The organism is Bradyrhizobium sp. (assembly GCF_036735945.1).
In the GTDB taxonomy this organism is placed as follows: domain Bacteria; phylum Pseudomonadota; class Alphaproteobacteria; order Rhizobiales; family Xanthobacteraceae; genus Bradyrhizobium.
This window is the reverse complement of record NZ_DAINNI010000008.1, coordinates 1-57671: the sequence shown is the minus strand read 5'-3', so window position 1 is coordinate 57671 and position 57671 is coordinate 1. Positions and strand designations below refer to the sequence as shown.

45 protein-coding genes and 3 tRNA genes (1 of these 48 running past the window's edge) are annotated in these 57671 nt (G+C 64.8%); 14 read left to right on the top strand and 34 right to left on the bottom strand.

What is annotated here, in order from left to right:
* Nucleotides 1-303, top strand: partial view of a CinA family protein gene (locus V7E26_RS04785; protein WP_324414016.1) — the 3' portion only. The gene continues 300 nt to the left of window position 1, outside the view; 303 of the gene's 603 nt are visible here — the last part of the coding sequence; the start codon falls outside the window, past its left edge; it ends in the stop codon at nt 301-303.
* Between the two features lie 4 nt (nt 304-307).
* Here V7E26_RS04785 and V7E26_RS04780 read toward each other — a convergent pair whose 3' ends face one another.
* Together V7E26_RS04780 and V7E26_RS04775 are read right to left on the bottom strand one after the other, a co-directional pair.
* Complete coding sequence (locus V7E26_RS04780) at nt 308-1981, bottom strand: thiamine pyrophosphate-binding protein (RefSeq protein ID WP_324414014.1); 1674 nt, start codon at nt 1979-1981, stop codon at nt 308-310.
* 102 nt (nt 1982-2083) lie between these two features.
* Nucleotides 2084-3001, bottom strand: coding sequence for an NAD(P)-dependent oxidoreductase (locus V7E26_RS04775; RefSeq protein WP_324414012.1), 918 nt, complete (start codon nt 2999-3001; stop codon nt 2084-2086).
* Nucleotides 3002-3224: 223 nt separating this feature from the next.
* On the opposite strand from V7E26_RS04775, the gene V7E26_RS04770 reads away from it, so the two are divergent.
* Nucleotides 3225-3956 (top strand): FadR/GntR family transcriptional regulator, encoded by a 732-nt coding sequence (locus V7E26_RS04770; RefSeq protein ID WP_324414010.1) that lies wholly within the window; start codon nt 3225-3227, stop codon nt 3954-3956.
* On the opposite strand, the gene V7E26_RS04765 is transcribed toward V7E26_RS04770, so the two are convergent.
* Genes V7E26_RS04765 through lipA form a run of 3 tightly spaced genes read right to left on the bottom strand, consistent with a single transcriptional unit; the run spans nt 3953 to nt 5940 of the window.
* Complete coding sequence (locus tag V7E26_RS04765; RefSeq protein ID WP_324414008.1) at nt 3953-4426, bottom strand: type II toxin-antitoxin system RatA family toxin; 474 nt, start codon at nt 4424-4426, stop codon at nt 3953-3955. The two genes, V7E26_RS04770 and V7E26_RS04765, sit on opposite strands and share 4 nt — an antisense overlap.
* Entirely contained in the window at nt 4426-4965 is a 540-nt protein-coding gene (locus tag V7E26_RS04760) for a DNA topology modulation protein (RefSeq protein WP_324414006.1), read from the bottom strand. Before V7E26_RS04760 ends, V7E26_RS04765 begins: the two co-directional genes overlap by 1 nt.
* Before the next feature lie 15 nt (nt 4966-4980).
* Nucleotides 4981-5940, bottom strand: a complete 960-nt coding sequence (gene lipA, locus V7E26_RS04755) for a lipoyl synthase (protein ID WP_324414004.1) — start codon at nt 5938-5940, stop codon at nt 4981-4983.
* 145 nt (nt 5941-6085) lie between these two features.
* Here lipA and V7E26_RS04750 point away from each other — a divergent pair, with 145 nt between their 5' ends.
* Complete coding sequence (locus V7E26_RS04750) at nt 6086-6691, top strand: DNA-3-methyladenine glycosylase (protein WP_324414002.1); 606 nt, start codon at nt 6086-6088, stop codon at nt 6689-6691.
* 154 nt (nt 6692-6845) lie between these two features.
* Here V7E26_RS04750 and V7E26_RS04745 read toward each other — a convergent pair whose 3' ends face one another.
* From V7E26_RS04745 to V7E26_RS04715, 7 genes are all read right to left on the bottom strand, one after another.
* A complete protein-coding gene (locus tag V7E26_RS04745; protein WP_324414001.1) occupies nt 6846-7289 on the bottom strand; it encodes a nuclear transport factor 2 family protein in 444 nt (147 codons plus the stop codon).
* Nucleotides 7290-7359: 70 nt separating this feature from the next.
* Nucleotides 7360-10227 carry a valine--tRNA ligase gene (locus V7E26_RS04740; RefSeq protein WP_324413999.1) on the bottom strand — a complete coding sequence of 956 codons (2868 nt, stop codon included), beginning with the start codon at nt 10225-10227 and terminating at the stop codon, nt 7360-7362.
* Between the two features lie 303 nt (nt 10228-10530).
* Nucleotides 10531-11229 (bottom strand): PopZ family protein, encoded by a 699-nt coding sequence (locus tag V7E26_RS04735; RefSeq protein ID WP_324413997.1) that lies wholly within the window; start codon nt 11227-11229, stop codon nt 10531-10533.
* A 24-nt stretch (nt 11230-11253) separates the two neighbouring features.
* On the bottom strand, nt 11254-11511 hold the full coding sequence (locus tag V7E26_RS04730) for a hypothetical protein (protein ID WP_324413995.1): 258 nt from the start codon (nt 11509-11511) through the stop codon (nt 11254-11256).
* 30 nt (nt 11512-11541) lie between these two features.
* Entirely contained in the window at nt 11542-12951 is a 1410-nt protein-coding gene (locus V7E26_RS04725) for a TolC family outer membrane protein (RefSeq protein ID WP_324413993.1), read from the bottom strand.
* A gap of 245 nt (nt 12952-13196) precedes the next feature.
* Entirely contained in the window at nt 13197-13862 is a 666-nt protein-coding gene (locus tag V7E26_RS04720) for a protein-L-isoaspartate O-methyltransferase family protein (protein WP_324413991.1), read from the bottom strand.
* A gap of 144 nt (nt 13863-14006) precedes the next feature.
* Complete coding sequence (locus V7E26_RS04715) at nt 14007-14204, bottom strand: hypothetical protein (RefSeq protein ID WP_324413989.1); 198 nt, start codon at nt 14202-14204, stop codon at nt 14007-14009.
* Between the two features lie 268 nt (nt 14205-14472).
* On the opposite strand from V7E26_RS04715, the gene V7E26_RS04710 reads away from it, so the two are divergent.
* Nucleotides 14473-14547 (top strand) — tRNA-Asn (locus V7E26_RS04710).
* 65 nt (nt 14548-14612) lie between these two features.
* On the opposite strand, the gene V7E26_RS04705 is transcribed toward V7E26_RS04710, so the two are convergent.
* Nucleotides 14613-14870, bottom strand: coding sequence for a hypothetical protein (locus tag V7E26_RS04705; RefSeq protein ID WP_324413987.1), 258 nt, complete (start codon nt 14868-14870; stop codon nt 14613-14615).
* Nucleotides 14871-15124: 254 nt separating this feature from the next.
* On the opposite strand from V7E26_RS04705, the gene V7E26_RS04700 reads away from it, so the two are divergent.
* A complete protein-coding gene (locus tag V7E26_RS04700; RefSeq protein ID WP_324413985.1) occupies nt 15125-15304 on the top strand; it encodes a hypothetical protein in 180 nt (59 codons plus the stop codon).
* A 59-nt stretch (nt 15305-15363) separates the two neighbouring features.
* Here the strand turns inward: V7E26_RS04700 and V7E26_RS04695 are convergent.
* The 8 genes from V7E26_RS04695 to V7E26_RS04660 all read right to left on the bottom strand — a co-directional run bounded on the left by V7E26_RS04695 (nt 15364) and on the right by V7E26_RS04660 (nt 28447).
* Nucleotides 15364-15437, bottom strand: a tRNA-Cys gene (locus V7E26_RS04695).
* Nucleotides 15438-15922: 485 nt separating this feature from the next.
* Complete coding sequence (locus V7E26_RS04690; protein ID WP_324414097.1) at nt 15923-17410, bottom strand: SPASM domain-containing protein; 1488 nt, start codon at nt 17408-17410, stop codon at nt 15923-15925.
* Nucleotides 17411-17937: 527 nt separating this feature from the next.
* On the bottom strand, nt 17938-18414 hold the full coding sequence (locus V7E26_RS04685; RefSeq protein WP_324413983.1) for a hypothetical protein: 477 nt from the start codon (nt 18412-18414) through the stop codon (nt 17938-17940).
* A gap of 203 nt (nt 18415-18617) precedes the next feature.
* Complete coding sequence (locus V7E26_RS04680) at nt 18618-19349, bottom strand: tRNA-uridine aminocarboxypropyltransferase (protein ID WP_324413981.1); 732 nt, start codon at nt 19347-19349, stop codon at nt 18618-18620.
* A 35-nt stretch (nt 19350-19384) separates the two neighbouring features.
* On the bottom strand, nt 19385-22489 hold the full coding sequence (locus V7E26_RS04675; protein ID WP_324413979.1) for an efflux RND transporter permease subunit: 3105 nt from the start codon (nt 22487-22489) through the stop codon (nt 19385-19387).
* Nucleotides 22490-25639, bottom strand: coding sequence for an efflux RND transporter permease subunit (locus V7E26_RS04670; protein WP_324413977.1), 3150 nt, complete (start codon nt 25637-25639; stop codon nt 22490-22492).
* 47 nt (nt 25640-25686) lie between these two features.
* Nucleotides 25687-27018, bottom strand: a complete 1332-nt coding sequence (locus V7E26_RS04665) for an efflux RND transporter periplasmic adaptor subunit (RefSeq protein WP_324413975.1) — start codon at nt 27016-27018, stop codon at nt 25687-25689.
* A complete protein-coding gene (locus V7E26_RS04660; RefSeq protein WP_324414095.1) occupies nt 27008-28447 on the bottom strand; it encodes an efflux transporter outer membrane subunit in 1440 nt (479 codons plus the stop codon). The genes V7E26_RS04665 and V7E26_RS04660 overlap by 11 nt, the downstream gene beginning before the upstream one ends.
* 617 nt (nt 28448-29064) lie before the next feature.
* Here V7E26_RS04660 and V7E26_RS04655 point away from each other — a divergent pair.
* Together V7E26_RS04655 and V7E26_RS04650 are read left to right on the top strand one after the other, a co-directional pair.
* Nucleotides 29065-30294, top strand: coding sequence for a cyclopropane-fatty-acyl-phospholipid synthase family protein (locus V7E26_RS04655; protein WP_324413973.1), 1230 nt, complete (start codon nt 29065-29067; stop codon nt 30292-30294).
* A gap of 88 nt (nt 30295-30382) precedes the next feature.
* On the top strand, nt 30383-31423 hold the full coding sequence (locus tag V7E26_RS04650) for a cysteine synthase A (protein ID WP_324413971.1): 1041 nt from the start codon (nt 30383-30385) through the stop codon (nt 31421-31423).
* Nucleotides 31424-31498: 75 nt separating this feature from the next.
* On the opposite strand, the gene V7E26_RS04645 is transcribed toward V7E26_RS04650, so the two are convergent.
* From V7E26_RS04645 to V7E26_RS04630, 4 genes are read right to left on the bottom strand one after another with little or no spacing between them, the layout of a single operon-like run.
* Nucleotides 31499-32242: an amino acid ABC transporter ATP-binding protein gene (locus V7E26_RS04645; RefSeq protein ID WP_324413969.1), complete on the bottom strand. Its 744-nt coding sequence runs from the start codon at nt 32240-32242 to the stop codon at nt 31499-31501.
* A 10-nt stretch (nt 32243-32252) separates the two neighbouring features.
* Entirely contained in the window at nt 32253-33764 is a 1512-nt protein-coding gene (locus V7E26_RS04640) for an amino acid ABC transporter permease (RefSeq protein WP_324413967.1), read from the bottom strand.
* A complete protein-coding gene (locus V7E26_RS04635) occupies nt 33761-34966 on the bottom strand; it encodes an amino acid ABC transporter permease (RefSeq protein ID WP_324413965.1) in 1206 nt (401 codons plus the stop codon). Before V7E26_RS04635 ends, V7E26_RS04640 begins: the two co-directional genes overlap by 4 nt.
* A gap of 24 nt (nt 34967-34990) precedes the next feature.
* Nucleotides 34991-36010 carry an amino acid ABC transporter substrate-binding protein gene (locus V7E26_RS04630; RefSeq protein WP_324413963.1) on the bottom strand — a complete coding sequence of 340 codons (1020 nt, stop codon included), beginning with the start codon at nt 36008-36010 and terminating at the stop codon, nt 34991-34993.
* A 336-nt stretch (nt 36011-36346) separates the two neighbouring features.
* Between V7E26_RS04630 and metC the strand changes: the two genes are divergently transcribed.
* The 5 genes from metC (at nt 36347) to V7E26_RS04605 (ending at nt 42198) form a co-directional block, all read left to right on the top strand.
* On the top strand, nt 36347-37540 hold the full coding sequence (gene metC / locus V7E26_RS04625; protein ID WP_324413961.1) for a cystathionine beta-lyase: 1194 nt from the start codon (nt 36347-36349) through the stop codon (nt 37538-37540).
* Nucleotides 37541-37855: 315 nt separating this feature from the next.
* Nucleotides 37856-38653 carry a Flp pilus assembly protein CpaB gene (gene cpaB, locus V7E26_RS04620; RefSeq protein ID WP_324413959.1) on the top strand — a complete coding sequence of 266 codons (798 nt, stop codon included), beginning with the start codon at nt 37856-37858 and terminating at the stop codon, nt 38651-38653.
* 17 nt (nt 38654-38670) lie between these two features.
* On the top strand, nt 38671-40131 hold the full coding sequence (locus V7E26_RS04615; protein ID WP_324413957.1) for a type II and III secretion system protein family protein: 1461 nt from the start codon (nt 38671-38673) through the stop codon (nt 40129-40131).
* A gap of 40 nt (nt 40132-40171) precedes the next feature.
* Nucleotides 40172-40915, top strand: coding sequence for a CpaD family pilus assembly protein (locus V7E26_RS04610; protein ID WP_324413955.1), 744 nt, complete (start codon nt 40172-40174; stop codon nt 40913-40915).
* Nucleotides 40912-42198 (top strand): AAA family ATPase, encoded by a 1287-nt coding sequence (locus V7E26_RS04605; RefSeq protein ID WP_324413952.1) that lies wholly within the window; start codon nt 40912-40914, stop codon nt 42196-42198. The genes V7E26_RS04610 and V7E26_RS04605 overlap by 4 nt, the downstream gene beginning before the upstream one ends.
* 114 nt (nt 42199-42312) lie before the next feature.
* On the opposite strand, the gene V7E26_RS04600 is transcribed toward V7E26_RS04605, so the two are convergent.
* Nucleotides 42313-43140 (bottom strand): tetratricopeptide repeat protein, encoded by an 828-nt coding sequence (locus V7E26_RS04600; RefSeq protein ID WP_324413949.1) that lies wholly within the window; start codon nt 43138-43140, stop codon nt 42313-42315.
* A 136-nt stretch (nt 43141-43276) separates the two neighbouring features.
* Nucleotides 43277-43522 carry a PilZ domain-containing protein gene (locus V7E26_RS04595; protein WP_324413947.1) on the bottom strand — a complete coding sequence of 82 codons (246 nt, stop codon included), beginning with the start codon at nt 43520-43522 and terminating at the stop codon, nt 43277-43279.
* Between the two features lie 264 nt (nt 43523-43786).
* Here V7E26_RS04595 and V7E26_RS04590 point away from each other — a divergent pair, with 264 nt between their 5' ends.
* Nucleotides 43787-45475, top strand: a complete 1689-nt coding sequence (locus V7E26_RS04590; protein WP_324413945.1) for a Na/Pi cotransporter family protein — start codon at nt 43787-43789, stop codon at nt 45473-45475.
* On the opposite strand, the gene V7E26_RS04585 is transcribed toward V7E26_RS04590, so the two are convergent.
* The 6 genes from V7E26_RS04585 to V7E26_RS04560 form a co-directional block, all read right to left on the bottom strand.
* Entirely contained in the window at nt 45476-45814 is a 339-nt protein-coding gene (locus V7E26_RS04585) for a lipid-A-disaccharide synthase N-terminal domain-containing protein (RefSeq protein WP_324413943.1), read from the bottom strand. It abuts the gene before it with no gap.
* On the bottom strand, nt 45814-46557 hold the full coding sequence (locus V7E26_RS04580; protein ID WP_324413941.1) for a glycosyltransferase family 2 protein: 744 nt from the start codon (nt 46555-46557) through the stop codon (nt 45814-45816). The genes V7E26_RS04585 and V7E26_RS04580 overlap by 1 nt, the downstream gene beginning before the upstream one ends.
* Before the next feature lie 72 nt (nt 46558-46629).
* The gene (locus V7E26_RS04575) at nt 46630-47475 is read right to left on the bottom strand and encodes a phosphatase PAP2 family protein (RefSeq protein ID WP_324413940.1); all 846 of its coding nucleotides are present in this window, start codon (nt 47473-47475) and stop codon (nt 46630-46632) included.
* Between the two features lies 1 nt (nt 47476).
* Nucleotides 47477-49219, bottom strand: a complete 1743-nt coding sequence (locus V7E26_RS04570; RefSeq protein ID WP_324413938.1) for an ArnT family glycosyltransferase — start codon at nt 49217-49219, stop codon at nt 47477-47479.
* A gap of 77 nt (nt 49220-49296) precedes the next feature.
* Nucleotides 49297-51420 (bottom strand): penicillin-binding protein 1C, encoded by a 2124-nt coding sequence (gene pbpC, locus V7E26_RS04565; protein ID WP_442893354.1) that lies wholly within the window; start codon nt 51418-51420, stop codon nt 49297-49299.
* The gene (locus V7E26_RS04560; RefSeq protein ID WP_324413936.1) at nt 51417-56630 is read right to left on the bottom strand and encodes an alpha-2-macroglobulin family protein; all 5214 of its coding nucleotides are present in this window, start codon (nt 56628-56630) and stop codon (nt 51417-51419) included. The genes pbpC and V7E26_RS04560 overlap by 4 nt, the downstream gene beginning before the upstream one ends.
* A 328-nt stretch (nt 56631-56958) precedes the next feature.
* On the opposite strand from V7E26_RS04560, the gene V7E26_RS04555 reads away from it, so the two are divergent.
* Nucleotides 56959-57035 (top strand) — tRNA-Arg (locus V7E26_RS04555).
* Nucleotides 57036-57132: 97 nt separating this feature from the next.
* Here V7E26_RS04555 and V7E26_RS04550 read toward each other — a convergent pair.
* Complete coding sequence (locus V7E26_RS04550) at nt 57133-57567, bottom strand: hypothetical protein (RefSeq protein WP_324413934.1); 435 nt, start codon at nt 57565-57567, stop codon at nt 57133-57135.
* Nucleotides 57568-57671: the final 104 nt, after the last annotated feature.

Sequence of the window (57671 nt, the reverse complement as noted above, 5' to 3'; positions counted from 1 at the left end):
TCCATTACCGGCATCGCGGGCCCGGGCGGCGCGACGCCTGGCAAACCGGTAGGCCTTGTCCATTTCGCGGTCGCATCGCGCGACGGCAAGATCCTGCACCGCGAATTCCGCTTCGGCGCGATCGGCCGCACCAGCGTGCGCCAGCGCTCCGTCGTCGAGGCCCTGCGCATGTTGATGGAACTGGCGCGCGGCCCGCAACCGCCGGCCAAGCCGCGGCGCGAGACGATGAGCCGACTGCGCCCGAGGGTAGCGCGAACGCCCCGGCGCAGCGCCGTCAAGCGGCGCCGGCCGACGCGGACGTGAAGCGTCAGGTTCGCGCCGCCAACGCCTTGGCGCGCGTTTCGCTCAGCGAAGCTGCCGGCGTCAACGCTTCCGGGCTGATCGTCAGCTCGATGATGGCCGGCAATCCGCTGGCCACGGCGTCGTCGAATGCTCGCGCAAAATCTTCGGTCCGTTCGACGCGGGCGCCGAAGCCACCGCAGGCGCGCGCCAGCGCCGCGAAGTCGGGATTGGCGAGATCGGTGCCCGAGACACGGCCGGGATACTCCCGCTCCTGATGCATCCGGATCGTGCCGTACATGCCGTTGTTGCAGACGATCACGATCAGCGGCAGCCGGTTCTCGACCGCCGTCATGAACTCCAGCCCGGTCATCTGGAAGCAGCCGTCCCCGGCAAAGCAGATGACGGTTCGTTCCGGATGCTGCAGCTTGGCGGCGACCGCCGCAGGCAGGCCATAGCCCATCGAACCCGAGGTCGGCGCGAGTTCGGTACGATATTGCCGGTAGCGCCAGAAACGATGCACCCAGACGGCATAATTGCCGGCGCCGTTGCAGATGATGGTGTCGTGGGGCAGCCGGTCGCTCAAACCGCGCACCACCTGCGAGAGCTGCACGTCGCCGGGTGACCTGGTCGGCTCGGTGAAGGCGAGGTAGTCGGCATGCGCCGTCTTGACGTAGTCGGCGCGCGAGGTGTGTTTCGGCTCCAGCCGCTTGATCGCGGCCGCGAAGGCCGCGCTGCTCGCGACCACACCCAGCGTCGGAGAATAGACGCGGCCGATCTCTTCCGGATCGGGATAGACGTGAACCAGCGGCTGCTTCGGCTTCGGAATATCGAACATCGTGTAGCCGGCCGTGGTGGCCTCCCCCAGCCGCGCGCCAAGCGCGATCACGAGGTCGCTGCTGCGGATCCGCTCGGCGATTCTGGCGTCGAGGCCGATGCCGATATGGCCGCCATAGCAGGGATGCAGATTGTCGAAATAATCCTGGCAGCGGAACGAAACGCCGACCGGCACCTCGTGCGCCGACGCAAACGCCTCGAGATCGCGGCGGGCCTGCTCGCTCCATCCACCGCCGCCGACGATCAGGAACGGCTTCTTCGCCTCCGACAGCAGCGCATGGAATTTCTGCAAGCCACCATCATCGGGCGCAATGGGCAGCGCATGATAGGGCGGCGCGTCCGGCACGTCGGCGGTGTCGGTGAGCATATCCTCGGGCAGCGCCAGCACGACCGGACCGGGACGGCCCGAAGTTGCAGTAAAAAAGGCGCGCGAGATGAATTCGGGAATCCGCCGCGCGTCGTCGATCTGGGCGACCCATTTCGCCATCGGCCCGAACATCTGGCGATAGTCGATTTCCTGGAACGCCTCGCGTTCCATCATGTCGCGTCCGACCTGGCCGAGCAGCAGGATCAGCGGCGTCGAGTCCTGGAATGCGACATGGACGCCGGAAGACGCGTTGGTGGCGCCGGGGCCGCGGGTGGCGAACACGATGCCGGGCTGCCCCGTCAGCTTGCCATAGGCCTCCGCCATCATGGCGGCGCCGCCCTCCTGCCGGGCGTTGATGAACCGCACGCGCTGGCTCTGGTACATGCCGTCGAGCGCCGCCAGGAAGCTTTCGCCGGGGACGCCGAACACGGTGTCGGCCCCATGCAGGGCCAACTGCTCGATCAGGATGTGACCACCAGTTCGAACTTTTGCGTCCATTGCCTCACTCCCTCAGCTTGCGGGATTACGAAATTGGGACCGGCTTAATCAATGGCGTCGGCGCCAGCAACCGGTTTCCTGCGAAACCTGATATGCGGCCGGTCAGGTCTCTTGGTCCTTCGGCCCGACCCGCGCCTCCACGCCGGTCACGGCCTCGTAGGCCTTGATGACGGCGGTACAGGACTCGCCGTCGTGCCCGAGCAGCGCCGCCTGCCGGTAGGTCTGGTGCACGGCCTCGGCCATGAAACCTGGCAAACCTGCCTCCTCCAGCCAGTGCGCGTAGTAGCGGACGTCCTTGCGGGCGTTCGCCAGCGACATCAGCGGCGTGAAGTCGCCGTCCAGCGTGGCCTGGCCGTAGAGGTCGAGCATGCCGCTCTTGCCGCCGGCGGCGGAGATGATGCGGATCAACTGGGAGAGGTCGAGCCCCTCCTTTGCGGCAAGCGCGAAGCCCTCGCACCATGCCGCCACATTGGCAAAGGCGATGTAGTTGTGAATCAGCTTGAGGCGGATGGCGTGGCCGAGCGGGCCGATATGGAAGACGTTTTCGGCATAGAGGTTGAAATAGGGCTCGAGGTCGTCGAGGAGATCGGGCTCGCCGCCGAACAGCACGTTGACCTTGCCGGCGTCAGCATGCTTCGGCGTCCGCGTCATCGGCGCTTCGGCATAGCGTCCGCCGGCCGCGCGCACCATGCGGTCGAGCTTTGCGACCATTTGCGGGCTGCCGGTGGTGTGGTCGACGATGACGAGGTTCGGCATCGGACCGGCGAGCAGCCCGTCGCCGCCGATCAGCAAGGCCTCGACATCCTCGGCCTCGTTGACGCAGATCATGATGATGCGGCAGGTGTCGCGGATTTCCCGAACATTCTTTGCGGCGGTCGCGCCAGACGATTTGGCGGCCGCCACGGCAGCCGGGTTGAGATCATAAGCGGTGACAGCCACGCCCTTGGCGACGAGGTTTTTCACCAGCCCGCGTCCCATTCCGCCAAGGCCGATAAAGCCAACGCGTTCGAATGTCGTCATCTCGGCCTTCCCATTAGGTTTGACGGTCTCGTTGGAATTTCCGGCATGCGCCTGCAACGGTATCGCTCGGCGCCAACCCTTCTGCTCCGCTACCACGCGCGCAAGCTGTCTGACAACCTGATTAGCTCGTTGCAACTTCTACTGTATTTCGATATGGCTGGACACCGGCATGGATCGTAATGGTGGGGTCCGTCCGGCGATGCCATCTGGACAGGACCATCCGGTGAAGTTCAAATCCCTCGAGCGCAGCCCCTCATTGCCGCAGGAAATCGTCGCCAGCCTGACCAACGCCCTGCATGCGGGCGAGCTTCGGCCGGGCGACCGCCTGCCCTCCGAACAGGCCCTGGCGAGCGAATTCGGCGTGGCGCGCACGGTTGTGCGCGAAGCCATCTCGCAACTTAAATACGATGGCGTCGTCCAGAGCCGGGTCGGGGTCGGCGCCTTTATCACGCCGCCGCAAGAGCGGACGGCGTTCCGGATCAGCCCGGCCTGCTTCAAGAAGCGCAAGGAGCTGTTGAAGCTGCTGCGGCTGCGCAACGGCGTCGTGATCGAGGTCGCGGCCGACGCGGCGCTGGCGCGCTCCAAGCGCGACATCACCCGCATGGAAGCCATCCTCGCCGAGATGCGCGAGGCAATCAGCGACCGCGAGCACGGCGCCGAGCGGCACTTCGAGGCCGAACGCCAGCTCATCCAGATCATCGCCAAGATGGCCGACAACGAGCATGCGCTGAATTTCATCGTGATGATCGACGGGCAGATCGCGGAAAAACTCCGTTCGGTTGCGGTCAAGAACACCAGGGCGACCGAGCTCGCCGCGGGTGCGATCGAGGAGCAGGTGCGTCTCGTCGACGCCATCAAGCGCGGCGATCCCGCGGCTGCGCGGGAACGCGCCCGCAAACATTACGACAACGCCGCCCAGCGCCTCGCCGATCGCGCCGACCTCGCGGACGTCTAACTCGCCGGCCCCGCCCCGCCCTTGCCGTAGACGGCGTCCGCCCGCTTCTCGAAGGCGGCGGCAAAGCGCTGGAAGGCGGTGTCGAACATCGTCCCCATCAGCATCGCGAGCATCCGGCTCCTGAACTCATAGGACAGGAAAAAGCCGACGTCGCAGTCGGTCTCGGATTTCGGCTCGAAGGTCCAGCGGTTTTCCAGGTTGCTGAAGGGACCGCGCAGATATTCGACCATGATTTTCAGGTTAGGCCGGTCGAGCGTCACGCGGCTGGTGAAGGATTCCCGCACCAGCTTGAACGACACCGTCATGTCGGCGACGATGACCTCGGTGCCGTCTTCCTTCGTCGTACGCTGTCTTATCCGCAGCGACTGGCACAGCGGAACGAAATCGGGATAGCGCTCGACATCGGCGACCAGATCGAACATCTGCGACGCCGTATGATGCACCCGGCGCTTGCTGGAAAAGCGCGGCATCAGTGCATACTCGCCCGGTTCCGCCTGGACGCAATCTGCCTCAAATAGTCGTCGGCCTGCGCCCGCTCGGTGAAGCAGACGAGTTGCTGATCGGCGCGCAATCCGCTGAAATAATCGAGCAGCTTCGGCCGCTGCGCCTGGCGATAGGTCCAGACGTAGCGGAAAAACTCGAAATCGATCTTCTCGGGACAGCCTTCGGCCATTTCGGGGCGGACCTCGCCGTAGGTAGTGAAGATCCGCTTCGTGATGCCGAGCATGCAGGTCCTGCGCGGCAGGTCGAACCAGATCACGGTGTCGCTCGACTGACGGCGCAATTCGCCCGCGCCGTGCCGCATGAAGTTGCCGTCCATGACCCATTGCGGCTGACGCGCGACCTCGGCCACGCGATGTCCGAACTCGGCATTGTCGGAGGCGACCCAGCCCGGTTTCCAGTACAGCGCGTCCAGCGAGACGAACGGGAGGCCCGCAATCCCGGACAGCCGTCTGGCAAATGTCGATTTGCCGGACCCCGACGATCCCATGACGAGCACGCGTTGCATTGGCTCAATCCGAGGCTAGCGGCCCCGCGCGATGCGCGCCGCCTGCAGCTTGGCAAAATCCTCGCCCGCATGGTGCGACGAGCGCGTCAGCGGGCTCGCCGATACCATCAGAAAGCCCTTGGTGTAGGCGACCTTCTCGTAGCCCGCGAACTCGTCGGGGGTCACGTAGCGCATCACCGCGTGGTGCTTGCGGGTCGGCTGCAGATACTGCCCGACGGTCAGGAAATCGACATCCGCCGAGCGCAGGTCGTCCATCACCTGCAGCACCTCGTGGCGCTCCTCGCCGAGCCCGACCATGATGCCAGACTTGGTGAAGATCGTCGGATCGATCTCCTTGACCCGCTGCAGGAGCCGGATCGAATGGAAGTAGCGCGCGCCCGGGCGCACGGTGAGATACCGCGCCGGCACGGTCTCCAGATTGTGGTTGAAGACGTCGGGCTTGGCCGCCGCCACCACCTCCAGCGCGCCTTCCTTGCGCAGGAAGTCCGGGGTCAGGATCTCGATCGTCGTGGTCGGGCAGCGTGCGCGAATGGCGCGGATAGTCTGCGCAAAGTGCTCCGCGCCGCCATCGGCGAGGTCGTCGCGATCGACCGAGGTCACGACGACATGGGTCAGCCCGAGCTTGAAGGTCGCCTCCGCGACATGCTCCGGCTCGCTCATATCAAGCGCGCCGGGCATGCCGGTCTTGACGTTGCAGAACGCGCAGGCCCGCGTGCAGGTGTCCCCCATGATCATGAAGGTGGCGTGCTTCTTGTCCCAGCACTCGCCGATATTCGGGCAGCCGGCCTCCTCGCACACCGTGACGAGGCCGTTCTCCTTGACGATCTTTCGCGTATCAGCGTAGCCGCGGGTGTTCGGCGCGCGCACCCGGATCCAGCCCGGCTTCGGCGGCGACAACGCATCGGGCCGGTTCACCTTTTCGGGGTGACGCGGGCGTACCTGGTTCAAGGAGACGGTATCGACAAGGACGACCATGTTGAGTCCGGAAATTGCGAGAATACCTAGCTAATCCGTGTCGCCGGTAGCTGCAACAGGCCGCGCGCCCCTGGCTCGCGAAACCCCGCAGATCGTGCAACATAATGACGAATTTCACCTCATCCGCGAACGATTCTCACCTGAAATGGTTCAAAACCCCAAGCCTGCCGACGGCACCATCCCCCGACTCGGCAAGCCGCTGAAACGCTCGTTTTTCGACCGCAGCGTGCACGAGGTCGCGCCCGACCTGATCGGGGCGACGCTGCTGGTCGGCGGCGTCGGCGGCATCATCACCGAGGTCGAGGCCTATCACCATACCGAACCGGCCGCGCATTCGTTCAACGGCCCGACCCCGCGCAACCGCGTGATGTTCGGCCCGGCCGGCTTTGCCTATGTGTACCGCTCCTACGGCATCCACTGGTGCGTGAACTTCGTCTGCGAGCGGGCAGGCTCGGCCAGCGCCGTGCTGATCCGCGCGCTGGAGCCGACCCACGGCCTTGCCGCCATGCGCCGCCGCCGTGGCCTGCAGGAAGCCCGCGCGCTGTGCTCCGGCCCAGGCAAGCTCTGCGAAGCACTCGGCATCACGATCAAGCACAATGAGTTGCCGCTCGATCAGCCGCCGTTTGCGCTGCATGCGCGTGTGGGCAAGGTGGAGACGATCGCCGGCGTTCGGATTGGAATTACGAAGGCGGCCGATCTGCCGTGGCGCTATGGGCTGAAGGGGTCGAAGTTTTGGAGCAAGCCGTTTTGACAGGGAGCAACCTCTCTCAGCCGTTATTGCGAGCGCCATTGGCACCCCGCATGCGGAACGGATGGATTGCTTCGCTGCGCTCGCAGTGACGCCGATTTCTGAACATGCGATACGCCTTATATCGCTTCGCGCACAACGCTTGCTGTAGTGCGCGTCAAGTGCGTGGCGGGCCACATTCGCTGCGAACGATCGCGCCGGCTTCGTTGAAGTTGAGGCGCGCCTGCACCAGTCCCTCCGCCACGGCGTATGACACCACGACCGTACGGTCGTCCATCTGCAGGCCCTCGAGCTCGCCGGCGGGCTTTTCGACAAAACGCTGCCGCCAATATTCGGTGAGCGCCGCGCGGCCGATTACCGTGGCTTGCCCGTTGCAGCCACACTCCAGCGAGGCATCCGGGGCATACAAATCAACAATCGAAAGGTCGTTGGCGCGGTAGGCATCAAGCCAGTCAACCGCCGCGGCCATCGGGTCAAAGGAACTCATCGTCCTGCCTACCTGCCAAAAAGGAAGGCGGATTAGGGCGCGCTCCATGAACGCCGGCTGAATGTGACGCTCGAAAATGCTCCGTTCGGCGTCCCACCGTATTTCTACGGACAATATCGTGATCGGGCGCGCATTCGCGCGACCCGTTGGATCGCAATGACAGGGATGGGGCGGCGGCTGCGGGCTACGACGCCATCTTCAGGCGCTCCAGCGCTTCCTGGAGCTTTGCCTTGCGCGCCACGGCCGCTTCGCGCTTTTCCTTTTCTTCCTCGACGATCTCTTCGGGCGCGTTCGCCACGAACTTCTCGTTGCCGAGCTTGGCGTCGACGCGCCTGATATCGGCGTCGGCCTTGACGATCTCCTTGTCGAGGCGGGCCTTCTCGGCGGAGAGGTCGATCACGCCCTTGAGCGGCAGTGCGACGACTTCGCCGCGCACCAGTAGCTGCACCGCGCCCTCCGGCGCGCGGTCGGCGAAATCGATCGCGGTGAGGCGCGCGAGGCGCTTGACGAAGTCGGCCCAGCGCTGGGCGCGCTCCTTGGTCTCGGCCGACGCACCGGACAGCACCACCGGGATCAGGGTGGCCGGCGGGATGTTCATTTCCGACCGTACCGAGCGGATCGCGGTGACGAGATCGACCACCCAGCCGATCTCGGCCTCGGCGGCGGGATCGCTGAAATCGCCGGCGTCGAGCACCGCCAGCGCCGGCGCGATCAGGACATCGCCAGGCCCCGCGGTCGTCATCGCCGCGATCTGCTCGACCGTGACGGCCCTCGCCTTGCGCGGCCATTCGGCGAGCACCAGGAGGCTCTCGCGCGCCGCCGTCACCGCCCAGAGTTCCTCTGTGATGAAGGGCATGAAGGGATGCAGCAGCTTGAGGATCTCGTCGCGCGCCCAGGCGATCATGGCGCGGGTCTCGGCTTTCGCCGCGCCCTCCTCGCCCATCAGCACGGGCTTTGCGAGCTCGAGATACCAGTCGCAATAGACGTTCCAGACGAAACGGTAGATCGCATTCGACGCATCGTTGAAGCGATAGCCTTCGATCGCCTCGGTGACCTCGCGGGTGGCGCGCGATGTCTCGTGCGCGATCCAGCGGTTCAGCGTCTCCTTTGCCGCCGTCGGATCGAAACCCGCCGGCTGCGCGCAACCGTTCATCTCGGCAAAGCGGCAGGCGTTCCAGAGTTTCGTCGCAAAATTGCGGTTGGTCTCGACGAGCTGCGGCGACAGTTTGATGTCGTGACTGTGCGCCGCGCCGCGCGCCAGCGCAAAGCGCAGCGCGTCCGCGCCGTATTCGTCGATCACGCCAAGGGGATCGATGACGTTGCCTTTCGACTTCGACATCTTGGCGCCCTTCTCGTCGCGAACCAGGCGGTGGATGTAGACGGTCGAGAACGGCGCGTCCTTCATGAAGTGGAGGCCCATCATCATCATGCGGGCGACCCAGAAGAAGATGATGTCCCAGCCGGTGACGAGGACGTTGGTCGGGTAATAGCGCTTCACTTCCGCCGTCTCGTCCGGCCAGCCGAGCGTCGAGAACGGCCAGAGTGCCGAGGAGAACCAGGTGTCCAGCACGTCCTCGTCGCGCGTGATGAAACCCTCGCGCCTGGCGGGGTTCTCCGCCATCTCGCGGCCCTGCTCTTCCGTGATGACTTCCTGCTCGACGTAGTAGCCGAGCGCGTTGCCGACGGCCTCCTCCTCGGTCTCGGCGACGAACACCTTGCCGTCAGGCCCGTACCAGGCCGGGATCTGGTGGCCCCACCAGAGCTGCCGCGAGATGCACCATGGCTGGATGTTCTCCATCCACTCGAAGTAGGTCTTTTCCCAGTTCTTCGGCACGAAGCTCGTCGCGCCCGAGCGCACCGCCGCGATCGCCGGCTGCGCCATGGTTTTTGCGTCGACATACCACTGGTCGGTCAGATAGGGCTCGATCACCGTGTTGGAGCGGTCGCCGTGCGGCACCATGTGGATGTTCGGCTCGATCTTCTCGAGGAAGCCGAACTCCTCCAGCCGCGTCACGATCTTCTTGCGCGCGGCGAAACGGTCGGCGCCATGCAGCTCTTCCGCCAGCATCAGCGCGCCTTCGGGCAATCCACGCAGATAGTCCTCGTTGTCGACGAGCGCCATTGAGCCCTCGCGATCCAACACGTTGATCTGCGGCAGGCTGTGGCGCTTGCCGACCTCGAAGTCGTTGAAGTCGTGCGCCGGCGTGATCTTGACCGCGCCCGAGCCCTTTTCGGGATCGGCATAGTCGTCGCCGATGATCGGGATGCGGCGGCCGACCAGCGGCAGGATGACATGCTGGCCGATCAGATGCCCGATCCGCTCGTTCTCCGGATGCACGGCGACCGCGGTATCGCCCAGCATGGTCTCGGGCCGCGTGGTCGCGACCACGATGAAGGTCGTGGGATCTTCCGGGTCGAAGGACTTGCCCGAGATCGGATAGCGCAGATACCACAGGCTGCCCTTGACCTCGACCTGCTGCACTTCGAGATCGGAGATCGCGGTAAGCAGCCTGGTGTCCCAGTTCACCAGCCGCTTGTCCTTGTAGATCAGCCCCTCGCGGTGCAGTTCGACGAAAACTTTCACGACCGCGCGCGACAGCCCCTCGTCCATCGTGAAGCGTTCGCGCGACCAGTCGCAGGACGCGCCGAGGCGCTTCAACTGATTGACGATGGCGCCGCCGCTCTCCGCTTTCCACTGCCAGACGCGCTCGAGGAATTTGGCGCGGCCGAGATCGCGGCGGCCCGGCTCCTGCCGCTCCATCAATTGCCGCTCCACCACCATCTGGGTGGCGATGCCGGCATGGTCGGTGCCCGGCTGCCACAGCACGTCACGGCCGCGCATGCGCTCGAAGCGGCACAGCACGTCCTGCAGCGTGTTGTTGAGCGCGTGGCCCATATGCAGCGAGCCCGTGACGTTCGGCGGCGGGATCACGATGGTGAACGGCTCGGCATCCCGCCGTCCGGGACGGCCGGCCTTGAACGCGCCGCTTCCCTCCCAGAGCAGGGACATGCGGCTTTCGATATCGGCGGGCTGATAGTTTTTCTCGATCATGGCACTGCAATTGGAGATGTCGGGGTGATCTCGGATCGAGCCGTCACCGGTCCATTCCGAGAATACGCATCAAAATCAACTCTTTGATTAGGCGTGATCTTATCGGAAAACCGGTGTCCACTTTTCCGGATCATGCTGTAGCGCCCGGTTCTGACGTCATCGGCGCCGGGCCGCCCCTAGAAAGCCGCCGCCGGGGCTCAAGTCAACCTGGACAACCCGGCACAGGGCAACGGGAAGCGGCGGTAACGCCGGTTTGAATGTCCGAAAGGGCCGTCGCGGCAGATGCACACGGCGGTCTTGAGACTAGCGCCCGCGCGAGACCCGCTCGATCTCGGCCTTGACGATCCGCTCCACGAGGCCCGGCAGGTTGTCGTCCAGCCAGTTCTTCAGCATCGGCCGCAGCATCTCCTTGACCAAATCCTCCAGCGTCCGCGCGTTGTTGCTGAGCACAGTGTTGGCCAATGAGTTGAACGCTGATTCCACGGCTGAGACAGTCGTACGCGAGAGGATCGGTTGCGGCGGCGGATCGTAGGACGGCTCGGGAGATGGTGGTCTTTTGGCTTCGCTGAATTCGATGTCGTCCGCCGGCTCGATCTTGCTGAACGACGCCGCAGGTGGCGGCGGCGCCGGATCGGGCAACGCCATCTCGTCGGTCAGTTCGAACACGTCGGGCTGCGGCGCCGGCCTGATCTCGGCCTCGGGCGTCGCCGCGTCGAGGCTCGCCAGCATCGCGTCAATGTCGTCCTGGTTGTTGCTGGCAGGCGCTGCGGCTGCGGGCGGCGGCGGAGCCGGCGCCGGCTTTGGCGCGGATACCGGCTTCGGCGGCGGAGCGATCGCCGACGGCGGAATGTCCTTCATCACGGGCTTGGCCGGTGCGGCAGCGGCCACTGCGGCTTCCGGCTTGGCGGCGGCAGGCTTGGCCTCGTCGTCGGCGATGATGCGACGGATCGACGCCAAAATCTCCTCCATAGAGGGTTCTTGGACCTTCGCAGGTTGCGTCATCGCCGACTCCACATCGAAACCATTTTATACCAAAGCCACGAAGGAATTGCCGGTTCCGGATATGCAGGCCGGGATTTTCACCACGCAAGCCTGACTTGTCCCCAGTTCAAGCCCGCCCGCACCATCATGCGGAAGGCCTGCTCCCCTCAAGATGACCCGCCGCGCGCCCAGCGTACGGACGCGATGCGAATCGCCCAGCTCGCCCCGGAAACGGTACGTCATGGCTGCAAATGATTGCAAGCAAAGCGCCCGGCGCATCAGGCGCCGGGCGATGAAATTCATTCCGTGTTGCGCGCGGGAATCGCGTCGATATCAGCGGCCGCCTTCGGGGGTGCGAACGCCGGCCCAGCTGTCGCGTACCTGATGATAATGCACGCTCGGGTCATAGATCGTCGTCGGCAGGTTGAGCACCTGCGGCTGCAGCCGCCCGACCGTGTTCAGCACGGAGTACGATGCCACCACGCGGTCATGCTGCGCGGTGACGAGCGCGACCCGCGCGTTCACCAGCGCCTGCTGGGCATTCAGCACGTCGAGCGTGGTGCGCTGTCCGGCCTTGGCTTCCTCGCGCACGCCGTTGAGCGCGATTTCCGACGCCTGCACCTGCGACTGGGCGGACTGGACCTGCGCCTTGCCGGCGACGAGTTGCCCCCATGCGGTGACGACGTTGGCGCGGGTCTGGTCCCGCGTCTGATCGAGCACCAGCCGTTGCTGCGCCGCCGTTTCCTTGGACTGGCGGATCAGCGAGTATTCGGCGCCGCCCTGGTAGATCGGCACGTTGAGCTGCGCCGTCGCCGAGGCGCCGAACGAGCGGTACAGCGTCTGGGTCGACTCGTAGGACTGCTGCACTGCGGCCTGCAGCGTGACGGTCGGCAGCAGCGCGCCCTCGGCGACCTTGACCTGGAGAAAGCTGACGTCGATGCCGAACATCGCCGCGGTGACGTTCGGATTCTGCGTCAGGCCCAGTTCGACGGCGGCCGGCAACGTCGACGGCAGGAAGCGATCGACCGGGGAGCCCGGCGCAAGATTTTCCGGCTCGTTGCCGATGATGCGACGGAAGTTCGAGCGCGTCGTCGTCAGATTGGCTTCGGCGGTCAGGAGCTGCGTCTTGCCGGCAGCGAGTTGCGCCTCGGACTGCGCGACGTCGGTGCGGGTGACTTCGCCGACATTGAAGCGGTCGCGCGTCTGCTTCAGCGTCTGCTCGAGCACGCGAACGTTGCTCTTCTGCACCTCGACGATCGCCGAGTCGCGCAAGTAATCCATGTAGACCGTGGCGGCACTGAGCAGCACGGCCGATTCGAGCGCGCGCAGCGCCTCGCGCGAGCCGGAAACCTGGCTCTCCGCCGCCCTGGTCCGATTCGCAGTCTGCTGGCCGTTGAACAGCGTTTGCGTGACGGTGGCGCCGACGCTGCGCGGCGGGTTGGCGCCGGCAATGTTGGTCCTCACGAGGCGGTTCAAGTCGCCGCCCTGCGTGCTCAGCGTATCCGTGTATTGGTAGCCCGCGCTGGCCGTGACCGCGACCTTCGGCCGGTAGCCCGACAGCGCCTGCGGCACGTTCTCATCGGTCACGCGCACCTGCGCGCGCTGAGCATTGAGCTGCGGATTGTTTTGATAGGCGCGCACCAGCGCTGCCTCGATCGTATCGGCCAAGGCGGGCATTGGGCCCATACAAGCTAACAGAAGGACCGAGGCCGCCGCCCCGGTAAACACCTTCACCCCACGCATCCCAAGCAATCCAATCATTTTTGTGCCAGCCCGTGATCACGATGGCACATGATCAATTAGCCGTACATCGCTTCACTCGAAGTGAGTCCCGGCTCACCTTATTCCCCACGCAGGCTGGACGGAACCACCCCTCGAGCAAACCCCGTCGAAACTCTTTACGTGGGGCAATCGGGCCACACTTCTGATTTCGAAGAGGATTTACCCGACCCTGCACGGCAAATATTGGGCGTCGAGACGGCGAAATGCTAGAAAACAAAGGCTGGAACGAGTTCCATGCCCGGCAGTACCGGGGCGGCCGCGTCGAACAGCGTGCGGTGACCGAAATCGCCGTGGGAACTGGTTACGAGGGTGGCCCGGGCCGGCCGCGAGGTCGCAAAAACGCCCACCAACCGGCCGCCATTGCGCAATTGTCCATAGAGTTGCTCCGGCACGATCTCGGTGGCGCCGTTCAGCACGATCACATCGTACGGCGCGCCGGCCGAATACCCCTCGGCCGCCGCCGCGGTCTTGACCGCGACATTTCCACAGCCGTTGCGGGCGAGAATGGCCTGCGCCTTCGCGGCCAGCGCCGAATCGGCCTCCGTCGCGGTGACCTCGGGGGCCAGTTGCGCGACGATGGCGGCGGCATAACCGGTCGCACAGCCGACCACGAGGACGCGGTCGCTCGTCTTGATCTCGGCGGCCTGCAGCATCTTCGCCAGCACCGCCGGTTGGATCAGATAGCGCTTGGCAGCGCCGGCTTCGCTGACGTCGAGATCGAGGTCGAGATAGGCCAGCGCCTGCCGGGTTTCGGGAACGAAGGCCTCGCGCGGCACTGCCAGCATGGCATCGAGAATGCGGATATCGGTCACGTCGCTCGGACGCACCTGACCATCGACCATATTCTGGCGCGCGGTCGCAAAACCGGACATTGGCTAAGACCCCGAAAGCATGCGGCGTGGCCGCCGAAACAGCGGAAAGTTGCGCCATCTTTGGTACAAGCGGGCGCAAAACGCAACACGCGGGGCGCGCGCGCCTTGGCATCGACGCCGGTCACGGGGAAATCGCGCGACCGCCTACTCGATGGTGACGGCGAGCCGCGCCATCAGCCGGGCAACCTCGTCGAGACGTTCCGTATCATGCGCTTCAATGGCTTGCGCGAGCCGCAACAGGCATTCGTCGTCGCTCATGGTGGGATTCGCGCTGTCGTTCGCGGCAGCGCCCGGAACGATCGAGGGCACTGTGCGGATCAGGTCGGTCACAATGGCTGGCATCGAATCAGCTCCCGTGAAATCCGGCGTGGCGGAGCCTTTTGGCCGATTGAGTCGAATTGGCGGCCACCCCATGCCTTCTGTGGATGACGCAATGGAGCGGGTCTGGTTCCCTGCCGCGGCGCCATAGGTCACAAAATAAGGACAAGCCGTTGCCGGGCGGCGGCTTTCCGGCCCCCTTAAAGCAAAACGACAGCCGGTGATTTGGTCCTTTGCAAGCCCGAAAGGCTTTGTTATACGCTCCCCGCTCGCGAACCCTTGGTTCGCCTATTCCTCGGTAGCTCAGCGGTAGAGCATTCGACTGTTAATCGAATGGTCGCTGGTTCGAATCCAGCCCGGGGAGCCAGCGCCTTGCCGCGCTGGCGCCGCTGCCCGCGCCTCGCAGACCTCTCACGACCTGGATCGACGCGCTTACCGGTCGAACAGCGCGGCGCAGGCCGGGCTCAGGCTGGCCTTCTGCCGGCGCATGCATGCGGTGATGGCGCGGACGTTCGGGATCTCGCCGGCGCAGAGCCGGTAGACGTCGGGCGTGCAGGCTTTGCGCTGTTCGGGCGTGCCGGGCTGCGCGGACGCCGAACCGCTCGCGATCAGCGTCAGGAAGAGACCGAGCATCGGCACAAGGCAGAAGCGATCGAGATGATCGGCACGTCGGGCAGAGATTGCATTCATGGCCGCGTTTCCTTCTGATCATGCCGCCTTGACAAGGCAGGCGGCATGGAGCCGGATACGCGAACTAAATTTTGGATAATGTGGTTTTTCTCACACGGCGTCCTGCCCGAGCGGTACTAGGGTGACGCAGAGAACTTCAACACTTCAGTAACCAAATAGGCCGCGGCGGCCGGATCGTTAAAATTCGAGCGATCCGCTCAATCCGGCAACAAAGTACATTTGCAATCATCGCCTCTGGAACCCCGGAGAGTGCGATGAGCGAAGTTGAATACGACCTGTTGCTGGAAGCCGTCCAGACGGCCATTGCGCCAGCCCCGGAGGATGATTTCGTGGTCCAGACCCAGCGCTCCTATCCGTCGCCGCGCGCGGCCAACGACAACCGCTCCCCCTGGCCGCTGGTCCCGTTTCCCGAGGGCTGGTACGCCGCCTGCTGACATCAAGGCCAGCCTGCTACGGCCTCTCGTATGATCGTCCAAGTCATTGATTATATGGATGGAGGCCACGACCAGAATTGAACTGGTGTACACGGTTTTGCAGACCGTTGCGTAACCACTCCGCCACGTGGCCCCATGAGCGCCGTTTAATACAGAGTGACAGTCACTTAGGCAACCTCCCTCGCCTGACGGCCCGCCGATTTCTGAAACTGCCAAACCGCGCAATTCCTGAAACTGCCGTGCACGGTCCGTTCTATTTGGAGAGGGTTTCGCCCATCACCGGCCGGGCGCTCATCAGGCCGCGTCAAACCGTCGAAGCACTCCTCCGTTATCCTCTGACGCCCATAGCGAACATCGGGCGAGACAGGGCTCCGCCTCGTGTCGCTGTGGGTTTCGTTCGGGCTGGATGAAGAGAGCTTCCGGCGCAAGAGCCTGCCCTAGATTCGCCAGACGATCGTTGGGCGAATCTTGACCTTCATGCATCCTGCGCGGCCTCTTCCCGCCCGGTAACGCGCGCCACCCAGAACACACCTAGCGTGGAGCCAATCCAAAACGTCAGGAGTATCGACGCCAGAACGCGCAGGCTTTTCATGCGGCCCCCTTGGTCTGGTTGGAGTTCTAAGCTGTCACCCGGTCCAGCAGTCGCCGCGCGCGCCGGATCACGCCGACCGCCACCCGCCTGGGCGCATAGCGCTCATAGCGCCGCACTACGATCGGCACATTGTCCAACTGGCTGACGCGAAAGATGCTTTCCCCATCGTCGGACATCTCGGCCCATTTGGTGCCGAGGCTGATCGAGAAGTCACCATCCGGGAGCGACACCTCGCAGCATCCACTGCGTACCGGTCCCCAGTAGCTAACTCCGCCCGCCGAACCTTTTGGGTAGATTCGCGCGACCAGCGGCACCGCGCCATGCTTGGCAATGCCGCGCGCCAGCTGCGCTTCAGGAATGCTCACCGTCACGCGCCGATGCGGTACGTTCACAAGGTCGAGAGGTATCTGCGCGCGCAGCAGTTCGAACAGGTCGCGCCAGACCGCTTTCGCTTCGTCCGGCACGTTCTGGATCCGCCAAATCACGGCAAGCGACGGGAAGAAGCTCTCGACCTCGGCCTTGGCCGCGTCGATCGCCTCGCCCCAGCCGGCCATGTCCAGGACCGGATCATTGAAGCAGCGCAACGATTCGTCCGGCGGCAGGGTGACGACCGGCGACATCGAAAATTGCAGCACCTCGTCTCGCGCAAAGCGGACCAGGTTCGGCAGATCATGAATGTTGGATTTCATGACACACATCGATATGCCGACGTTCGCCTTCGGCGATGGCGAAGCCTTCATCACTTCCTTGATACGGCGAATGTTGGCGCGCACCACATCGAACTTCGCGCCGAGCCGCACGCGCTCATAGGCCTCACCCGTGCCGTCGACGGAAACATTGATGGTCATTGTCTTGAAGCGCCGCAACCCCTCAAGGATGGATTCGGAGACGATCGTCGCATTGGTCGAGGTAGAAAAATCGAGATAGGGGTTTTTTCTGACGTCGAAGTTTGCCAGGAAGCGCCGCCAGATCGGCAGCAGAAATGGCTCGCCACCGCCCGCGACGATCCGCACCAGATACGGCGCCAGGCGCTCGATCTCCTCGGCCGCGTCCGCCCGATTGATCTCGGCCTCACGCGTGGATTCCTGGTAGCAATGGGTGCAACGAATGTTGCAGCGATGCGAGGGAATGTAGGAAATGATGGTCGGCTTCGCCTCGAGCACGGTCGCACCCTCGGCGATCTCGGTCTTCAGCACCACGAGATTTCGTCCGTGCGGCGTCTCGGTGTCGCCGTCCGCGTCGTTATCGTACTCGAATCCCAGCGCCATGCCCTGTTTGACCGCATAGCACTTTGCGCAGCCGGCTGCCTTGAGATCACCTTTTGCCATCCCGGCGCGGAGCTTCTGGTAGGGCTCGCTGTTCCAGATCTCCTCGATCGATTGCTCCTTCACGTTACCGACAGGGCTATTCAGATTGTCATAGGCGCCCCAATAGCAGCATGGCGCGACCGCGCCGGTCGAATCGATGATCATCTGCTGCCAGGGAATATGGCAACGCGGAACTATGGGTTGCATAATAGCCATAGAACAGCCTTCTGGTGTCAACACTTTTTATTATATGCAATATCACCATGACACAACTTTCGGCATGCATTGCGACGAGCATATGGGTCAAACCTCCTGTGGACAAAGCGGAGGTCGTCGATTGAGCGCGCCTCGGCTAATGAGGACGATCCGAAGCTCAAATGAAAGAGCTAACTTTTTTACGCTCTTCGTGCGCGACCGTACAGCGATCGTGTCGCGCTCTGCATGCGCAGTTCGCCCTCCGGACGAGGGAAGTTTGAGCGCGTATGTTGCCGGCATTGTTTGAAGCCGTAGTGGGCGCCACGTCATTTGCTTGGTTCCACGAATCCTGTGCGCCGCCGCCAGCGCAACGCCCTGACCGGCAAGCCGAGACGGCCGGAATCGTAGGTGATGAATCCGAACAGGAACGCCGCGGCCGGATCGGACCGGGCTTCGGACGTATGCGACGCACCAATCTCCGCCTATGACCGCGACGATGAACGGCACGGCAAGCAGTCGTACCGGCGACAGCCGGAACGTCAGACGTCGGGGTTGGTGCTTGCGGCAATCTTCTTCTTGAGCGCCTCACAGACGCTGCGGACCTCGGCGGTCATCAGCGAGCAATCCTCGATCTGCTGGAAGTAGCGCTTGCCTTCCTCACGATAGTTCGCCGCCAATCCTCTGATCTCGCCGACCATGGCGTGAACGTTGGCAACCATCGCCTCACATTTCCTGGCGGCATCGGTCAATTCGGAACCGAGCGCTTCGATTTCCTTCACCGCAGCATCGTACTCGCGGACGACAGCCTCAGCCGAGAGCTTGCCGACCTGATTGACGCCTTCCTTGTGCTCGACGTAATCCGGCATCGGGCTATTCGCCAGCGGCAGCTGGTGCGGATGGGACTGACCCGCGACAGGCACTCGCCGTGCGTTGTAGATGAGGTTGCCGATCTCCCCTTCGATATCATCGGCGTCGAGCAATGGAGAGTTGGTGAGAACTTCTGCAGTTAAACTCATTTACTTTGCTCCAAATTGTTACGCAACAATTGAGGGTTTTAGCATCGTCAAGAGCGATGTCATCATTGTCCACAGCACGTTATGCATTGTTGCGGGCACAGGAACCGCCTCAAAGTGTTCCAGAACGCGACAGACGACGCGCCACCCTGAACAATTTCAGGTGATCTGATTCATTTGACACAGCTTTTGTTTGAATGCCGGAATCAGCCGCGCTTGCGGCGGCGCCAATCGCGCTTCCTGGGCTTCGGCGCCAGCTCGGGCATGTCCGCCTGCACTTCTCGATAGCGCGCCAGCATGCGCTCGAAGCTGCCGTTGAGCGCTTCCGCAATCTCGGGACGCTTTTCGAGGCGGGCAAGCAGCAGGCCGGCAGCCTCGATCGTGGAAAGACCGTCGCGGCGCGGCTCCTTGCGCAACTCGCCGTAGCGCGAAGGACGCTTCGGACCCAGGATCACGCGCTGGCACTTCAGCATCCACGCATTACGCCACCACAGCGCCTTGGCCTGGCTCCAGGTACCGTCGAGCAGCACAACGCCCTCGATGTCGCCGAGGATGGCGCGCTGGTGCGGCTCGATCCCGCCCTTGCGGTCGATCGCGACGATCTCGGCATCGGTATCGAGATCGCTCACCTTGGCGGAGCCGAGATACAGCACGGCCCAGCGCGAGGGATCGTCGACCTTGCGTCCCAGCGCCTTGGAGAGACTTGGCCAGGACAGGCCGACCTTGACGACGGCATTCCTGAAATGCATCGCCGTCAGCCGCGCGGTGCCGAGCGCCTTGTCCTGCTCCTGCGGGTGCACCAGGATCAGCAGCGAGATCTTGCTTTCGATCGGAGTGACACTGTCGCAGATACAGAGCGGCAGCGGCTTGCCGCAATGCGCACACTCCGCAACGGCCTCCAGAGCGGCCCCGGCCGGCGGATTGGATGGTTCTGACATTTGCCCGCTATACGCCCAGTCGCCGGCGATTCCAACTACTCGGCGGGCGCGGCGACCGCGGCCGGTCGATGGCGCTGCCGCAGCCGGTCGATCAACAAATAGATCACCGGGGTCGTGTAGAGGGTCAGGATCTGCGACACGAACAGGCCGCCGATGATGGTGATGCCGAGCGGCCGCCGCAGCTCGGTGCCCGGACCGGTGGCGATCACCAGCGGGATGCCGGCGAACAAGGCCGCCATCGTCGTCATCAGGATCGGACGGAAGCGGGCGCGGCACGCCTCGAAGATCGCATCCGCCGACGACAGTCCGTGGTTGCGTTCGGCGTCGAGCGCGAAATCGACCATCATGATGCCGTTCTTCTTGACGATGCCGATCAAGAGAATGATGCCGACGAAGGCAATCACGGTCAGCGGCGTGTTGGTCACCTGCAGCGCCAGCAATGCCCCCAGCCCCGCCGACGGCAGGGTCGAGATGATCGTGATGGGATGCGCCAGACTCTCATAGAGCACGCCGAGCACGATATACATCGCGACCAGCGCGCCGAGGATCAGAAGCGGCTGCCGGCCGCTGGTCTTGTTGAAGTCGCCGGCGTTGCCGTCGAAGCTGGCGCGAATGCCGTCGGGCATGTGCAGTTCCTCGACCGCACGCTGGATGTTCGACGTCGCGACTTCCAGCGGCACGTCGGGCAGAAGGTTGAACGAGATCGTGCTCGAGGGGAAGGATTGCGCGTGATAGACCGCAAGCGGCGACAGGTCGCGCTGGTAGCGCACCACGGCCGACAGCGGCACCTGGGCGTCGTTGGCCCCGGCCACGAAGATGCGCTCGAGGTTGGACGGATCGCTCTGGAATTTCGGATCGATCTCCAGCACGATCATGTACTGGTTGCGCTGGGTGTAGATGATCGATATCTGCCGCTGCGCGAAGGCATTGTTGAGGGCGTTGTCGATATCCTGGACGCGCACGCCGAGGCTCGAAGCGGTCTTGCGGTCGATCGCCAGCGACAATTGCAGCCCTCCGGGCTCGCGGTCGCTGGAGATGTCAGTGATACCTTCGACCGTCTCCATGCGCTTGGCGACCAGCGGCGCCCATTTCTGCAGCAGATCGAGGTTGGCGCTCTGCAGCGTATATTGATAATCGGAGTCGCTCTGCCGGCCGCCGGCGCGAATGTCCTGCGCCGCGAACATGAACAGGCGGATGCCGGCCACCCGGTACAGATTGCGGCGCAGCCGGTCGATCACCTGCGCGGTCGACATGCCGGCCCGCTCCTCCGGCGGCTTCAGGCTGATGAACATGGTGCCGCGGTTGGCGACGCCGCTGCCCGGACCGGCGCTGCCGCCGAGCGATGATCCGACGCCGGCCACCGCCGGATCGGCCATCACGATATCGGCAAGCTGCTGCTGCAGTCCCAGCATCGCCTGGAACGAGGTGTCGGGGGAAGCCCGCGTCGCGCCGATCACGAAGCCGCTGTCATCGGTCGGAAAATATCCCTTCGGCGTCTTGATGTAGAGCACCACCGTCAGCGCGATGGTGGCAAAGAACACGAGCAGGGTCAGGAACGGGAAACCGAGTACCGCTCGCAACGTCCAGGCATAGAAGGCGACGATGCGCGACAGCGAGCCTTCGACGAGACGGTCGAGCCAGGTCGCGCGGTCCGAGGTCGCCTGCTTGATGTAGTGCGCGCAGATCATCGGCGTGATCGTCAGCGACACCACGGTCGACACCAGGATGGCGAAGGTCAGCGTCAGCGAGAACTCGCGCAACAGCCGGCCGACGATGCCGTCCATGAAGATCAGCGGCGTAAAAGCCGCGATCAGGGACAGGCTGATCGACAACACGGTGAAGCCGATTTGCCTGGCCCCCTCCAGCGCCGCCGGATACGGCGCCATGCCCTGTTCGAGGTTGCGGTACATGTTCTCGATCATGACGATGGCGTCGTCGACCACGAAGCCGACCGAGATCGCGAGCGCCATCAGCGACAGATTGTCGATGGAAAATCCGGCGAGCCACATCCCGGCGCAGGTGCCCGCCAGCGCCAGCGGCACGGAAACGCCGGCGGCAATGGTTGGTATCAGCCGGCGCAGGAAGGCGAACACCACCACCATCACCAGGAATGCCGTCGCCAGCAGCGTGAACTGCATGTCGCGCACGCTGGCGCGGATGGTGCCGGTGCGGTCGACCAGGGTCGAAATTTCCACCCCGCCGGGCAGCCACTGCTTCAGCTCGGGAATCAGCGCCCTCACCCGGTCGACGGTCTCGATGACGTTGGCATCTCCCTGCTTGGTAATCTGGATCAGGACTGCCGGCTGCTTGTTGAACCAGGCGATCGAGCGGGTGTTGCGGACGGAATCCTCGACGTCGGCGACGTCGGCAAGGCGGACGAAATTACCGGCCGAGCTCTTGATGATGATGTCGCGGAACTCGGCCGCGGTACGCATCTGCTTGTTGGTCGAGATCGTCTCGCTCTGACGGCCGCCGTTGAAGATGCCGACAGGCCCGAGCGGATTGGCGTTGATGATCGCAAGGCGCACGTCGTCGGTCGCGATCCCCGCGTTCGACAGCGCCACCGGGTTGAGCGCGATCCGCACCGCCGGCTGATCGGCACCGGTAACGTTGACCTCGCCGACACCAGGCACCTGAGATATGCGCTGTGCGATCACGGTGTCTGCGACGTCGTACATCGCGCTCGTCGTGCGCGTCTTCGACGTCAGCGCCAGCACGAACACCGGCGCGGCCGCGGGATTGGCCTTGCGGAAGCGCGGGAGCGACGGCAGGTCGCTCGGCAGGTCGGCGAGCGAGGCGTTGATCGCCGCCTGCACGTCGCGCGCCGCGCGGTCGATGTCGCGGCCGATCGAGAACTGCAACTGGATGTTGGTGGAGCCGAGCGTACTGCCCGAGTTGATCTGGTCGATGCCCGCGATCTGGCCAAGCCGGCGCTCCAGCGGCGCGGCGACGGTGGACGCCATCACGGAGGGGTCCGCGCCCGGGCGAGTCGCCGTGACCCGGATCATCGGGAAATCGACATTGGGTACCGAGGAGACCGGCAGGAAGACATAGGCGACGATGCCTACCAGGAAGAGCCCGATCGCCAGCAGTGTCGTGCCAACGGGACGGCGGATGAAGGGCTCCGAGATCGATGCCATCTATTGCATCCCCTCGGTGGCTCCGGCGACCGTGGGCCCGGGCGGGCCAGGGTCCGGCACCGCCGTCTCGATTTTCCGGTTGATCCGGTCGAGCGCCAGATAGATCACCGGCGTCGTGTAGAGCGTCAGCAACTGGCTGAGCAGCAAGCCGCCGATGATGGAGATGCCGAGCGGGAAGCGGAGCTCGGCGCCGGTGCCGCTCTCGACCGCCAGCGGCAGCGCGCCGAACAATGCGGCCAGCGTCGTCATCATGATGGGGCGGAATCGCAGCAGGCAGGCCTGCACGATGGCATCCGATGGCGACATCCCCTGGTGCCGCTCCGCCTCCAGCGCGAAATCGATCATCATGATCGCGTTCTTCTTGACGATGCCCATCAACAGGATGATGCCGATCAGGCCGATCACCGACAGGTCCTGCCCGAACAGCATCAGCGCGAGGATGGCGCCGACGCCGGCGGACGGCAGTGTCGAGAGAATGGTGATCGGGTGGATGTAGCTCTCGTAGAGCACGCCGAGCACGATATAGATCGTGACGATCGCCGCCAGAATGAGCCATGGCTGGCCGGCAAGCGATTTGGCGAACTCCGCCGCGTCGCCCGAATAGACCCCGACCACGCTGCCGGGCATGCCGATCCTGTTCTCGATCTTCTTGACCGCATCGACCGCCTCGCCGAGCGCCTCGCCGGGCGCGAGATTGAAGCTGAGCGAGACCGCCGGAAACTGCGCCAGGTGCGAAATCGCCAGCGGCGCGGTGGTGCGGGTCAGCGTCGCCACCGCCGACAGCGGCACCTGGGCGTTCGGCGCGCCGGCCGTGGCACTCGCGCCGCCAGGCAGATAGAGCTTGGACAGGATCGACGGATCGCGTTGGTACATCGGCATCGCCTCCAGCACCACGCGGTACTGGTTGGCTTGGCCGTAGATGGTCGAGATCTGTCGCTGAGCGAAGGCGTCGTTGAGGGTGTCGTTGACCGCCTGCAGGCTGACGCCGAGCTGGCCGGCGCGCTGACGGTCGATGTTGAGCGCGGCGCGCAGGCCGCCTTCCTGCGCTTCCGACGAAACGTCTCGGAACAGGGGATCGCCGCGCATTTCGGCAACCAGCTTCTGCGCCCATAGCGAGACCTGTGCTGCATCGGTGCCGGTCAGCGTGTACTGGTACAGCGAGCGGCTCGACTGGGTGGAGATCTGGACGTCCTGCACCGGCTGGAAGTAGATCGTCATGCCGGGGATCTTTGCGGTGCGCTGCTTTAGCCGGTCGACCACGACGGAAATGTCGTCATGCCGTTCGCCGCGCGGCCGCAAGGTCATCACCAGGCGCCCGACATTGGTGGTCGGATTGACCGAGCCCGCGCCGATCACCGAGGTGACGCCGATCACGTCGGGATCGGTCTGGATCGCCGCGGCCGCGGTTGCCTGACGGCTCTGCATCTCGGCAAAGGAGACGTCGGCGCCGGCCTCGGTCACCGCCGTGATCGAGGCGGTATCCTGCAGCGGAAGAAAACCCTTCGGCGCGATCACATACATCAGGAGCGTCGCGGCAACCGTGGCGAACGTAACCGCAAGCGTCGCGCGCTGGCGCTGCAGCACCCAGAGCAGCGTGCGGTGATAGAACGCCACCATGCGGTCGATGAAGCGGCTGACCGCGGCAAGCCCCGGAACCGTCATCTCCTCGCCGACATGCTTGAGCAGCCGCGAGCACATCATCGGCGTCAGCGTCAGCGACACGATCGCCGAGGTCACGACCGCGATCGTCAGCGTCAGCGCGAATTCGCGGAACATGCGCCCGACGAGGCCCGACATGAACAGAAGCGGGATGAAGACCGCGATCAGCGACACCGTCAGCGAGATCACGGTGAAACCGATTTCGCTGGCGCCCTTCAGCGACGCCTCCATCACGGATTCGCCGTTTTCCATGTGACGGACGATGTTCTCGATCATCACGATGGCATCGTCGACCACGAAGCCGGTGCCGATCGTCAGCGCCATCAGCGACAGATTGTCGAGGCTGAACCCGGCAAAATACATGATGCCGAAGCTCGTGATCAGCGACAGCGGCAGCGCCACCCCCGCGATCAGGGTCGCGCGCAGCGACCGCAGGAACAGCAGCACCACCAGCGTCACCAGCACCACGGAAAGGATCAGCGTGAACTGGACGTCGCGCACCGAGGCGCGGATGGTCACGGTGCGGTCCGAGACCACGGTCAGGTTGACCCCGGCCGGGATCGTGCGCTGCAGCTTGGGAATTTCGGCGCGGATCTGCCGGACGACCTCGATGACGTTGGCGCCGGGCTGGCGCTGGATATCGATGATCACGGCCGGCGTGCCCTGATACCAGCCGCCGGTCCGGTCGTTCTCGAGCCCGTCGACGATAACAGCAACGTCGCCGATGGTGACGGGCGAGCCGTTGCGGTAGGCGATGATGATCGGCTTGTAGGCGTCCGCCGCCGCGATCTGGTCGTTGGCGGCGATGGTGTAGGCCTGCTGCGCGCCGTCGAGCGATCCCTTCGGTCCCGACACGTTGGCGCCTGCGATGGCGTTACGCAGATCCTCCATCGAAATGCCGTAGGCCGCGAGCCGCGCCAGGTCGGCCTGCACCCGCACCGCCGGCTTCAGGCCGCCGAGGATGGCGACGCGTCCGACGCCGGAAATCTGGCTGAGCCGTTGCCCCAGGATCGTGTCGGCGATGTCGCTCATCGCGCGCAGCGAAATCGTTTCCGACGTCAGCGCCAGCGTCATGACCGGCGCGTCGGCCGGATTGACCTTGGCGTAGGTCGGCGGGTACGGCAGGTTTTTCGGCAGAATGCCGGCGGCGGCGTTGATCGCGGCCTGCACGTCCTGCGTGGCGCCGTCGATGTCGCGGTTAAGGTCGAACTGCAGCGAAATCTGGCTGACGCCGAACGAAGAGGTCGACTGCATCGACGACAGCGAGGGAATCTGCCCGAGCTGGCGCTCCAGCGGCGCCGTGATCAGGGACGCCACCACGTCGGGGCTGGCTCCCGGCAACTGGGTCGTCACCTGCACCGTCGGGAAGTCGACCTGCGGCAGCGCGGATACCGGCAGCGCCCAATAGCCGAGCGCACCGCCGATCATCAACGCGATCCCGAGCAGCGAGGTCGCGATCGGCCGGCGGATGAACGGTTCGGAGACGCTCATGGCTGCGTCCTCAACTGCAACTCTATTTCAGACGTGCGGCGCATCGATCACGGCTGCGACTTCGTCGCGCCGCCCTTGGCCTGGCCGTCCTTCGCTTGGTCCTTATCCTGGCCTGCCTTGGACTCGCCCTTCGCATCTGGACTGCGGGTGCGCTTGCGCGGCGCGAGGTCGGCGGTCGGCGCGCGGTCATCGGTGCCGATCAGCACCTTGGCGCCATCGGAAAGATTGACGAAGCCCGTGGTCACGACGCGATCGGAAGTCGAGAGCCCGCTCGCGATCACCGCGTCGTTCTCGTTCTGCTGCGTCACCACGACCGGCTTTGCGGTCACGACATTGTCGGGGCCGATCACATAGCTGAACGTGCCGACGGGGCCGCGCTGCACGGCCGAGGTCGGCACCACGATCGCCTTCTCCAGCGTTTCGACCTTCAGCCGCACATTGACGAACTGCCCGGGCCAGAGCTGGAATTTGGCGTTCGGGAATTCGGCCTTCAGCTTCAGCGTACCGGTGGTCGGATCGACCTGGTTGTCGATGCCCTTGAGCGCTCCCGTGTCGATCACGGTCACGCCGTCATTGCCGAACACGTCGACCGCAAGCGGGCCCTTGGCGGCAGCGGCGGCGTTGACGCGCACGATCTGCTGCTGCGGCAGGCTGAACTGCACCGCGATCGGCTGCAACTGCGTCAGGATGACGAGGCCGGTGGCATCGGCCGCGCGGATGATGTTGCCCTGGTCGACCTGGCGCAGGCCGGTCCGGCCTGTCAGCGGCGCGATGATCCTGGTGTAGCCGAGCATCGCCTTGGCATTGTCGATCGCGGCCTGGTCGGCCTGAATCAGCGCTTCCTGCTGGGCGACCACCGCGCGCTGCGTATCGGCCTGCTGCTTGGAGCCGGCGTTCGACGTGGCAAGCTGCTGATAACGCGCCAGGTCGAGCTTCTGGTTGGCGAGGAGCGCCTCATCCTGCGCCTTCTTGGCGACCGCCTGGTCATATTGCGCCTGGTAGATCACCGGATCGATCTCGGCCAACACATCGCCCTGCCTGACGTCCTGCCCTTCGACGAAATTCACCTTGATCAGCTTGCCTTCCACCTGCGACCGCACGGTCACCGTGTTGAGCGCGCGGACCGAACCGACGGCGTCGAGATAGACCGGCACATCCTGAACGCGCGGCATCGCCGCCAGCACCGGCACCGGCAGATCGGGACGCGCGTTGGGGTTGCCACGGCCGGCCTGCTTCTGCTGAAACGCGTTCCAGCCGAGATAGCCGAGCCCGCCGAGGATCAACAGCGTGATCGTCAGCGACACCATGCGTCGACCAATGCCGCGCGCGACGCGCCTGCCGGCCGTCTTGGCGTCGTCCTGTTCCGGCTTAAAGAGCATCAACCGGCCTTTCCATCCTGGGCTCCCAGCCGCCCCCCAGCGCCTGATAGAGGCTGACGATCGCCAGGAACCGGGCCAGTTGGGCCTGCGTCAGCAAATCCTCAGCCTGGAACAACGTCGTCTGCGTATTTAGCACAGTTACGATATCGGCGGTTCCGGCCCGCAACTGCTGTTCGGCAAGCTGGAAAGCCCGTCGCGATGCCCCCACCACCTCGCGCTGCAACCGCAATCTTTCTGTCGTCTGGCGGATCGAGTACAGGGCGTTGTCGACGTCGGCAAAGGCCTGCACCACGGTCTTGCGGTAGACCTGCAGCAATTCATCCTGCCGCGCCTTGGTGAGTTCGAAATTGCCGAGGATCCTGCCGCCGTCGAAGATCGGCTGGGTCAGGCTGCCGACCATGCTGAAGAAGGCGGCGTGCGGCTGAAACAGCGAGGTCAGCGCCGCGCTCTGATAGCCGCCCTGCCCGGTCAATTGAATGCTCGGAAAAAACTGCGCGCGGGCGTTGCCGACATTGGCGGTCGCCGAGGCGAGCTGGGCTTCCTGGCGCCTGATATCGGGACGCTGCGTCAGCAATTCCGACGGCAGGCCGGGCGTGACGCGCGGCGAAGCGATCTGGTCGAGCGACCCGCCGGTGACGCGCACGGCTTCCGGCGGCCGCGACACCAGGGTCGCCAGCGCGTTGATGTTCTGGTCGAGCGTCTGCCGCAGCGGCGGCACCTGCGCACGCTGGTTGGCCAGCACGCTTTCCTGCTGGGCGACGTCGAGATCGTTGCCGGTGCCAGCCCTGAAGCGGTCCTTGATGGCGTTGAGAATGCGTTCGGCGCTGGCGATGTTGCGCTGTGCGACGCGAATCCGGTCCTGCGCTGCGAGGACCTGGAAATAGGCGTTGGCCACCGTCGTCAGCGTGGTCAGGGCTACGACGTCGCGGTCGAAGCGGTTGGCATTCGCGGTCTCTTCCGCGGCCTGCGCGGCATCGCGGTTCTTGCCCCAGAAGTCCAGCTCATAGCTGGCGCTGAACGACGCCGAGTAGTTGACCACCTCGCGCCCGCCATTGGTGAGACCGCTGGAGCTCGATCCGGAGGTTCGGGAATAGGTCTCAGACCCGTTGCCGTTGAGCGCCGGCAACAGCGTAGCTCCCGTGATCCGCGCCTGCGCATCGGCCTGCCTGAACCGCGCGGTGGCCGCCGCGATGTCGAGGTTGACGGTCTGCGCCTCCTCCATCAGGCCCGTCAGCTCACGCGAACGGAAACCGCGCCACCAGTCGAGCGTCGGCGGCGCATCCGCGGCCTTCGACTGCTTCGCCGCCTTGTAGCCTTCGGGAATTTCGAGTGCGGGATCGGGAAGGTCCCTGGTCAGGATGCAGCCCGCGGAACTCACGAGACAGCCGAACACCGCAACGAACCGCGCCAGCCGCTTGCCGGCCGTCATCAAGGCGGGTCCCGTTCCGATCACCGCCATTGCAACTGGCTGGGTCACACCCGTACTCCGCCGGGATAAGCCCGGCCCGGCGCATGACGGGCGCTCCTGCTGTTGGCCTGCAATACGATCACGGGTGATGCTTCCATTGGAACCGAAGCAGATACTACCCTTGCACCTCAGGCGCTAACAGCCCCGCGCAGGTCCTCCAGGATCGCCCGCGCTGACGCGCAAAATGGCTGGGAAAGTGGTCCCTTGGCCTTGTTTTACAGGGGTTGACGCTCTTCCGGGCTACCGCGCGATGGTCGAAATCTTACGAAGATTTCATGGGGCTTTTCCCCTGTTCTGACACGCCGAATCAGCCCCTCGCGCAGGCCGCCGTCTGAGGCCGATTTGAAACCCGGTGGTAGGGACGGGAATCAGCGGCAGTGCCGCGGCCTGGACCTCGTCGAAACATTACGCGGTTGAAACCGGTCGGCCATCGCTTCAGCTATCGCGTGATGAGCCGGCTTGGCGACCACGAAGGTCAACGATTATACTGCGCCCGCGTTGTCCGCCCATGCCAAAGACTGAAGCAGGGCTGATTGGCCATGCGAAGTCCGGGCAAACCGACGTTCGATGGATTGCCCATGTCCGAGTTGATTTCGGTCACGTCGGAAACCGTAGACGCAATGTTTCCGGAATTGCCCCGGCTGGTCCGGCTGGCGCTGGGCTTCGGTTCACGGCTGCAGCATGGCACGCTCGACGTGATCCTGGCCGACGGCCGCACCGTGCGGCTCGGCGGCAACGGGCCCGGCCCCGCCGCCGTGATGAATATCTGCGATTACGGCTTTGCCTCGCGCCTCCTGCACGGCGGCGACATCGGCATTGCGGAAGCCTATCTGCGCGGCGAATGGGACACGCCTGACCTCACGCAATTCCTCTATCTGTTCTGCGTCAACCAGGACTGGATGCAGAAGATGCTGATCGGCACACCGCTGACGCGCACGCTGCAGTTCGTCAGGCACTGGCTCAACCGCAACACGCGGCGGCAGGCGCGCCGCAACATCCATGCGCATTACGACATCGGCAACGCCTTCTATTCGGCGTGGCTCGATCCCGGCATGACCTATTCCTCGGCGCTGTTCGAGGACGGCACCTCCGACCTGACCGCAGCCCAGCACAACAAATATCGCCGGCTCGCCGAGGCCATCGACCTGCGGCCGGGCCAGAAGCTCCTGGAAATCGGCTGCGGCTGGGGTGGCTTCGCAGAATATGCCGCCAGGACGTTGGGCGCCAAGGTGGTCGGGCTCACCATCAGCAAGGAGCAGCGCGATTTCGCGCAGGCGCGCATCTTCAACGCCGGGCTGAGCGACAGGGTCGAGATCAGGCTGCAGGACTATCGCGACGAGCGCGACCGCTACGACCGGATCGTTTCGATCGAAATGATCGAGGCGGTCGGCGAGCAATTCTGGCCGAACTATTTTTCACAGTTGCGCGACCGCCTGCTGCCCGGGGGGCTCGCAGGGATACAGGCGATCACCATCCAGGACAGCCTGTTCCAGACCTATCGTCGCGAAGTCGACTTCATCCAGTGCTATGTGTTTCCGGGCGGCATGCTGCCTTCGCCCGAGATTCTGAAAACGCTCGGCGACAGGTTCGGCGTTCCCGTCATCCGCGAACGCATTTTCGGGCAAGATTATGCCAAGACGCTTGCGATCTGGCGAAGCAATTTCCGCGCGGCCTGGCCGAACCTGATGCCCTCGGGTTTCGACGACCGCTTCCGGCGACTGTGGGAATATTATCTGGCGTATTGCGAGGCCGGATTCCTGTCGGGAAACATCGACGTCCGCCAAGTGGTGTTTGCAAAACCGTCCTGACTGCCCTGCCCCAGCGCTTACTTGTGCTGCCAGCTTCGGTCCTTTAGGCTCGCCCAGGGATTAGGCAAGCAACGGCAATTTCAAAGACATGGCCTTCAACAAAGACGTCGTCGAAGCGATCGGCAACACGCCCCTCATCAAGCTGAGGCACGCATCCGAAGCCACCGGCTGCACCATCCTCGGCAAGGCCGAGTTCATGAATCCCGGCCAGTCGGTGAAGGACCGCGCGGGCAAATGGATGATCCTGGAGGCCGAGAAGCGCGGCGACCTCAAGCCGGGCGGGCTCGTGGTGGAATCGACCGCCGGCAATACCGGCATCGGACTTGCCGTGGTCGCCAGTGCCCGCGGCTACCGCACGCTGATCCTGATCCCGGAAACGCAGAGCCAGGAAAAGAAGGACATGCTGCGGCTGTGCGGTGCCGAACTCGTCGAGGTGCCGGCGCTGCCCTACGCCAATCCCAACAACTACCAGCATGTCGGCCGGCGGCTCGCCGCGCAGCTTCGCAAGAACGAGCCGAACGGCGTACTGTTCGCCGACCAGTGGAACAATCTCGACAACGCCAAGGCGCACTACGAGTCCACGGGACCGGAGATCTGGCAGCAGACCGGCGGCAGGATCGACGGCTTCATCTGCTCGGTCGGTACCGGCGGCACGCTGGCCGGCACCAGCCGTTATCTGAAGGAAAAACACCCGGGCATCGTCAATGCCTGCGCCGATCCGCACGGCTTCGCGATGTACGAGCTGTTCAAGTACGGCAAGGCCAAATCGACGCCGGGCGACTCGATCACCGAAGGCATCGGGCTCGGCCGCGTTACGCCCGTCGTCGAGACCGCTAAGGTCGACGATGCTTTCCTGATTTCGGACGAAGAAGCCGTAACTGTCATCTACGACCTGCTCGAACACGAGGGCCTGTGCCTCGGTGGCTCGACCGGCGTCAACGTGGCGGGTGCGATCCAGCTCGCCAAACAGCTCGGGCCCGGCAAGACCATCGTCACCATCCTCGCCGACTCCGGCAACCGCTACCAATCAAAGCTGTTCAATCCGGCATTCATGCGCTCGAAGAACCTGCCGGTGCCCGCCTGGCTGGAGAAGCGCACCAACTTCGACGTGCCGTTCGAGAAGGTTTAAGCGCGAATGGCGAATAGGGAGTAGCGAATGGCTGCCTTCCCACTCGCTATTCGCCACGCCCCATTCGCTTCTCGATCAATGCCGCAATATCTGGCTCAAGAACAACTTCGTCCGCGCGTGCTGCGGGTTGGCGAAGAAATTGTCCGGGGTGTTCGACTCGATCACCTGGCCGGCATCCATGAACACGACGCGGTTGGCGACCTCGCGGGCAAATCCCATTTCGTGGGTGACGACCAGCATGGTCATGCCTTCCCTGGCGAGATCGACCATGGTGTCGAGCACCTCCTTGACCATTTCGGGGTCGAGCGCCGAGGTCGGCTCGTCGAACAGCATGACCTTCGGGTTCATCGTCAGCGCGCGGGCGATGGCGACGCGCTGCTGCTGACCGCCTGACATCTGGCCCGGATATTTGCTGGCCTGATGCGGGATCTTGACCCGCTCGAGGAATTTCATCGCGGTCGCCTCGGCATCCTTCTTCGGGATGTTGCGCACCCAGATCGGCGCCAGCGTGCAGTTCTCCAGCACGGTCAAATGCGGAAACAGGTTGAAGCTCTGGAACACCATGCCGACCTCGCGGCGAACCTCGTCGACCCGCTTCAGGTTCGGCCCGAGCTCGATGCCGTCGACGATGATGTGGCCTTCCTGGAATTCCTCCAGTGCGTTGATGCAGCGGATCAGCGTCGACTTGCCCGAGCCCGAGGGACCGCAGATCACGATGCGCTCGCCCTTGCCGACGTCGAGGTTGATGTCGCGCAGCACGTGAAAGTCGCCGTACCATTTGTTGAGCGCGTTGATGCCGACGATCGAATTTGCGGTCATGGTGCTGTACTCAGTTGCGACGATGCGCGTTCAGCCGGTTCTCGACGAACAGGGAATAGCGCGACATGCCAAAGCAGAACACGAAATAGATAATCCCGGTGAAGGCAAAACCGGTGAACAGCGTCGTCGGCGTCGACCAGACCGGGTCGCTGAAGGATGCGCGAAGCTGTCCCAGCAGATCGAACAGCGCGACGATAGAGACCAGCGAGGTGTCCTTGAACAGGGCGATGAAGCTGTTGACGAGGCCCGGGATGACATGGCGCAGCGCCTGCGGCATCACGATCAGCGCCGTGGTCTTGGCCCAGGACAGGCCGAGCGCGCTCGCCGCCTCCGCCTGCCCGCGCGGGACCGCCGCCAGGCCGCCGCGGACCACCTCGGCCTGATAGGCGCCGGCGAACAGCGCGATGCCGATTAGCGCGCGCATCAGCCCGTCGATGGTGAAGCCGGTCGGCACGAACAGCGGCAGCATATAGGTCGCGAAGAACAGCACGGTGATCAAGGGAACGCCGCGCCAGAACTCGATGAAGGCGATCGAGAAAATCCGGATCAGCGGGATGGTCGAGCGGCGACCGAGCGCGAGCGCGATACCGACCGGCATCGAGGCGACGATACCGACGACGGAGACGACCAACGTCACCAGCAGGCCGCCCCACAGCCGCGTGTCCACCTCCGGCAGCCCGCCGCGATCGAGACCCATGATCGCAATGACGGCGGCAATCCCAACAAAGACCGCAAGGCTCGTGGTGATGGTGCGCGCGCTGCCGGTCAGCCAGAACAGCAGCGCCGATACGATCACCGCGGTCGCCGCGAGGTCGGCCCAGACCGGAGATCCAGAGTTCTGGATCGTCCCGCGCAGCCAGGTCAGCGGAAGAAGGATCCAGCTCATCGCCGTACTGATCAGCACCAGCAGCTTGCCGATCGCCCACAGCAATGGGCCGACCACGGCCGTCGCCTCGCCGGAGGTCGCCAGCTTCCTGCCGCCCTCGGCGATGCTGTCGTTGAAGCCCGAAAGCAGCGCGGCCGTCCAGCTCACGCCGAAACCGCTGAGCCCGCCGCCGCGCAGCAGGAAGAAGGCTACGACCGGCAATGCCGCGAAGAACAACAGGGCGTTCAGCCCCTTGGCCGGCAACCTTGGAATCAGCAACGGGACCAGCAGGATAGTGGCGAGAACGAACGTCAGGTTGACGCGCCAGCGCTCCGGTTCCGGATAGAAGCCATAGATGAACTGGGAGAACTTGGCCTGAATGAACGGCCAGCAGGCGCCGACCACGTCTCCGGGATTTTTCGGCAGACACGCGGTGCGGTCCGTGCCGGTCCAGACCGCGTCGATCAGCATGAACCTCAACGCGGGAACGACAATCACATAGATCAGCAAGAGGCTGACGATCGTGATCAGGATGTTGGTCGGCGAATTGAACAGGCGCGTGCGCAGAAAGCCGATGAAGCCGGTCGTCTTCACCGGCGCCGGCCGCTCCGGCACGAGTTCCTGACGAACGAAACTGGATGCGGTCGTATCGCTCATCCGCCCATGCTCCGGCTGATTCGCCACCCATAGAAGCTCATGATCGCGCTGGTCACGAGCGAGATCAGGAGATAGACGCCCATGGTGATGCCGATGATTTCAATCGCCTGCCCGGTCTGGCTCAGCGTGGTGCCGGCGAACACCGAAACCAGGTCCGGATAGCCGATCGCGACCGCCAGCGAGGAGTTCTTGGTCAGGTTGAGATACTGGTTGGTCAGCGGCGGCAGGATCACGCGCATCGCCTGCGGGATCACGATCAGCCGCAGCACCGAGCCGCGCTGCAGGCCGAGCGAGGACCCCGCCTCCATCTGGCCCTTGTGCACGGACATGATGCCGGCGCGCACGATCTCGGCGATGAAGGCCGCGGTGTAGGTCGAGAGCGCCAAGGTCAGCGCGACGAATTCCGGAATGAGGCGCGAGCCGCCGGCGAAGTTGAAGCCCCGGAGCACCGGCATCTCGAACGTCACGGGCTTGCCGAAGATCAGCACGCTGATCAGCGGCAGGCCGATGATCATGCCGAGCGCATAGGGCCAGACCTTGATCACCCTGCCGCTTTGATAGAGCTGGCGGCGCGAATAGCGCCACAACACGAGCGCGGCGGCGATCGCCACCAAAAGGGCGACGACGAACGGTTCGAAGCCGGCCTGGCCGATCGGCCTCGGCACGACGAGGCCGCGATTGCTCAGGAAGACGGCGTCGAAGATCGAAACGCTCTGGCGCGGGTTCGGCAATGCCGCCAGCACGGCCAGATACCAGAACAGGATCTGGAACAGGACCGGCAGGTTGCGGATCAGTTCGACATAGGCGCCCGAGATGCGCGCCAGCAGCCAGTTCGGCGACAGCCGGCCGAGCGCGACGAGAAAGCCGATGATGGTGGCGAAGAAGATGCCGATCACGGAGACCAGCAGCGTGTTGAGCAGGCCGACCAGGAAGACCCGCGTATAGGGATCTGAACCGGAATAGGAGATCAGGCTCTGGCTGACGTCGAAGCCGGCATTGTTGGCAAGAAAGCCAAAGCCCGCGGTGATCCGCTGCGCCTGCAGGTTGGCGCGGGCATTGGCGACGATCTCGTATGAGATCCAGGCGAGCGCTGCGACGAACAGCAGCTGGAGCACAAAGCCGCTCCAGCCGGCCCGGCCGCCCAAGGCTCGCTGCAGCTTGGGCAGTAGCTGCGACGGTGGTTTTCGGGGTTCGATGGCCATCGCCGCAGCCCCTCCAGCCGGCGCCTAGCGGATCGGCGGCGAGTACTGGATACCGCCCTTGTTCCACAAATTGTTGAGGCCGCGGGCAATGCCGAGCTTGGAGCCAGAACCGACGTTGCGCTCGAAGGACTCGCCGTAATTGCCGACCGCCTTCACGATCCGCACCAGCCAGTCCTTGGTCAGGCCGAGCTGTTCGCCCAGATTGCCGTCGGTGCCGACGGCGCGCTTGACCTCGGGCTTGTCGGATTTGACCATCTCGTCGGCGTTCTTCTGGGTCATGCCGAGTTCCTCGGCGCCGACCATCCCGTAGAGCGTCCACTTGACGATGTCGAACCACTGGTCGTCGCCATGGCGGACCATCGGTCCGAGCGGCTCCTTCGAGATCACTTCGGGCAGCACGACGTGGTCGGCGGGATTGGCGAGCTTGAGACGCTCGGCATAGAGCTGGGAGACGTCCGAGGTGAACACGTCGCAGCGGCCGGATTCATAGGCCTTGACGGTCTCGTCCGCGGTCGCGAACGCAATCACCTCGTACTTCATGTTGTTGCCCTTGAAGTAGTCGGCGAGGTTCTGTTCGGTGGTGGTGCCGGTCTGCACGCAGACCGATGCGCTGTTCAGTTCCAGCGCGGAGTTCACCTTCAGCGACTTCTTCACCAGAAAGCCCTGGCCGTCATAATAGGTGACGCCGGTGAAGTTGGCACCGAGCGAGGTGTCGCGCGACAGCGTCCAGGTGGTGTTGCGGGACAGTACGTCGATCTCGCCCGACTGCAGCGCGGTGAAGCGGTCCTTGGCCGACAGCGGCACGAACTTGATCTTGGTGGCGTCGTTGAAGATCGCCGCCGCGACCGCCCGGCAGATGTCGACGTCGAGCCCGGTCCAGTTGCCCTTGTCGTCGGGCGAGGAGAAGCCCGGCAGACCCTGACTGACCCCGCAGGACAGCATCCCGCGCTCCTTCACTGTTTTGAGGGTTTGCGCTGAAGCGGCCTGGGCCGACAGAGCGGCGGCGGCAACAGCAAGGGTAACAACCAGAGATACGCGTTTCATTGGTAAGGCCTTTCGAGGGGGCGTCCGGAAGATCGATTTTTAGGCAACGCCTGACGTTGTGGGGCCAAGCCGCTGATCCCTCGCTGAAAAGCGTCATCCTGACCGTGCATTTGGCGTGCCATTTCGGTCAGGTTGTGGATCCGGTATCGCAGCAGGCCCCTCAACTTGCAGCGACTGATAGACACCGCGTATCTCAGAACGACTAGCGAGCCGGGTCAAGGGGTTGACTGCCGACTTCTGTCTCTTGTTATTAACTGACCGGCCCGATCCGCCGCCTGACCGTGTTTTCGCCATCAAGTTGCGGCTGCGGCAAAACGTCTTGGATAATGCAAACGCATGAGCTTTTCGAACGACGGTCCGTCGAACCCGCAAAAACCCGAAACCAGGCTGGTCACCGCCGGCCGTGACACCAAGGGACAAAGGGGCTTTGTCAACCCGGCGGTCTTCCACGGCTCGACCGTGCTCTATCCGACCGCCGAGGATCTGCACGCCCACCGGGCCGAATTCTCCTACGGCCGCCACGGCAGCCCGACCACACGGGCGTTGCAGGACGTCCTGATGTCGCTGGAAGGCCCGCAATGCGCCGGCGTCGGGCTTGCGCCGTCGGGCCTGGCCGCCATCACCACCACCCTGCTCTCGGTGCTGAAGGCCGGCGACCATTTGCTGGTAACCGACAACGTCTACCGGCCCTCGCGCAATTTCTGCAACGGAATGCTGGCACGCTACGGCGTCGAAGTCAGTTATTTCGATCCGCTGATCGGCGCCGGCATCGAAAAGCTGTTCAAGCCCAATACGAAAGCGGTGCTGGTCGAGGCGCCCGGCTCGCAGTCGTTCGAAATGACCGACATTCCCGCGATCGCTGACGTCGCGCACGCGAAGGGCGCGCTCGTCATCGACGACAACACCTGGGCGACGCCGCTGTTTCACCGCTCGCTCGATCAAGGCGTCGACATCAGCATGCAGGCTGCCACCAAATATATCGGCGGCCATTCCGACATCATGTTCGGCACGATCTCGGCGAATGCGAAAGCCTGGCCACAGCTCACGGAAGGTATCCGCCTGCTCGGCGTCTGCGCCGGTCCGGACGATGTCTTCCTGGCGCTGCGCGGCACCCGCACGCTCGCGGTGCGGTTGGCGCAGCATTATCGCTCCGGGGTGGACATGGCGCGCTGGCTCGCGAGCCGCCCGGAAGTCTTGCAGGTCCTGCATCCGGCGCTCGAAAGCCATCCCGGCCACGCGATCTGGAAACGCGACTTCACCGGGGCTTCCGGCCTGTTCAGCATCGTGCTGAAGCCGGTGCCGCAGAAGGCGGTCGACGCCCTGCTCGATACGGTCAAGCTGTTCGGCATGGGCTTTTCCTGGGGCGGCTTCGAAAGCCTCGTTATTCCGTTCGACTGCAACGAGTATCGCACCGCGACCAAATGGTCGCCCGGCGGGCCGACGCTGCGGCTTCACATCGGCATGGAGAATGTCGACGACCTCAAGGCCGACCTCGACCGGGGATTCGCGGCACTAGCGGCCGCGACCTGATTGGGCGGGCGGCTCACGCCGCCCGGTGTCGGAACGTCCGGCCCTGAAGCCCCGCCTTGCGCACGGCGCGGACGTCCGACGCTACAGGCAACCTCCACAGGTAGCGCATCGGCATCGCCACCTCCGGGATTTTGCGGACAAAGCTCCTTTTGAACGTAACCAGTCGTTCACCATGACGGTGAATCTCGCCGTCCGATCAACCAAAAATTTCACGCATCAAGCCCCCTTATACCATTGCTGCGTAGTCATTTCTTTCGGGGATGGCTGCGTTGGAATGGGACTCCCTGCGTAAGCGTAAGAGTAGATCGTAAGCGTATGAACATCGCACGTATCGTCGTACTGATCATCGCGTTGGGTGCGGGCGGCGTCGCCGCCTATCTCGCCCGGGGCACGGACGAAAAATCCCGCCCCGCGACCGAACCGGTCGCACAACTGCCGACCGTGGAAATTCTCGTTGCAAAGTCCGACATCGGGCTTGGCCAGCAGGTCAAGGCCGAGGACGTGCAGTGGCAGGCATGGCCCGCTTCGGGTTCCACCGGCAACCTGATCACGCGCGCGAGCAGGGCCGAGGCCATCAACGATGTTGCCGGCTCGATCGCGCGCGTCCCGTTCTATGCGGGCGAGCCGATCCGCGAGCAGAAGCTGGTGAAGGCCAACGGCTCCGGCTTCATGGCCGCCATCCTGCCGACCGGCGCACGGGCGCTCTCGACCGAGATATCGCCTGAAACCGGCGCCGGCGGTTTCATCCTGCCCAACGACCGGGTCGACGTCATTCTCTCCAAGCGCGAGAAGAATCCGGACGGCAAGGGACCCGACGTCGTCCAGTCCGAAATCATCCTCTCCAATATCCGCGTTCTCGCGATCGATCAGGCGCCGAAGGAAAAGGAGGGCAGCAACTCCCTCGTCGGCCGCACGGCCACGCTCGAACTGAAGTCCGACCAGGCCGAGACGCTGGCGCGCGCGCGCCAGAGCGGCTCGCTATCGCTCGCGCTGCGCAGCATCACCGATGCCAACGCGCCCGAAGGACTGACCGAAGAACAGGTCAAGAAACGAACCGAGAGCGTCAACGTGGTTCGCTACGGCATCGCCAATCAAACGACGGCACAGAAGTGACCGAAAGGACATAGGAAATGAAGTCTGGGGAAATCAAGCCGGCAACGCGGAGCGCGGTGGGGCGCACCCTCTTGTTGTCGGCCGTCGCTGCGCTGGCATTCGGCCCGCTATTGCCGGTTGTCGCCGCCGAGTCCGACAAGGATCCGGTGACGACGTCGGCCATCGGTTCGGCCAAGATGCGCTTCCTGTCGCTCGGCATCGGCAAGTCGATGGTCGTCGACCTGCCCCGCGACGTGAAGGACGTGCTGGTTGCCGATCCGAAGATCGCCAACGCCGTCATTCGCTCCCCGCAGCGCGCCTATATCATCGGCGGTGCGGTCGGTCAGACCAATGTGGTGTTCTTCGACGGTGACGGCCAGCAGATCGCTTCCTACGACATCGCGGTCAAGCGCGACCTCAACGGCGTACGCGTCGCGCTGAAGCAGGCGATGCCCGGAATCCAGATCGAGGGCGTCGGCGACAGCGTGCTGCTGACCGGCTCGGTATCGAGCCCGGTCGAGGCCCAGCAGGCCGGTGAGATCGCCGCACGACTGGTCGGCGGAACCGACAAGGTCGTCAACTCCATCGTCGTTCGGGGCCGCGACCAGGTGATGCTGAAAGTCACGGTCGCAGAAGTCCGACGCGATGTCATCAAGCAGATGGGCATCGATCTCAGCGCCAGCCTGAATGTTGGCAACACGTCGGTGGTCTTCAACAACAACAATCCGTTCACCGCCAACAGCGCCCCCCTCGTCCCCGGCAACGCCCTGATCGGGCAATTCGGCTCCGCGCCGTCGGTCAAGGCGACGCTTCGCGCGATGGAAACCGCCGGTGTCGTCAAGACGCTTGCCGAACCCAATCTGACGGCGATATCAGGCGAGTCCGCGACGTTCATCTCGGGCGGCGAATTTCCGATCCCGACCGGCGTGACCTGCCAAACGACGACGGCCGGCGCCATCGGCCAGTGCGTCCAGACCGTCAGCTTCAAGAAGTTCGGCATCTCGCTCAACTTCACGCCGGTCGTGCTGTCCGAGGGACGGATCAGCCTGCGGGTGATGACGGAAGTTTCGGAAGTCTCGACCGAGAACTCGCTGACCGGCGGCGCGGGTGGAACGACCATCCCCTCGATCAAGACCCGCCGCGCCGAGACGACGCTGGAAATTCCCTCCGGTGGCTCGATGGCGATGGCCGGCCTGATCCAGGAGCAGAGCAAGCAGGCGATCAACGGCATGCCCGGCCTCGACCAGATACCGATTTTCGGCCAGTTGTTCCGCAGCCAGGACTTCGTCAACAACCAGACCGAACTGGTGGTGCTGGTGACGCCTTATATCGTGCGCGCGGTCGCGCAGAAGGAATTGTCGCGGCCCGATGACGGATTTGCGCCGGCATCCGATTCCCAGTCCGCACTGCTCGGCCGCATCAACCGCATCTATGGCGTCGCCGCCCACGTCGATCCCGTCGCCGGCGCCCAGGGCAATTTCGGCTTCATCATTGATTGAAACGCAGCACTGTTCACCGCGTGGGGACGAGGACAGAACGATGACATCAGCAACACCGCTCCATCGCATCAAGGCCGCGGGGCTAGTTGGCGCCCTGCTCGGCCTGTCGGCGGCACTCGGCGCCTGCACGTGGCAGTCCGCGGAAGTCGTGACCACGGCAAGCGTGCCGGATGACTACCGCCAGCGTCATCCGATCGCCGTCACCGAAGCCGACCGCTCGATCGTCGTGTTCGTCGGCCGCAGCCGCGGCGGCCTCTCCGGACCGCAGCGCACCGACGTCATGGGCCTCGCGAACATCTGGATGCGCGAAGGGACCGGCGCCATCATCGCCGAAGTCCCGATCGACACCGCGAACGCGCGCGCGGCGGCGGCCTCATACCAGGAGATCCGCTCGGTGCTGATGGCCGGCGGCGTGCCGTCGCGCGCCATCTCGCTGCGCCATTACCACCCCGACGATCCGCGCACGCTGCCGACGATCCGGCTGAGCTATCCGAAGATCTCGGCGGTTGCCGGGCCGTGCGGACTGTGGCCGCAAGATCTCGGGCCGAACATCGACAACGTCGCCTACAACGAAAACCGCTCCTACCACAATTTCGGCTGCGCCACCCAGCGCAACCTTGCGGCGATGATCGACAATCCCGCCGATCTCGAACAACCGCGCAGCGAAAGCCCGGTCTATACGGCGCGACGCAGCGTCGCCTTTGAGAAATACCGCAAGGGCACCCCGACCACGACAACCTATCCCGAAGCCGACAAGGCCAAACTGAGCGATACAGGCAAATGATCAGCCGCGTCTTTCAAAACTCCGACGATCAAGTGGACGACACGCCGGCCCAGCCCGAGGAATACATCTCGCCGGCGCCGCGCGTCTCGGTGCAGGCCTTCTGCGGCGGCGTCGCGGTCGCAACCGCCGTGCGGGCGGCGAGCGAAGACCGCCGTCTCGGCAAGGCTCACCTCACCGTTCACATGGGCGGCATTGTCGCGGCCATCGACACCTATCACAAGGCGCCTACGCCGAACGTCATTCTGATCGAGAGCGAACCCGGCACGGATATTCTCGCGGGGCTCGATGAACTCGCAACCGTCTGCGACGCGGGCACCCGCGTCGTCGTGATCGGCAACGCCAACGACGTCACGCCCTATCGCGAGCTGGTGCGGCGCGGCGTCAGCGACTACATCACCGCGCCGGTCGAACCGATCGACGTGGTGCGCGCGATCTGCGGCCTCTACGCCGCATCGGAAGAAGTGGCCGTCGGCCGCATCGTCGCCGTCGTCGGCGCCAAGGGCGGCGTCGGCGCCTCCACCGTCGCCCACAACGTCGCCTGGGCGATCGCGCGCGACCTCGCGCTCGACTCGGTCGTGATCGATCTCGATCTCGCCTTCGGCACCGCCGGCCTCGACTACAACCAGGATCCGGTTCAGGGCATCGCCAACGCCGTCTTTCAGCAGGAGCGCCCGGACTCCGCGTTCATGGAGCGCCTGCTGGCGAAGTGCTCCGACCGCCTCAACCTGCTGGCGGCGCCGGCGACGCTGGACCAGGTCTACGATTTCGGCGCCGACGCGTTCGATGCGATCTTCGATACGATGCGGATGACGACGCCCTGCATCGTGCTCGACGTTCCCCATCAATGGTCGGCATGGACCAAGCGCACGCTGGTCGGCGCGGACGACATCCTGATCGTCGCCGAGCCCGATCTCGCCAATATGCGTAACGCCAAGAACATGCTGAACGTGCTGAAGGCGGCGCGGCCCAACGACCGTCCGCCGCTGTACTGCCTCAACCAGGTCGGCATGCACAAGCGCCCCGAGATCTCCGTGCGGGAATTCGCCAAGGCGATCGAGAGCCAGCCGATCGCGGCGATTCCGTTCGATTCGAAGATGTTCGGCATGGCCGCCAATAACGGCCAGATGCTCGCGCAGGTTTCGGCCAGGCACCGTGCAACGCAGATGTTCCTGCAGATCGCGCAGCGGATGACGGGACACGCCGTGACCAAGCGGTCGCGCACCTCGTTCCTGACCCCGATCCTCAGGAAGCTGCAGGGCGCGACGGCCCGCCGCAGGGCTTGAAGCGACAAATCTGCCGGGCATCAGCCACGCTGGCGCCCGGCCGAGCCCTCGCTTGTTCATGCTGCGAATAAAGCGCCCAGGCACCGACGCGAGACGCGCTCGTGACTCTACGCCCTAGTCGGAACGCCCGGCCGCGGCGATCGGCATCTTGTCGGCGTCGGCCCGGGCGTTCTCCCTGTCCTTCCGCGCCAGCATCCGCTTCAATTGCGCCACGTTGGCCGCCGCCTCGGCCGGCGGCAGGTCGGCCCTGGCGATCTTTTCGGCCTCGGCAAGGTTGCCCTGCAAGCCGACCACCAGCGCCAGATTGGCGCGGACGCGCGGGTCGCTCCCGCCACGGCTGTAGGCGCGGCGCAGCGTCTCCTCGGCCTTCGGCAGCTCCTTCGAGAGCACGTAGGACAGCCCGAGATTGGACAGCACCGACGGCTGGCCGGGCACGATCTTCAGCGCGCTTCCGTAATATTGCCGCGCCTCCTCGTAGCGGCCGAGCTGGTCGAGCGTCGCACCCTGCGCCGAGAGCAGCCGCCAGTCGGGATCGTCGGGAGTGTGGGCGCGGCCGAGCACGTCGAAGGCCTGCTGGAAATTGCCGTTATCGGCCAGCGCGCGGCCATAGGCGGCCAGCAGGAGCCTGTTGCCGGGATGGGCGATGGAGGCCTGTTCGAGCACCGCGACGGCTTGCGCCCGCTGCCCGCTCGCGCGCAGCGCCTTGCCGTATTTCAGCGCAGCCTCGGCGTCCTTCGGGTCGCTGCGATAGCGTTCCTGGTAGGCTTCAACGTCGCGGCGCGGATCGCTGGTGCGGCTGACCTCGGCCTTTTCGTCGATCGAGCCGGTGATATCTGATAGTCCCGAGCTCGTGCAGCTGCCCAGCCCCAGCGCCAGCATCAAGACGGACGCGCACGCGAGAAACCGCAAGTTGCGGGACGGATGGGACAACTGCTGGAACATGTAGCGGGACTCACGGCGGTAGCTGTCCAGCAGTGTTCCCAGCTTAACCCTAAATTCAGGTTAAACCGTCCCGATTTCACGGTAATAGGCGACCTTTACCGCGCGCAACCTGCCCGGGATTGCCGGCGCAAGGCAGCTAATCGAGGAATTGCGCGCCGAGTTCGCAGCCGATCCGCCATGCCAGGCGGCACTGACGCGGCCGTCCCTCGGTGAAGATCACCGTGAACTCCGGCGGGATCTCGGGATATTCGGCGATGATCTTCACGCCGCCATCCGACATATCCGTAATCATGCAGTCGCGCGGCAATCCGCTCGCAAACTGTATTTTCGCAAAGTTTCTGCACGCACGTCTTATGCTTGTGCGGCGGTTCGCTGCCAACATGTCGGTCCCTGTCCCTGCTCGATGGGATTCACTCGAAGGTGGATCAGCTTTACCGAACATTCGTTGGAATTGGCCTAGCGCGACCGCTCGCAATGCAACTGATGGATTCCAATTCCGTTTACCAAACGTGGCGGCCTACCAAGCGTCAAACGCGGCGGACCCGCCTCAAATGCACTCCGCGCAGGCAATTTTCGGCAAATTAAAGGGTTGATCCACCCTCGTTAGGCGATAGCCTGACCCCTCGACTCGAATTGGTGGATGCGCATGGGAAGTCTGGTTCTTCTCGACCTTATGGGCGGCGTCGCACTGCTGCTATGGGGCCTGCACATGGTCCACAGCGGAATATTGCGCGCGTTCGGGGCGGACCTCCGCCTGCTGCTGGCCAGGGCCCTGAGCAACCGCTTCAGCGCCTTCGGCGCCGGGCTTGGCCTGACCGCGCTGCTCCAGAGCAGCACCGCCACCGCGCTGATCACGAGTTCGTTTACCTCGGAAGGACTCGTCAGCCTGGTTCCGGCGCTTGCCATCATGCTCGGCGCCAATGTCGGCACCACGCTGATCGTGCAGATCCTGTCCTTCAACATCTCGGCGGTCGCGCCGGTGCTGTTCATCATCGGCCTTGTCTCTTTCCGAGCGGGTCCCCGCTCGCGCATCAAGGACATCGGCCGCGTCTTTATCGGGCTCGGGCTGATGCTGCTGGCGCTGCATATCCTGCTCAACACGCTGGCGCCGGCGGAGAACGCACCTGGCGTACGCGTGTTCATGAATGCAATGACCGGCGATCCCGTGCTCTGCATCCTGTTCGCCGCGATCGTGACCTGGCTGGTGCATTCAAGCGTCGCCAGCGTGCTGCTGGTGATGTCGCTGGCCTATGCGCATTTCATCACGCCCTATGCGGCGTTGGCGCTCGTGCTCGGCGCCAATCTCGGCAGCGCCATCAATCCGCTAGTCGAGGGCGCGCGCCGCGATAACCCCGCCAGCTATCGCCTGCCGCTCGGTAACCTCCTCAACCGCCTGGCCGGCATCCTGGTGGTGACGCCGTTCCTGCAACCGATCGCGGACCTCCTGACCGCCTGGCAGCCGGATGCCGCCAAGGCGACCGCCCTGTTCCACATCGCCTTCAACGTCGTGACCGCACTGGTCTTCATCGGCCTGCTCGACGGCATGGCGCGGCTGCTGAAGAAGTTGCTGCCCGAGCGCGTCAAAGAGGCGGATGCGCTGGGGCCGCGCTATCTCGACGAGAGCGCACTGGAGACGCCCTCGCTTGCGCTGGCCGATGCCGCCCGCGAGACGCTGCACATGGGCGATCACGTCGAGATCATGCTACGCAAGGTGATGGCGGCGATGATGACCAACGACCGGGCGCTGGTCGACGAGGTCTCGCAGATGGACAACCGCGTCGACAATCTCGACGAGGCGATCAAGCTCTATGTCACGAAGCTGACGCGCGGCAGTCTCGACGAGCGCGAGGGCCAGCGTGCCATGGAGATCGTCTCCTTCGCGATCAACCTCGAGCATATCGGCGACATCATCGACAAGAATCTGAGCGAGCTTGCCACCAAGAAGATCAAGCGCCGGTTCCAGTTCTCGCCCGAGGGCGCCGAGGAACTGTCGGCATTCCACAAGCGCACGATGGACTCGCTGCGGATCGCGTTCGGCATCTTCATGTCCGGCGACGCCAACGAGGCGCGCAAGCTCCTGGCCGAAAAGACCGCATTGCGCAGCGCCGAGATCGCCGCCACCGAGCGGCACCTCGATCGCCTGCGCGAAGGCCGGCCCGAAACCATCGAGACCACCTCGCTGCATCTCGACGTGCTGCGCGATCTCCGGCGCATCCACTCGCACATCTGCTCGGTAGCCTATCCGGTGCTGGACGCCGCGGGCGAGCTCGCCGCCTATCGGCGGGCAGAGACCGAACTGCCGGCGTTGCCGACGCCGGTGCCGGGACATCCCTGATCAGCGGTCCAGCGTCTTCGAGCCGCTGCCGCGGTTCTTCACGATCAGCATGATGTTTCTGATGTAGATGATGGTGGCCAGCGACTGGCCGAGGATGATCACCGGCTCGCGCTTGGCGACGCCGTAGATCAGCGTCATCACCCCGCCGCCCATCGAGAAGAACCAGAACGCCATCGGCACCACGCTCTGTCCGACGCGTTCGCTGGTGATCCACTGCACCAGGAAGCGCGCGGTGAAGAACAATTGCGCGATCAGCCCGAACGCCAGCCAGAAATCGAATTTGGCGACGAAGACGTCGTAGAGGTAGTCGCCGAGCGCCTGCCCGTATTGAATCAGCATCAGGAAACCTCGGTCGCAACGGGGGTCGGCTTCTTGCGGCGGATCAGCCACCACACGCCGGCGAGATCCATGATCCCGATCCACAGCCGGTCGAAGAAGCCGTAGTTGGACACGCCCGAATGGCGCGGACGGTCGATCACGTCGACATAGGCTATCTCAAAGCCTTCTCGGCGCATCAGCGCCGGCAGGAAACGATGCAGCCCGTCGAAATACGGCATCGACAGGAAGGCCTCACGGGGAAACGCCTTCAGCCCGCATCCGGTGTCGCGGGTGCCGTCTTTCAGGATCGCCTTGCGCACGCCATTGGCGATCTTCGACTGCAGCTTCTTGAAGCCGGTATCCTTGCGCCCGACCCGCTGGCCCGCCGCGAGGCCGACGCGGCCTTCGCCCTTTTCCACCGCGGCGATCAGATCGGCCAGGAACACCGGATTGTTCTGGCCGTCGCCGTCGAGCGTCGCGACGATGGCGCCGCGCGCCGCGCGCACGCCGCTGCGCACCGCCGCCGACTGCCCGGACGAGGCGGCATGTTTCAGCTGCCGGAGCCGGCTGTGCTGCTTCATCAGGTCGGCCAGTCGATCGGCGGTCGCGTCCGTCGAGCCGTCATTGACGTAGATGATCTCGTAGTTCCAGCGGCCGTCGAGCGCGCCGACGATCTCCGCAATCAGCGGGGCGACATTTTCCGCCTCGTTACGCACCGGCACAACGATGGAAACGGCGACCGCATCTCTGTCGGCAGAAGTCAAATCGGCACTCGTCTGGTTGGTTTGGAAGGGCTCGGAACCGGGCCTATCGGGCCGTCTGGGCGGCGTCCGCTTTTATGGGGCGAAAGCGCCGCGGGCAACCCTTTTGAGGCGCCCCGAGGAGGGGCCGACGAGGGGCACAATGCTGCCGTCTTGCTGGATTGCAAACCCCAGCCGGCGGGCTGCGAACCAGTAGCGCACGAACATCGCGCCGATGATGCCGATCAGCGCGCCGGCGACCACGTCGCTTGGATGATGGGCGAGCAGCACAAGACGGGTCGCCACGATGACCACGGCATAGACAGCCATCGCGAACCGGGTCCCCGGCCAGACCGAAGACACCGCGAAAGCGAGCGCAAAGGCGGTCGTGGCATGTCCGGACGGGAAACTGTAGTAGGCCGGACTTCCCGCAAAATGCGAGAAGTGGAAGGCATTGGCCTCGCCGCCGACAAACGGCCGGCCACGGCCGACACAATATTTCAGCACCTCGGTCACCAGGTTGGAAACGGCGACGGCCAGGAAGAGGAATTGCAGCCGCGTCCCGAGGCCAAGCAGCAGCGATCGCTGGATGCCGCGCAAGGCCGGTGCTGCGAGCGCGAGCACAATCAACAGGACGCCGAGCGCGGACAGTACATATTCGTCCTTGCCGAAATCGGTGAGGATGCGAACCCACCACAGCGAGGGCGTGCCGCGTTTCGGCATCTGGTTGATTTCCCAGGCATCGATCGCATACATCAGCACGATGATCGCAGCGCTTAGACCCGTCGTCAGCCACAATACGTGCCGGGCCGCCCGGCGCGCGGCCTCGGCCCGCCGCGAATGCGACGGCGGGCGCACGAGCTGCGCCAGCGACAGCCAGCTCAGCGTCGCCAGGCGCGCGACATAGTTCCGGGAGTCGGCGACAACGGGCTTCGCACCCATCCTATTCCGTTCCCTCCGAGCGGAAGATCGCGATCGAGATCGCCCTGCCCTGCGAGATGTTGTAGCCCTCGATCCGTTTCGCCACGTTGTAGCGCAGCCCAATCGCCTCGGCGCGCTGCACGAAGGCGCGTTCGGTGCGCGACTCGATCAGCGCGAAGCGGCAACTGCCCTGCCCCAGGAAATCGGCCGCGCCCGATCCATCTGTCAGCAGCGTGCCGGTGCCGGCCATGAAGACGAGGCTCGGTTCGTGGAAGCCGGCCGCGGCCGCCTTCGGCCCGACGCAGACCACGTTGCGCAGCGCGCGCGCGATCTCGGCGCTGGGAAACATCGCGGTCAGCGACGGCATCACGATGCCGTAGATTCCGATAGCGAGAAACATCGCGGCGACCACGGCATTGAGCAGCGAGCGCTCGGCGCGGCGGTCCTCGAACATCCACCAGGCGATCAGGCCAAAGATCATGGACGCTGCCAGGAACGGCCACGCCGGGAATGCCGGGTAATGCGTCAGCTTGATCGCGCCCGCCACCGCAATCACGGCGGCGCCCGCGGGTACGACAAACCACCATGCCGCGCCGCGCATCAGCCAGGACCGCGACAGCACGCGGCGCTCGAGCGCGCCGGCGGTGAGGATCGCAATCGCCGGATAGAGCGGCAGCACGTAATGCGGCAGCTTGGTCAAAACAGCCTCGAACACGATCCATGACGGGACCAGCCACGCCAGGAGGTACTGCGCACCGGGCTCACGCCGCGCGCGCCACACCGCCGGCGCCGCCATCCCGGCCAGCGCCGCGCCCGGCCAGAAGGTGATCCAGAACAGCAGGAGATAAAGGCCGGGCGGCGCGCCATGGGATTCCTGCGCGCCGATCTTGCTCAGCATGTCGCCGCCGAGCGAATTGGAGAAGAACGCCTCGCCGGCGCGCCAGAAGATCGCCACGAACCATGGCAGCACCAGCACCAGCGTCCACATCAGGCCCCATAGCGGGCGCAGCCGCCACAGCCATGCCGCCGAGCGGTCGAGGATCGCGAGCGCCACGATCGTCAGTCCGACGAACATCAGGATCAGCGGACCCTTGAGCAGGATGCCGCCGGCCAGCGCCGTCCAGAAGATCGCAGGCGCCGTCCAAGACGGACGCTCCGTGTCCTCGCCCCGCTGCCAGGCGAGATAGACCCGCGCCATCGCCCCCATCGCGGCGACGACGGTCAGCAGCAGCATTGCGTCGGTCTTGGCGAGCCGCGCCTCGACGCCGAGCAGGACGGATGCGCACATCATTAGCGCCGCCAGCGCCGCCGCCTGCCGCGTGACGAAGGCCAGCGCCGCCCAGTAGGTCAGGAGAACCGCGCCGATCGCACCGATCAATGAGGGGATACGGTAGAGCCAGATGCGCAGCTGCGCGCGCGGCAGGCCGAGCGATGACGCCGTTTCGACGACGGCCGCCTGCAGCCAATAAATCCCGACCGGCTTCTTGTAGCGGACATCGTCCTGGAAGCGGATATCGACGAAATCGCCGCTCTCCACCATCTGCTTGGTCGCCTGCGCGAAGCGTGCCTCGTCGCGGTCGATCGCCGGAATGTTGAAGAAACCGGGCAGGAACAGCACCAGCCCGCAGAGCACCAGGAATACGACCGCGCGGAAGTGGTTCGCGGTCGCAAAGTCGAACACGGCCGCGACCCTGCGCCCGGAATGCGCAGGTTTTACAGGCTGTTGGCCCGCTCCGAAGCGTGGCTGGCGCAAGGTTTCGACCATGCTGCTCGCATACGCTGAAACCGCACTGCAAACAACACCGCAAAATCCCTAAGTCGTGGGCAACAGGGGGTTTTTCCTCACTGTACCCGGATCACCACGGTATCGGCCGCCCCGGTCGCGTCGATCACCGTCAGCCGGGCAAAGCCCGGTCCCGGCGGATCGACCAGGCGCTGGCGGCGGCTGTCGATCTCGCCGACCGAGGTCCCGTTCAGCATGACGGTCAGCGGCAGCACGCCGCCGGCGACCTTGATGGGCATCGGCGCGCCCTGCCCGCCCGCCGAACGGTCGATGTCGATGCGCGAGCCGTTGAGCGGAAACTGGATGCGCGGCATCTGATCGCTGCCGGTGCGGATCAGTTCCCCGACCGGGCGGAAGCGGCGCAGCGGCAGCGGCAGTTTGGCGTTGCTGGCCATCAGCGCGCCCTTCGGCGCCCGCGGCAGCGCCGCCGGAATCTTGCCGGTGCGCGCAAAGGCATCGAACAGGATCGGCGCGGCGGCGGTGCGGCCGACGAGGCCCGGTACCGGCGCGCCGTCGGGACGGCCGACCCACACGCCGATGGTAATGCGGCCGTCGAAACCGACCGACCACGCGTCGCGATAGCCGTAGCTGGTGCCGGTCTTGAACGCGATTTTGTTGTGCACGCCGTTTTCCGGCGGCGGCGTACCAAGCAGCACATTGCCGACCTGCCAGGCGGCGACCTGGTCCATCAGCCGCAGCGGCTCGCGATCGTCGTTGGCGAGCAGGATCTCGCGCAGCGGTTTGGCCGCGCCGAGCCGCGCCAGCCCGGCATAGAGTTGCGCCAGATCCTGCAGGGTGATGCCGACGCCACCCAGGCCCATCGCAAGGCCGGGCGCCTCGTCCTTCGGCAGCACGAGGTTGCCGCCGGCCTGCTTCAGCCGCGACGACAGCCGGCTCGCGCCGACGCGGTCGAGCAAGGCAATCGCCGGCACGTTCAGCGAGAGCTGCAGCGCCTTGCGCACCGGCACCGTGCCCTGGAACGTCATGTCGAAATTTTCAGGCGCGTAGGAGCCGAACCGGATCGGACGGTCGTCGATCAGGCTTTCCGGATGGACGAAGCCGTCCTCGAAGGCGAGACCGTAGATGAACGGTTTCAGTGTCGACCCCGGCGAGCGTACCGCGCGAGTCATGTCGACCTGTCCGGCACGGCGTTCGTCGAAATAGTCTGACGAGCCGACGCGGGCCAGCACGTCGCCGCTCTCATTGTCGACCGCGATGATCGCGACCGAAATGTCCGGCCCCTGCGCCAGCGCACGGTCGCGCGCCAGCGCCTCCAGCGTTTTCTGCAAGCTCGAATCCAGCGTCAGCCTGATCAGCGGCGTGTCCTTCACCGTCGCCATCGCCGCATCGGAGGAATGCGGCGCCAGGATCGGCATCGGCTTGCGAACCCGCGGCACCGCCACAGCCTTGGCCTGGCTCGCGTCCTCCTTCGACACGACGCCATCCTCGACCATGCGCGCCAGCACGCGGTCGCGCGCGGCGTGCGCTGCTTCCGGATGACGGTCGAGCCGGCGGCGCTCCGGCGATTGCGGCAGCGCGACCAGAAGTGCTGCTTCCGCGAGCGAAAGCCGCTTCGGCTCCTTGCCGAAATAGCCAAGGGAAGCGGCGCGGATGCCCTCGAGATTGCCGCCGAACGGCGCCAGCGCCAGATAGAGATCGAGGATTTCGTCCTTGCTCAGTTGCCGCTCGATCTGAACCGCGCGCACCATCTGGCGCAACTTTGCAGAGACCGAGCGCTCGCGCCGCGGCTCCAGCAGCCGCGCCAATTGCATTGTGATGGTCGAGCCGCCGGAAACGATATGGCCGCTGGTGGTGAACTGCAGCGCCGCGCGCCCGAGCGCCAGCGGATCGACGCCGCCGTGCGACCAGAAGCGGCGGTCCTCGTAGGCCAGCAGCAGCTTGAGATAGGTCGGATCGACCGACGTCTTCGCATCGACCGGCAGCCGCCACCGGCCGTCGGCCATCGCGTAGGCGCGCAAGAGCTTGCCGTTGCGGTCGACGACGGTGGCGGAGACATTTCGCGCCTGCTCCAGCGGCAGCGGCCCGAGCGAGAACACCCAGCCGCCGAAGGCGGTGGTCATCACGATGAGGATGAAGGCCAATGCAACGGCGGCGCGGAAAAAGCGGCGCCGACCAATAGCACCGCCGCCGCCATGGCCGGTATGGTTGCCCTTCTCGCTCATTTCGCCGCACGCACCTCAACCGAGCCGGTGCCGGTGCGGCCGTAGCGCGAGGGGTTGTACATGTCCTCGACATAGGCTTGCGGCAGAACGTATTTGCCGGGCGAGACCGCGCGCACGATATAGGCCACCGTGAACACCGACTGGTCGTCGCTGGCCCGATCGATCGCCGCCGTGAAGCGGTCGTCGCGGAACTCGGTATTCTCAGGCTCCTCGCCGTCCTCGATCCAGTCGAGCGTGCCCGAGTCACCCGACGACACCAGGCGCGGGTTGTCGATCTCGAGGCCGGCCGGCAGATAGTCCGACACCATGATGTGCCCGTATTCCGGCTTGGCCTCGGTGATCTTCAACACCACCGCGAAACGATCGTTCTGCCTGGCCTTGCTGACGTCGGCCGGCTTGCCGTCGAGCGTGAAATAGTTGCGCTCGATCTTGAAGCCGTTGGACGCCGCGGGCTCTGGGGTAACGGGGGAGCCCGAGACCGAGACCACCGCCTGCACCGGCGCGTCGCCGGTGTTGGTGATCTTGACCGGCTTGCCGGCCACCGCCTCGGCCTTGTAGCTGCGATAGACCGCGGCCTTCACCGACGAACCGTCGATGTCGAGCGACAACGTCTCCTTCGACAGCGCCCGCGCGGCCAGCACCATCCACGCATTCTCCTGCGTCGAAGTGTAAGGCGTCAGTCCCCGCGCCGCTTCGACCCGCGCGACCGCCTGCGTCAACGTCGCGCGCGGGGCATTGCCTTCGCTGGCAAGCGAGACCAGCGCCGCCGCATCGCGCAGCTGCGAGCCGTAATCGGTACGGCCGAACTCGAACACGGGCTTTGGCGCCAGCGCTTCCACCGCCGCCGAATAGACCCGCTCTGCCCGTGTCCGGTCTCCGACCAGCGCCAGCGCCGCCGCAAGCTGCGACTTCGCAATCGGCGTCGCCAAATTATTCAGCTTGGTATCGGCGAGATAGCGGAGGTCGCCGATCGGCGCCGCGCCGTTGCGGGCGAGTACGTAGAGGCCGTAGGCCAGATCGCGGCCACCGTCCTTTTCCGGCTCGTTGGCGTTGACCACCGAGTTCCTGATGCGGTCGAGCGCGTTCTTGAACAGCACGTCCGGCACCGCAAAGCCCTTCTCGCGGGCCCGGGTCAGGAAGTCGGTCACGTAGGCGTCGAGCCAGGCGTCTTCGCCGCCGGCCGACCACAGGCCGAACGAGCCGTTCGAGCCCTGCCGCGCCAGCAGGCGTTCGATAGCGTCCCTGATGCGCTGGTCGACGGCGGTATCCATCGCCAGATGCGCGCCGGCCGCGAGGTCGTTGACATAGAGCAGCGGCATCGCCCGGCTGGCGATCTGCTCGGAGCAGCCGTGCGGATAGCGATCCAGCGCCTTGAGAATGGTCGCCGCATCCAGCGCGGTCGAGAGGCCGATCGAGAGCGACACGCTGCCGGTACCCGCGACGAGGTCGGAGAACATGTCCGGGCTCAGCGTCAGGCTCTCGCCCTTCGCCAATGTCCGGATCGAACGCCGCGCCAGCACCTGCGTCGCCGCCTTGACGTCAAGCGCGTAATGCCGCGCCAGCGTCAGCCCGTTCGGGCCCTTGATGTCGACGTCGAGATTGGCGGTGCCGGCGCCGCCGGCATCGAGCGCCAGCGACATCGAGGTCCGCTGCTTCGCGGCGAGCTTCACCGTGGTGGTCGGATTGCCCGTCACCTTCACCGGACCCGAGGTCTTCACGCTGATGCTGTAGTCACCGGGCGCGCCTTCGACATTGTCGAGATCGAAACTCATCGTGCCCTTGTCGCCGTTGAGCAGGAAGCGCGGCAGCGTTGCCGTCAGCACCACGGGATCGCGCACGGTGACGTCGATCGTGGCGCGGCCGAGCCTGGTCGCGGTCCACGCCACCGCCATGACGCGCGCGGTGCCGGCGAACTCCGGAATGTCGAAGCTGATTTCGGCAGTGCCGTCGGCGCCGACCGTGACGATGCCGGAATAGAGCGCCAGCGGCTTTTGCGTGGGCGGCGAGCCCTGCAGCTCGGCGCCGGCAGAGTCACCGCCGGTGCGGATCTGGCCGCGGGTGCCCTGCATGCCGTCGATCAACTGGCCGTAGAGGTCGCGGATTTCGGCGGTGAGGCGGCGCTGGCCGAGATAGTAATCGTCCGGCGCCGGCGGCTTGTAGTTCGTCAGGTTGAGAATGCCGACATCGACCGCAGCAACCACGATCTTGGCGTCCTCGCCGGGGTTGAGCCCGCCGAGCTTGACCGGGATCTTCAGGCTGGTGCCGGGCCGCACCAGGGGCTGTGGCGACAGCGCGACCTGCAGCGTGCGGGTCTTCTTGTCGATGCCGAACCATTTCAGGCCGATCGCCCGGCCGGGCATCCGCAGCGCCGCAGCATCCAGCGGACGGCGCAGCGTCGCCAGCACATAGGCGCCGGTGCCCCAGTCCTTGCCGACGGCAAGCCTGACCTGCTGGGTGCCTTCCTTGACGTCGATGGTCTGCGTCGTCAGCAGGCGGTCGCCGAGCACGTTGACGGTCAGCTTGCCGGCGGTCCGCGCGTTGACCGACACCACCATGGTGTCGCCGGAAGCATATTCCGGCTTGTCGATCGAGGTCTCCAGCAGGTCAGGCGTGTCGGCGCTGCCGTCGGAGTACCAGCCGACGTCGAACTGCACCGAGGTGATCGGGCCATCGGCATCTGATGATTTGACGTCGAGGCGATAGCGGCCGGGCTCCGGCGACACCGACACACGGGCCGCCTTGTCAGCGGTCAGCGCCAGCTCGCCGTCGGCGACACGCCTGGTCGATTTGACCGGCTCATATTCCCAGGACGAGTTCTGGCGGTACCACTGATAGCGCGACTCCATCTTCAGGAGTTCGTAGCGCAGGCCATCCCGCGCCAGTTGCTTGCCCTCCGGGCTGACGAAGATGACGTCGAACTCGGCCTTGTCGCCCTCGGCGACGCTCTTGTCGCCGAACAGGGGCTTGATGCCGATCAGCGCCGCCGCCGGCGCCACCGGCAGCACCAGCTTGCGCTCGACCGCGCGGCCGCCGGTCTCCACCATGCGGATGAAGATCTGCGCTTCCTGCGGGCGGGTGGAGGTCGGCGCCTTGGCCAGCGAGACCGGGAAGGTCGCAACGCCATTGGCGTCGGCTTCCGGCAGGTTTTCGATCGGGGTGCGCTCGTTGGAGGCGGTCTCCTCGTCGGCGACGCCGAACTGGTAGCCGGGATAGCCCGGCCGGCCCGAGGCCGCCGGGGCCACCAGCATGTCGCCTTCGAGCTGCAGGCCCGACGCCGGCGCGCCATAGAGGAACTTGCCGGCGACCTTGAGCTCGACCGGCCCCTCGGCCTTGATCATCTTGTCCTTGGCCGAGATATCGAACTCGATCCTTTCAGGGATGTAGTCCTCGACCATGAAGGTGGTCTCGCCGACCGACGAGCCCTTCGGATCGGTGAAGGCGCGCACCCGCCAGGTCCCGGTCGGCACCGCCGAATTCAGCGCCACGGCCATCGAGCGGCCGCCGGCGCCCTGGTCGGGCAGCACGGCGCGGCGGAATTCGACGCCGTCCGGCCGCTCGATCACCAGCGTCAGCGGCCCGCCGGCCATCGCATTGCCCTGCCCGTCGCGCAGCAGCGCGGTCAGATAGACCGTCTCGTTGGAACGGTAGACGCCGCGCTCGGCATAGACGAAGGCGTCGGCGCCCGCAGGCACCACCCGCCCCGAGACGCCGCGGTCCGTGAGGTCGAAGGCGTTGGTCTTCAGGCTGAGGAAGGCGTAGTCGGCCTTCTCGCTCATGACCGTCAAAAGCGCCGGCGACAGGCCGCCCTCGCCGCGCGCCAGCCCGGCCTCGAACAGCACGTGGCCGGCATCGTCGGTCTTGCGGGTGGCGAGGATCTCGTTGTTGCGCGCAACCAGCCGCACCTCGGCCTTTGATACGGCTTCGGTCGAGGCCAGCGAATTGACGAAGACGTGGATGCCGTCATTGCCGGAAAACGCCGTCAGGCCCATGTCGGAGACGATGAACCATTGCGTCGCCAGCGAGCCGTCATCGTCGCCGCCGCTGCCGGGCCCCTTGGCCGTCGCCGTCATCACGTAGACACCGGGCTGCAGGTCGCCGAGCGCCTGGTCGACCGGGAATGCCGTCACCACGTCCTGGTTCAGCGTCGAGGCGGTGGCGAGCTCGCCGGACCAGACCTTGACGCCGCGCTCGTTGCCGAGATCGGAAAGCTGGTAGCTGGAGAGCGTCTTCTGGAAGTCGCTGTCCACCACCGTGTTGATCAGGTTGCGGTCGCCGATCCGGAACACGTTGACATTCACCGCCGGCGTATTGACGCTGACCAGCGGAATGCCGCGCTGGCCGGTACGCGGCAGCACATAGGCGCGGCCGGTGAAGCGCACGAACGGCTTGCGGTCGCGGACATAGATATTGAATTCGGCCGATTTCGGCAGTGTCTCCTTCACCGTGGACGGCAGGCCGGCGCGCAGGTTGATGTTGTAGCGCTCGCCATGCTTCAGCCCGTCGACGCAGAGCTGCTTGCCCTCGCTGGTCAGCGCCGGCTTGTCGGTGCCGGCCTGCGCCACGAACGGCGCGAAATCGACCCGTTTGGCCAGTTCTTCGGAGAACTGGAAGCAGGCGCGCGGCGAAGCGCCGTCGGAATCGACGCTGTAATCGAGCAGGCGGAAGCCGTGCTGATCGCGCATCTTCTCGTACTGGCCGCGTACTTCAGCGACTTCGCGCATGTCGAGCGACATCCGCAAAGCATCCAGCGCCGGTCGCCATAGCTTGCGCTCGGACATCGCGCGACCCAGCACGGCGAGCGCGTCGGCCTCCTCGGCCTGGTTGCCGGCGCGCTGATAGGCGATGTAGGCGGCGGTCGCCGCGCGCTCGTACAGGAAAGTCTGTTCGCTGGAACTGGCGGCACGGATCTGGAAGATCGTCTTGGCGAGCTTGAGCCAGTTGGCGCTGTCTTCCGGCGTGGTGGCGGCGATCTGGCCGAGGACCTGCAGGCCCGTGCGGAAATCGGAACGCCGGAAGGCGGCATCGGCGTCGTTCTTCAGCGTCGCGGAGGATTTTGCCACCGGCCCCGCCTCGCTCTTGATCTGGGCCGCCAGCTTGACGGCCGAATCGGCCAGTTCGTCGCGCTTGAACGCCTTGTCCGCGGCCGCTGCCGCCGTCAGGCCAAGCGCCAGCGTGGCGCAAATCACGGTGGCGCGAACCAAACCGATCATGATGGGCTCCTTGCCGCGGACATCAGCCGCGTAACGACCAAAAAAGGCGCGAAAAGGTGACGGACTGATGGCAGTAACGCGAAGGCTTGCGAAAAGGTCGCATGCATGGGTCAGGCAGTCCAAACGATCGCTCCCGCCCTGACCGGCGCAGCGCCGGCGGGCAGGCATGTGTCAGAGGCAGGCACTCAAGGTTATGGCCCGCCGTGGCTTTGTCGCAAGCTTGAGGAAATCGGTTCGACCCTCTTGGCGGGAAAGCGGATTTTTCATATTGGCCGTGCTAGGAAAGAACGGTTTATAAGGCGGAGCCTCGCGCGGCCACCGCCCGGACGGTCCCATAGCTCAACTGGATAGAGTAACGGATTTCTACTCCGTGGGTTGCAGGTTCGAATCCTGCTGGGATCGCCACCGCACACACTATCCCGTGCTGTCCGACACGGTCATTTTGCGAGAGACCCATAGCTCTCTGTGGCGGAGAACGGCCGATGCGGCAATAACACCAAGTCTAAATCGGGCCGCGCACGCTCGAAGGCTTGGCTTTGTTCCATCCGAGCAGCCGCGCAATGATCTGCTTCTTGTGCCCCAAGATTGGCCCTTCGATCAGATGCCAGGACATGAAAGCGCAGAGCGATGCGAGGATCGTTGAAATGATCCAGTTGATCCACCAGACGCGAGCCTCGGGAAACAACGACACCAGGGTCTGCTGGACGACGCAACCATAGAGATAAATGCCGTACGACAAGTCGACTCTTTTCATGAAGCCAAACTTGGGCGGATGAAGCGTTCCCAAATAAACCGTGACATAGGTGATTGGGATGATCGCCAGATAGTTTTTCCCCGCACCCTGAAAGAACAGGAGTGACAGCACAACGCTCGCAACGAAAAGCGGAAAGCTGGATGGGATCTTATCGCGATAGACATAGAAGCATGTGCCGGTCATGAAACAGAGAGCGAGCAGATGACCGGGTGGCCTCGCGTGCGAATTTGGTCCTAGCCCGTCTTATTCATGATTGCCGGGCGGGCTGGTGGAACATTTCGGGTCGG

Bases quoted from the DNA above. Each gene is read 5' to 3' on its own strand.
- V7E26_RS04640 (WP_324413967.1), bottom strand. From the start codon at position 33,764: ATGAGCGATACGACCGCATCCAGTTTCGTTCGTCAGGAACTCGTGCCG.
- V7E26_RS04635 (WP_324413965.1), bottom strand. From the start codon at position 34,966: ATGGCCATCGAACCCCGAAAACCACCGTCGCAGCTACTGCCCAAGCTG.
- V7E26_RS04665 (WP_324413975.1), bottom strand. From the start codon at position 27,018: ATGCTCTTTAAGCCGGAACAGGACGACGCCAAGACGGCCGGCAGGCGC.
- V7E26_RS04715 (WP_324413989.1), bottom strand. From the start codon at position 14,204: ATGCCAGCCATTGTGACCGACCTGATCCGCACAGTGCCCTCGATCGTT.
- V7E26_RS04690 (WP_324414097.1), bottom strand. From the start codon at position 17,410: ATGCAACCCATAGTTCCGCGTTGCCATATTCCCTGGCAGCAGATGATC.
- metC (WP_324413961.1), top strand. From the start codon at position 36,347: ATGAGCTTTTCGAACGACGGTCCGTCGAACCCGCAAAAACCCGAAACC.
- V7E26_RS04650 (WP_324413971.1), top strand. From the start codon at position 30,383: ATGGCCTTCAACAAAGACGTCGTCGAAGCGATCGGCAACACGCCCCTC.
- cpaB (WP_324413959.1), top strand. From the start codon at position 37,856: ATGAACATCGCACGTATCGTCGTACTGATCATCGCGTTGGGTGCGGGC.
- V7E26_RS04600 (WP_324413949.1), bottom strand. From the start codon at position 43,140: ATGTTCCAGCAGTTGTCCCATCCGTCCCGCAACTTGCGGTTTCTCGCG.
- V7E26_RS04750 (WP_324414002.1), top strand. From the start codon at position 6,086: ATGGTTCAAAACCCCAAGCCTGCCGACGGCACCATCCCCCGACTCGGC.
- V7E26_RS04735 (WP_324413997.1), bottom strand. From the start codon at position 11,229: ATGACGCAACCTGCGAAGGTCCAAGAACCCTCTATGGAGGAGATTTTG.
- V7E26_RS04685 (WP_324413983.1), bottom strand. From the start codon at position 18,414: ATGAGTTTAACTGCAGAAGTTCTCACCAACTCTCCATTGCTCGACGCC.
- V7E26_RS04570 (WP_324413938.1), bottom strand. From the start codon at position 49,219: ATGGTCGAAACCTTGCGCCAGCCACGCTTCGGAGCGGGCCAACAGCCT.
- V7E26_RS04765 (WP_324414008.1), bottom strand. From the start codon at position 4,426: ATGCCGCGCTTTTCCAGCAAGCGCCGGGTGCATCATACGGCGTCGCAG.
- V7E26_RS04700 (WP_324413985.1), top strand. From the start codon at position 15,125: ATGAGCGAAGTTGAATACGACCTGTTGCTGGAAGCCGTCCAGACGGCC.
- V7E26_RS04725 (WP_324413993.1), bottom strand. From the start codon at position 12,951: ATGCGTGGGGTGAAGGTGTTTACCGGGGCGGCGGCCTCGGTCCTTCTG.
- V7E26_RS04780 (WP_324414014.1), bottom strand. From the start codon at position 1,981: ATGGACGCAAAAGTTCGAACTGGTGGTCACATCCTGATCGAGCAGTTG.
- V7E26_RS04740 (WP_324413999.1), bottom strand. From the start codon at position 10,227: ATGATCGAGAAAAACTATCAGCCCGCCGATATCGAAAGCCGCATGTCC.
- V7E26_RS04590 (WP_324413945.1), top strand. From the start codon at position 43,787: ATGGGAAGTCTGGTTCTTCTCGACCTTATGGGCGGCGTCGCACTGCTG.
- V7E26_RS04550 (WP_324413934.1), bottom strand. From the start codon at position 57,567: ATGACCGGCACATGCTTCTATGTCTATCGCGATAAGATCCCATCCAGC.
- V7E26_RS04760 (WP_324414006.1), bottom strand. From the start codon at position 4,965: ATGCAACGCGTGCTCGTCATGGGATCGTCGGGGTCCGGCAAATCGACA.
- V7E26_RS04630 (WP_324413963.1), bottom strand. From the start codon at position 36,010: ATGAAACGCGTATCTCTGGTTGTTACCCTTGCTGTTGCCGCCGCCGCT.
- V7E26_RS04605 (WP_324413952.1), top strand. From the start codon at position 40,912: ATGATCAGCCGCGTCTTTCAAAACTCCGACGATCAAGTGGACGACACG.
- V7E26_RS04655 (WP_324413973.1), top strand. From the start codon at position 29,065: ATGTCCGAGTTGATTTCGGTCACGTCGGAAACCGTAGACGCAATGTTT.
- V7E26_RS04610 (WP_324413955.1), top strand. From the start codon at position 40,172: ATGACATCAGCAACACCGCTCCATCGCATCAAGGCCGCGGGGCTAGTT.
- lipA (WP_324414004.1), bottom strand. From the start codon at position 5,940: ATGGTCGTCCTTGTCGATACCGTCTCCTTGAACCAGGTACGCCCGCGT.
- pbpC (WP_442893354.1), bottom strand. From the start codon at position 51,420: ATGAGCGAGAAGGGCAACCATACCGGCCATGGCGGCGGCGGTGCTATT.
- V7E26_RS04595 (WP_324413947.1), bottom strand. From the start codon at position 43,522: ATGTTGGCAGCGAACCGCCGCACAAGCATAAGACGTGCGTGCAGAAAC.
- V7E26_RS04560 (WP_324413936.1), bottom strand. From the start codon at position 56,630: ATGATCGGTTTGGTTCGCGCCACCGTGATTTGCGCCACGCTGGCGCTT.
- V7E26_RS04645 (WP_324413969.1), bottom strand. From the start codon at position 32,242: ATGACCGCAAATTCGATCGTCGGCATCAACGCGCTCAACAAATGGTAC.
- V7E26_RS04675 (WP_324413979.1), bottom strand. From the start codon at position 22,489: ATGGCATCGATCTCGGAGCCCTTCATCCGCCGTCCCGTTGGCACGACA.
- V7E26_RS04670 (WP_324413977.1), bottom strand. From the start codon at position 25,639: ATGAGCGTCTCCGAACCGTTCATCCGCCGGCCGATCGCGACCTCGCTG.
- V7E26_RS04660 (WP_324414095.1), bottom strand. From the start codon at position 28,447: ATGACGGCCGGCAAGCGGCTGGCGCGGTTCGTTGCGGTGTTCGGCTGT.
- V7E26_RS04615 (WP_324413957.1), top strand. From the start codon at position 38,671: ATGAAGTCTGGGGAAATCAAGCCGGCAACGCGGAGCGCGGTGGGGCGC.
- V7E26_RS04575 (WP_324413940.1), bottom strand. From the start codon at position 47,475: ATGGGTGCGAAGCCCGTTGTCGCCGACTCCCGGAACTATGTCGCGCGC.
- V7E26_RS04585 (WP_324413943.1), bottom strand. From the start codon at position 45,814: ATGCTGATTCAATACGGGCAGGCGCTCGGCGACTACCTCTACGACGTC.
- V7E26_RS04720 (WP_324413991.1), bottom strand. From the start codon at position 13,862: ATGTCCGGTTTTGCGACCGCGCGCCAGAATATGGTCGATGGTCAGGTG.
- V7E26_RS04680 (WP_324413981.1), bottom strand. From the start codon at position 19,349: ATGTCAGAACCATCCAATCCGCCGGCCGGGGCCGCTCTGGAGGCCGTT.
- V7E26_RS04705 (WP_324413987.1), bottom strand. From the start codon at position 14,870: ATGAATGCAATCTCTGCCCGACGTGCCGATCATCTCGATCGCTTCTGC.
- V7E26_RS04730 (WP_324413995.1), bottom strand. From the start codon at position 11,511: ATGAATTTCATCGCCCGGCGCCTGATGCGCCGGGCGCTTTGCTTGCAA.
- V7E26_RS04775 (WP_324414012.1), bottom strand. From the start codon at position 3,001: ATGACGACATTCGAACGCGTTGGCTTTATCGGCCTTGGCGGAATGGGA.